Genomic DNA, 42,287 nt, shown 5'->3' with positions numbered 1-42,287 from the left:
ACCGTTCCACGACGTTGCGGTGTTTGTAGACCTCGCGGTCGAAGGCCGGCGGGCGGCCTCCGTGGCTGCCCCGCCGGGCCCGGTTGCGGACCTGGTCGGCCCGCTCGGGAATCGTGTGCGGGATGCCGCGGCGGCGGAGCCAGGAGCGGATCGCTTTCGAGCTGTAGCCCTTGTCGCCCAGGACGTGGTCGGGCCGGGTACGGGGTCGTCCCGGTCCGATCCGGGGCACCTTGATGGCTTCCATGACGGTGGTGAACCGGGTGCAGTCGTTGGTGTTGCCGCCGGTGACGACGAAGCCGAGGGGACGGCCCCGGCCGTCGCATGCCAGGTGGATCTTGCTGGTCAGACCGCCTCTGGACCGGCCGAGGGCCGGGTCGCGGAGCCCCCTTTTCGGGCTCCGGCCGCATGCTGGTGAGCCCGCACGACGGTGGAGTCGACCGAGACCAGCCACTCGATGTCGCCCGCCGCGTCTGCCTTCGCCTGCGCGGCCCGCAGCATCCGGTCGAACGTTCCGTCCATGGCCCACCTGCGGAAACGCGTGTGGAGCGTGGCCCACGGACCATGGCGCTCGGGCACATCCCGCCAGGCGACACCGGTGCGGAACTTCCACACGATCCCGTTCAGGGCCCGGCGGTCGTCCAGCCGCTTCCGCCCCCGCAACGACGCGGGCAGCAACGGCCGGACGAACTCCCACTCGGCATCGGACAGTTCATGGCGACGTATCACGCCACCATGATCCACCAGCGATGATCATTTGAAGACACCGCCTAGTACTCCAGCCGGAATTTGGTGTCTGAACTGGGACGATGCTGGGGTGTAGTGGGAGGGTGGTTGCTCAGGACGGGTCTCTTTGGGGCCGTCCTGAGCAGCTATTGTCCCGCGTCAGTTTTGTCGCCAACCGTTACCCCAACTCCAAAGTCCCTGAGAAGTGGCGGTTTCGCTGCCAGACCAGCCTCAGCTGCATGAACCGTACGGTGCTGCGCCGCCGGTATGCGCCGGGAGGGTGCGGACGGTGCCGTCGCCGACGAGCTGTCTGAGCAGTCCTTTCGATTTTAATCGGTGGTGTCGCGCTCTGAGGTAGGGCTATGGTGTTGTTCATCTGCTCCCGAACGGGGAGTCGGTGTTGGTTCGTTGAGAAGAAGCAGGAGGTGAGGACATTGATGACTGTCACGGTGACGGGCTCTGCCCGCATTCAGGAGTTCATCGTTCCCGCCCCTGTGGTCTCCGGCTGACACCCATTCGATCCGCGCGCTCGGAGCGCGCCGCCGGGGCCACCCTTCGAAGGGTCCCCCTTGTTCAACGCTCCGCTTCACCCGTTTTCCTCTTCCGCTGTTCAGCACCCGCTCGCCGTCTACGGCTGGGACGAGGGCTGGGAGGCTGAGTTCGCCCCGTACGCCGCCCAGGGCCTGGTCCCGGGCCGGGTCGTCCGGGTCGATCGCGGTCAGTGCGATGTGGCCACCCCTGACGGCGTCGTCCGTGCCGACACCGCGTTCGTCGTTCCTCATGACCCGATGAAGGTCGTGTGCACGGGGGACTGGGTCGCCGTCGACCCCGAAGGCAGTGACCCGCGGTACGCGCGGACGATCCTGCCTCGGCGGACCGCTTTCGTGCGGTCGACGTCGTCCAAGCGGTCCGAGGGCCAGGTGCTGGCCACTAACATCGATCACATCGTCATCTGTGTGTCGCTCGCGGTCGAACTCGACCTCGGGCGGATCGAACGGTTCCTCGCGCTCGCGATGTCCAGTTCGAGCGGTGAGGCACTGCTGCGTACGTCGGCGGACTCCTGGGAGTCCGGCGCCCAGCCGACCGTCGTCCTCAGCAAGGCCGACCTCGTGCCCGACCCGGTCGGGCTCTCCCACCTCGTCGAGGACGTGGAGACGGTCGCGCCCGGCGTGCAGGTGCTGCCGCTCAGCTCCACCACCGGAGAGGGGCTCGACGTGCTCGCCGCGACGATCGCGGGCGGCACGACCGTGCTGCTCGGCGTCTCCGGCGCCGGCAAGTCGACCCTCGCCAACGCCCTGGTCGGCGAGGACGTGATGGACGTCCGGGCCGCCCGTGACGTCGACGGCAAGGGCCGGCACACCACGACCACCCGCAACCTCTTCGTCCTGCCCGGCGGAGGGGTCCTCATCGACACCCCCGGACTGCGAGGCGTCGGACTCTGGGACGCCGAGGCCGGGGTCGGGCAGGTCTTCTCCGAGATCGAGGAGCTGGCCGGGGACTGCCGCTTCCACGACTGCGCCCACGAGTCCGAGCCGGGCTGCGCGGTGGCGGCGGCGATCGAGGACGGTTCGCTGCCCGTGCGCCGTCTGGAGAGCTACCGCAAGCTGATCCGCGAGAACCGGCGGATCGTGGCCAAGACCGACGCCCGGGTGCGCTCCGAGATCCTCAGGGAGTGGAAGCGCATGGGCAGGGAGGGGCAGAAGGCCATGGAGCTCAAGCGTGGCGGCGGCAGGGGCCGGTAGCCCCCGGACCGAGCCGATCGCGATGTCCGAAAACCGCGAGCCGGGCGGTGGTGGCTCCCGCACACTGGGAGCCATGAGGGACGACGACACCCGCTACGAGGCGGTCAGCAGCAGGGATGCGCGGTTCGACGGAGAGTTCTTCTTCGCCGTCCGGACCACCGGCATCTACTGCCGTCCCAGCTGCCCCGCCGTCACCCCCAAGCGGCAGAACGTCTCCTTCTACCCCACGGCCGCCGCCGCCCAGGGCCACGGCTTCCGCGCCTGCCGCCGCTGCCGGCCGGACGCCGTGCCCGGCTCCGCCGAGTGGAACGTCCGGGCCGACGTCGTCGGGCGCGCCGTGCGGATGATCGGCGACGGGGTCGTCGACCGCGAGGGCGTGCCCGGCCTCGCCGGCCGGCTCGGCTACAGCGCCCGACAGGTGCAGCGCCAGCTCACCGCCGAGCTGGGCGCCGGACCGGTCGCGCTGGCCCGCGCCCAGCGGGCCCACACCGCGCGGCTGCTGCTCCAGACCACGGGGCTGCCCGTCACCGAGATCGCCTTCGCGGCCGGATTCGCCAGCGTCCGCCAGTTCAACGAGACGATCCGCGCCGTCTACGCCCGCACCCCCACCGCCCTGCGCGCCGAGGCGGGCAGGGGCGCGGGAGCCCGTACCGCGCTCGCCGCGGGAGTGCCGCTGCGGCTCGCCCACCGGGGGCCGTACGCGGCCGGCGAGGTCTTCGACCTGCTCGCCGCCGAGGCCGTGCCCCGGGTGGAGGAGGTCGTCGGCGCGCCCGGTGCCCGCACCTACCGGCGCACGCTCCGCCTCCCGTACGGCACCGGCGTCGTCTCCGTCGACGAGCGCTCCGGCGGGCGCTGGCTGGAGGCCCGGATCCATCTGGCCGAGCTGCGCGACCTGACCACCGCCGTGCACCGGCTGCGCCGCCTCTTCGACCTGGACGCCGACCCGTACGCGGTCGCCGAGCGCCTCGGGGCGGCGCCCGCGCTCGCCGCCGAGGTGGCGGCCCGGCCGGGCGTGCGCTCCCCGGGCACGGCCGAGCCCGAGGAGTTCGCGCTGCGGACGGTCCTCGGCGCCGAGGAGTCGGCCCGGCTCGTCGAGCTCCACGGCACCCCGCTGGCCACCGCCTGCGGAACCCTCACCCACGTCTTCCCGGAACCCGCCGTCCTGACGGAGCACCCCGTCGCGGGGCCGCTGGCCCGTGCCCTCGTCGACGGAGCCGTACGCCTCGACCCCGGCGCCGACCGCGACGAGGCTGAGCGCGCCCTGCTCACCGTCCCCGGTGTGACGGCCGAGGCCGCCGCGCTGATCCGGATGCGGGCCCTCGGCGACCCCGACGTGCCCCCGACGGACGCCCCGGAGGCGGAGGAGTGGCGCCCCTGGCGCTCCTACGCGGCGCGCTACCTGGGCGCGAGCCCGGCCTGATCGGCAGGACGCCCCCTAACCCAGGAACACCGCGGCCGCCCAGGCGCCCACGACGAGGAGGCAGGCGAAGAGCTCGACGAGCACGCTCGTGCCGGCCGCCCGCATCACCGTCCGGGTCGCCGCCCTGGCCTGGCCGTGACCGCCGAGGCGGAGCCGCTCCGAGAGGTAGATCCCGCCGACGAAGCCGGGGACCGCGCCGACCACCGGGATCAGGACGAAGCCCAGGGCGGCGCCCACCCCCGCGTACGTCACCATGCGCCGGGTGATGCCGACGCCCCTGAGGCGGCGCGGCGGCAGCTGCCAGACGATCACCTGGGTGAGGAGCAGCAGGCCGGTCGAGGAGGCCAGCAGGATCCAGGCCAGGTCCGTGCGTTCGTGCAGCGCCCACCAGAGCATCGCCGCCCACACCAGCCACGTTCCCGGCACGCCGGGCGCGAGCACCCCGAACAGGCCGAGCAGCATCACCGTCCCGATCATCAGGAGCTGCCACACACCCACGCTGCCAGCGTGCACGACGACCGGGGCCTCCGCAGGTCGCGCGGGGCGGACGGGGTACGCGGCGGGAGGGGCGGACCGCCGGGGTCAGGGCGCCAGGGGCAGGGCGGCGGCCACCAGGTTCCGCTCCTTGCGGCTGATCAGCGGGAAGATCAGCTTCAGGACGTTCTCGCTGTTCGGCGAGGAGAGGACGAAGGAGGAGTTCAGGATCCGCTCCTTGACCGCCGAGCGGAACAGGCCGTCGCGCGCGATCGTCATGGTGTGTTCGACCGGCTTGGCGAACACCGGATCCGCCCGGAAGACGAAGAACCGGCGGTCGGTCATCGCCAGGTACATCGGGACCGGCGTCGGCACCACCGTCATCGCGCCGCCGCTGAGGACGGCCGAGGCCACGCCGAACGCGGCGGTGCGGCGTACGGAGACCGTGCTCAGGCCGACGACGCACGTCACCTCCACCCGCTCCCCGGGCTCCAGCATCGGGGTCACGGTGGCCAGCAGGGCGCGACGGCGTCGTCCGTTCATGGGGGCGGGGCTCCTGGAGGTAGAGGCGAGCGGAATCAGCCGCTCACCTTCCCATGCGCCCCCGCGTCAGCCGCGGGCGACCCAGCCCTTCTCGTACGCGTGCCAGCCCAGCTGCAGCCGGGTCGTCACCCCGGTCAGCTCCATCAGCCCCTTCACCCGCCGCTGCACGGTCCGCAGCCCCAGGTCCAGCTGCTTGGCCACGCTCGCGTCCGTCATCCCGGCCAGCAGCAGCGACAGGATCTCCAGGTCCATCGCGTCCGGGCCCGGCGCCTCGTCCTCGGTGATCTGCGCGCCCGCCCCGAGCCGCAGCGGCAGAGCCTCCCGCCACACCGACTCGAAGAGGCCCATCAGCGATTCGAGCAGCCCGCTCGCGTGCACGACGATCGCCGCCGGCTCGGCGCCCCGGCCGGTCAGCGGGACCATGGCCAGGGACCGGTCGGCGACGACCAGCTTCGTGGGGACCCGGTCGGCGACCCGGATCCGCTCCTCGCGGCCCAGCGCCGCGGAGAGTTCGAGCAGCCCCGACGGGAGGGTGAGCACCTCGCGCTCGATCACCACCCGGTAGCGGACCCCGCGCCCGGCCGCCTGCTCCTCGGCGTGGTTTTCCAGGCCGGAGACGGCGATCGGCTTGCCCGTCACCAGGGCGCAGACCTCCTCCTGGGCGCCCAGCTGGAGCTGGAGGAAGCGGTGGGTCACCGCGCTCGCGCCGACCACCACCTCCACCAGGTCGTGCACGGCCGCCTCCGCGGCCTCCGCCCGGTACTCCTCGGCGAGCAGCTTGGCCGCCAGCTCGGCCTGCTCCAGCTCGTGCCGCTGCTGGGTCAGCAGCGCGCCGAGCGCGACCCCGGGCGGCGCCGCGACCCACCGGCCGGTGCGCGCCGAGGACTGGGCGGCGAGCCCCTGCGACTCCAGGCGGCGCAGCGCCCGCTCGGTGTCCTGCTCGGGCAGGGCGAGCCGGTGCGCGAGATCGGTGACCTCGGCCGCGCCCAGCGCGACCAGGGCGCGGTACGCGGATTCCTGGCGTTCGTCGAGCCCTATCGCTCCCAGCATGGATGCCCCACCCCTCGCCGTGCCTCCCGCGGGCGTCCCGGATCTTCCGGGGACGTTCACCGGAGGCATTCGTTCCGTTGGTGACCTGGCGGGAAACGGCCACGGCGTATTCCCGCCTCTCCCATCATCCCTGTACCGCCCTCACCTCTGCCAATGTGGCGCCACCGCAGCACCAACAGCCTCCGGCGAGGGGTGCCTCGTGCCCTTTTTCCGGATTCAGATGGGGAGAGCGATGCGCCCGATTTCGCGTACGGCCCTGGGGGCGGCGACCGCCGTCGCCCTGGCCGTCACCGCGGTCGCGCCGTCCGCGGCCGATGAGCCGCAGGACGACACGACCGGCAAGCGACCGCTGGTCGGCAGCGAGGCCTCGGCCCGCGCCGGCCACGGAGCGAAGAGCGCCACGGTGACCCTGCTCACCGGCGACCGCGTCCTGGTCACCCGGGACGCCGAAGGGAACCCGGCGGCCACGGCCCTGCCCCGGGAGGACGGAACCGTCCCCCTCGTCCAGACCCGCCGCTCCGGCCCGGACCTGTACGTCTACCCCGAGGACGCCACCGCCGCGCTCGCCGCCGGACGCGTCGACGAGGAACTCTTCAACGTCACCGGCCTGATCCGCCAGGGCTACGACGACTCCGCCACCACCACGCTGCCCCTCATCGCCGTCTACGGATCCGACCTCGCCCGTTCCGTCCCCGCCGCCCCCCGCGGCGCCAGGCGCGGCCAGGTCCTCAAGGCCGTCGACGGCGTCGCGCTCAAGGCGGAGAAGAAGCAGGCCGCCACCTTCTGGGCCGACATCGCCACCCCCGCCGCCCGCTCCTCCTCCGGCCTGAAGAAGCTCTGGCTCGACCGCAAGGTCGAAGCCACCCTGGAACGGTCGACCCGGCAGGTCCACGCCCCCGAGGCCTGGGCCGCCGGCTACGACGGCAAGGGAACCAGGGTCGCCGTCCTCGACAGCGGCGCCGACGCCGAACACCCCGACCTCGAGGGCCGCATCGTCGCCTCGGAGAACTTCACCGACTCCGACACCACCGGCGACCGCCAGGGCCACGGCACCCACACCCTTTCCACCGTCGGCGGCTCCGGCGCCGCGAGCGGCGGGAAGAAGAAGGGCGTCGCCCCCGGCGCGGACCTCCTCAACGGCAAGGTCCTCGACGACTCCGGCTCCGGTGCCGCCTCCTGGATCATCGCGGGCATGGAATGGGCCGTCGCTCAGGGCGCCGACGTCGTCTCCATGAGCCTCGGCAGCCCCGTACCCACCGACTGCACCGACCCGATGAGCGTCGCCGCCGAGGAACTCGCCCGGAACGAGGGCACGTTGTTCGTCGTCGCCGCCGGCAACTCCGGCCCGGCGCACAACACCGTCTCCTCGCCCGGCTGCGCGCCCGGTGTGCTCACCGTCGGCGCCACCGACCGCGACGACTCCACCGCCTGGTTCTCCAGCCGCGGCCCGACGACCGTCCACCACACCCTCAAGCCGGAGATCGCCGCGCCCGGCGTCGGCATCTCCGCGGCCGCGGCCGGAGGCCGGGGCGTCCACGCCTACCGGTCCATGTCCGGCACGTCGATGGCCACCCCGCACGTCGCGGGCGCCGCCGCCATCGTCAAGCAGCGCCACCCCGACTGGACCGCCCGGCAGATCAAGTCCGCGCTCGTCGCCTCCGCCGACAGCGGGGTCCCCGGCGACGTCCGCGAGGTCGGCGGCGGCCGCCTCGACGTCAAGGCCGCCATCGACCAGACCGTCCTCGGCGCCCCCGCCGTCCAGGGCGGCACCTTCTCCTGGCCGCAGGACAGGAGCGACCGCACCACGGTCTCCGTGCCGTACACCAACACCTCCGGCGCGCCCGTCACCCTCGACCTGGCCGTCGAGAAGGTCACCGGCAACGACGGCTCCGCCGTCCGGTCGCCCGTCGCCCGCCTCGGCGAGCGGACCGTCACCGTCCCGGCCGGCGCCACCGTCGAGGTCCCGCTCGCCCTCGACCCCGACGCCCGCCTGGAGCGCGCCCAGTACGGCGACGTCACCGGCCGCGTCGTCGCCACCGGCGAGGGCGGCGTCCACGTCTCCACCCCGTTCTCGCTGTACGTGGAGCCCGAGACCGTCACCCTGCGCGTCAAGCTGATCGACCGTCAGGGCGAGCCCGCCTCCGGCGCCTCCTCCCTCGACGTCATCGGCACCGACGACGCCACCGGCGAGCGCCGCTTCAACGACGGGGCCGCCGACCAGGTCTACCGCCTGCGTCCCGGCAGCTACTTCCTCTCCTCCTTCGTCACCACGCCCGACGCGGGAGACGGCGCCACGCTGAACGACTCGCTCAGCTACCTCGGCCGCCCGCAGGTGGAGCTGAAGAAGGACACCACGGTCGTCCTCGACGCCCGCAAGGCCCACAAGCTGTCGGTGAGGACCGACCGGGCCTCCGAACTCCGCGGTGCCACCCTCGCGTTCGCCCGCTCCTGGGACGACTTCTGGCTGCACGCCGGGACCGCCGCGGGACCGCGCACCATCCGCGGCTACTACGCCTCGGTCGAAGGGGCGCCCACGGAGGGCGACTTCGAGTTCGGAAGCTACTGGCGGGCCGCCGCCCCGCAGATCACCTCACTGCGCACGAGCGACGGCCTGACCCTCCACCCCCTCACCGCCTCCACCGGCTCCGACAACCTCGACGGCACCGGCTCCGCCCGCCTCGTCGACGCCGGAACGGGCACGCCGGACGAACTCCGGGCCGCCGGGGTCCAGGGCCGCGTCGCCCTCGTCCGGCTCCCGGACGACTCCACCGGCGCGGGCGCCCCCGCCCGCAACGCCAAGGCCGCCGGAGCCGTCGCCGTCATCACGTACCACCGGGCCCCCGGCCGCTGGTACCCCGCCGGAGGCTTCACCGGCCTCGGGCTCCCCGTCCTCTCCGTCCCGTCCCCGGAGGCGACCGCACTCCTCGGCGAGCTGGCGGCGGGCGAGGTCACCCTCCACTGGAAGGCCACCGCGAAGAGCCCCTACCTCTACAACCTCGCCTTTCCCGGGACCGGCGCGATCCGCGACGACGAGGAGTACCGGGTCCACGACGCCCGGCTGGGCCGCACCGACTCCACCTACGGCTCGACCGGCGTCACCACCGACTTCACGGAATTCCCGGCCGCCTACCGGCCGAACGGCGTCGGCGTCTCCTTCGGCTCCCTGGAGACCGTCCCCGCGCCCGGCACGCGCACGGAGTACTACTCCACCGGTGACACCGCCTGGCTGCAGATGGTCAACAGCAGCTTCCCGTTCGGCGAGATCATGATGGGCGCCCGCCACGCGTACACGCCCGGCGAGCGGCGCACCGAGAAGTGGTACGACGGCGTCATCGCGCCCACCGCGCCGCGCGACGCCACCGGAAGGCCGGTCCTCGCAGCCGAGCGGCAGGGCGACCTCATCGGCTTCGCCGGCGCCCTGTGGGGCGACCGCACCCACCACGCCGAATCCGGCTCCTTCGGCGACATCGGGAACCTGAGCCTCCGCCGTGACGGAGAGCTCATCGGCGAGAGCAGCTGGCCGTTCGGCGTCTTCGAGGTACCGGCCGAAGCCGGGACGTACACGCTCGAACAGAACACCATGAAGATCGGCAGCAAGGTGTGGGCCCGCTCCACATCCGTCAACTCGGTGTGGAAATTCACCTCCAAGCTCGATGAGAGCGTCTATTCTCAGGGCATCCCGATTCTCTTCCCCCGGTACGACCTTCCGGAGGACGGACTCAAGACCCTTGCCGCGAACGACGGCCAGCACATCGGCCTCACCGCGACCGGTCACGCGGGCTACACTCCCGCGGCGCTCACCTCGGCGAAGCTCTCGTACTCCTACGACGGCGGTACGACCTGGACCGAGGCGCGGGTCTCCCCTCAGGGCGACGGCTGGACCGCGACCGTGAACCACGCGGGCGCGACCGGCAAGCAGGTCACCCTGAAGACCGAACTGACGGACGCCGACGGCAACTCCGTCACCCAGACCGTGGTCCGCGCTTACGACGTGCGCTGATCACGCCGGTCCGCCGGGCGTCCTTCCCGTGGGGGGTGGGGTCGCCCGGCGGACCACCCATTTGCAGCAACGGTTTTCCTGGTGTCCCGTTTTCGGACGCCGTCGGCGGTGGACAATAAGGGCATGACTCAGCAGGGGGACAACTGGTGGGACAAGCTCTACGACGAGTCGGCGCCGGACACGGCCCCGACGGTCTCGGGTGACTCGCTCGACGACCACTTCGACACGACGCCCCGCGCGGACCGGGCGCCGAAGCCGGACCCGGCGGCCACGCCGCCGGCCCGGACCACGGCACCCGTGCCGCCCGGTCGGCCCCCGGCACCGCCCGTGCCCCCGCCGCCGGCACCCCCGTCGCTCTCCAGGCCGAGCGGCCCTCCGGACCCGCCGGTGCGCCCGGAGCCGCCGACGCGCCCGGAGTCGCCGGTGCGCCCGGAGTCGCCGACGGGTCAGGCGCCTTCGGCGCCGAACTCTTCACCCGCGCCTCCCGCAGTCCCGGCGCCGCCCGCGCCGCCCGGGGGCCCCGCGCCGGGCGCGCCCCTGCCGTCGCGGCCGTCCGTGGCCCCTGAGCCGCCCGTGGCCTCCGCGCCGCCCGTACCGCCGACGCCTCCCGTGCCGAGCGCGCCCCCCGCGCCCCCCGCTCCCCGGCAGGCGCCCCCCGTGCCCGGTTCGGCGCCCTGGGAGGCGCCCGGAGGCGTCGGGCCGCGGACGTTTCCGGGGCCGCCCCCGCCGCCGGTGGCCGCGCCCGTCGGGACGCCCACCGTCCAGGTGCCCTCGCCCCAGGAGCCCGCACCCGACCCCACCGGCCGGGTGGCCGCGCCCCAGGGGCCGGAATCCGAGGAACCCGGCTCCGGTCCCGACCTCACCGTCGAGGTGCCCGTGTCCGTGCCCCGTCCGAGGACCGGGTTCATCGGCGGCAGGCCGCCCACCTACGAGGCCGAGCCCACCGCGCTGCCCGTCGCCCGCCCCGGCGCGCTCGCCGAACTGGTCGCCGACACCGTCCTCGACGGCGCCCGCTACGGCACCTGCACCCTGCGCGCCGCCTCCGTGCGCGGCGACTCGGCCCGCTACCGGGGCGAGCCCCGCCGGGACGCCCTGCTCACCGCCCGCTTCGGCCACGACGAGACCGCCCTCGTCCTCGTCGCCGTCGCCGCCGGCGCCCGCGCCGCAGAGGACGCCCACCTCGCCGCCGCCGACGCCTGCCGGTGGATCGCCGAGGCCGTCTGCCGCAGCCACGCCCGGCTCTCCGAGGACATCAGGTCCGGCCGCCGAGGCGACCTCAAGTCCGGCCTCCACCGGCTCACCGACCGGACCTACGGCAAGCTGCGGGCCCGAGCAGCCGAGCGGGGCCTCGCCCCCGACGAGTACACCGCGGCCCTCCGCTGCCTCCTCGTCCCCGCCGACCCCGAGTGCCGCACCCGCGTCTTCTTCGGCATCGGCGGCGGCGGACTCTTCCGGCTCCGCGACGGCTCCTGGCAGGACCTCGAACCGCACCTGCCCGAACCGGCCGCCGTCACCGGCGCCCCCGTCGTCGGCTTCGGCTCGCCACCGCCCGCCCCGGAGGCGACCGAGGAGGGGGACCGGCTCACCATGGACCTCGGCATCACCACCGCCCCGCCGCTCGTCGAGGAGCCCGTGCCACCGCCCGCCGAGCCGTTCCGCTTCCGCGCGTCCGTGGCCCGCCCGGGTGACACCCTGCTCCTCGCCTCGCCCGGACTCGCCGAGCCGATGCGCGGCGAACCGGCCCTCGCCCACGAGCTCGCCGCCCGCTGGGCCGACGCCGAGCCGCCCGGCCTCGCCGCCTTCCTCGCCGACACCCAGCTGAGGGTGACCGGTTACGCCGACGACCGTACGGGGGCGGCCGTCTGGGAGGCGTGACCCGCCGGGCCGTGTGTTGATGGAGCCATGGCCAAACAGAACGTTGCGGAACAGTTCGTCGACATCCTCGTCCGGGCGGGCGTCCGGCGCCTGTACGGAGTGGTCGGCGACAGCCTGAACCCGGTCGTCGACGCGATCCGACGCACCAAGGCGATCGACTGGGTCCAGGTGCGGCACGAGGAGACCGCCGCCTTCGCGGCGGGCGCCGAGGCCCAGGTCACCGGCGGCCTCGCCGCCTGCGCGGGCTCCTGCGGGCCCGGCAACCTCCACCTCATCAACGGCCTGTACGACGCCCACCGTTCCATGGCCCCGGTCCTCGCCCTCGCCTCGCACATCCCGTCCAGCGAGATCGGACTCTCCTACTTCCAGGAGACCCATCCGGACCAGCTGTTCCGCGAGTGCAGCCACTACAGCGAGCTCATCTCCAGCCCGAAGCAGATGCCCCGGCTGCTCCACACGGCGATCCAGCACGCCGTCGGCCGCGGCGGCGTCAGCGTCGTCTCGCTGCCCGGCGACATCGCCTCCCAGCCGGCCCCGGAGGGGGCGGCGGAGACCGCGCTCGTCACCACCCGGCCCACCGTCCGCCCCGGGGACGCCGAGATCGACGCGCTCGTCCGGATGATCGACGCCGCCGACCGGGTGACGCTGTTCTGCGGCAGCGGCACGGCGGGGGCGCACGCCGAGGTGATGCAGTTCGCCGAGCGGATCAAGGCGCCGGTCGGCCACGCCCTGCGCGGCAAGGAATGGATCCAGTACGACAATCCGTACGACGTCGGCATGAGCGGTCTGCTCGGATACGGCGCGGCCTACGAGGCCACCCACGAGTGCGACCTGCTGATCCTGCTCGGCACCGACTTCCCGTACAACGCCTTCCTGCCCGACGACGTCAGGATCGTGCAGGTGGACGTCCGGCCCGAGCACCTCGGCCGCCGCTCCCGGCTCGACCTGGCCGTCTGGGGGGACGTCCGCGAGACGCTGCGCTGCGTGGTCCCCCGGGTCCGCGCGAAGACCGACCGGCGTTTCCTCGACAAGATGCTGAAGAAGCACGCCGACGCCCTGGAGGGCGTCGTCAAGGCCTACACCCGCAAGGTCGAGAAGCACGTCCCGATCCACCCCGAGTACGTCGCCTCCGTCCTCGACGACCTCGCCGACGACGACGCGGTCTTCACGGTCGACACCGGCATGTGCAACGTCTGGGCGGCCCGCTACCTCTCGCCCAACGGGCGGCGCAGGATCATCGGCTCGTTCAGCCACGGCTCCATGGCGAACGCCCTGCCGCAGGCGATCGGCGCCCAGTTCACGGACCGGAACCGCCAGGTCGTCTCGCTCTCCGGCGACGGCGGCTTCTCGATGCTGATGGGCGACTTCCTGACCCTCGTCCAGTACGACCTGCCCGTGAAGGTCGTCCTGTTCAACAACTCCTCGCTGGGCATGGTGGAGCTGGAGATGCTGGTCGCCGGACTCCCCTCGTACGGGACGACGAACAAGAACCCGGACTTCGCCGCCATCGCCCGCGCCGCCGGGGCCCACGGCGTCCGGGTCGAGAAGCCCAAGCACCTCGCGGGCGCCCTCAAGGACGCCTTCCGGCACAAGGGGCCGGCCCTGGTCGACGTCGTCACCGACCCGAACGCGCTCTCCATCCCGCCGAAGATCAGCGCCGACATGGTGACCGGCTTCGCGCTCTCCGCCGGCAAGATCGTCCTGGACGGCGGCGTGGGCCGGATGCTCCAGATGGCCCGCTCCAACCTGCGCAACGTGCCCAGACCCTGAGGGTGTCCGGAAAGTCCCCCCTCATGAATGCGGACGGTGAGGCGGGGCATGCATCCCCGTGAGCCTGTTCGACGCGACCTGTGGGTGGGGGATATGGCCGGGGAGGCACGACAGTCGACTCAACTGCTCAGAAAGGTGGGATGCGCCGATCTCACCGCGGTGCCGGAGGTACGCCATGCCCTGCGCGAACTGCTGCGGAAGTGGGGCGGACCGGGCGCCTCCGACGTGGCCGAACTGCTCACCAGCGAACTGGTGACCAATGCCCTGGTCCACACCGAGCACGGGGCCGTCGTGACCGCGACGGTCGTTCCGGAGCAGCTGAGGGTCGAGGTCCGCGACTTCGTGCCCGGACTCGAACGGCCGCACGCACCGCCCGCCGACGACGGTACGCACGGCCGGGGACTCGTCCTCGTCCAGGCCCTGGCCGACTCCTGGGGCGTCGAGGAGAACGGGGTGGGCAAGGTGGTGTGGTTCGAACTGGACGGCGGGGCCGCCTGAGAGGCGGCCCCGCCGGTCTCCTTCCTGTTCCCCCGCTCAGCCGAACTGCTGCTCCAGGTCCTTGAGCTTGCGCTCCAGGGAGTCGAGACGGGGCAGCGCCTGGGTGTCGTCCTCGGCGGTGAGGTCCACCGTCCGGGACTCGCCGGGGCGGGGCTCATCGCCCCTCACGGCTTGCAGGGAGGGCCGGTGCCGAAGCGGCAGCTGTCCGGGGTCCGCTATGGCGGGCTCCGCGACGCTCGCCTGCACGGCCGTCGTCGCGGAGCCCGAACCGCCGCCCGCGCCCGGACCGGCACCCGCGCCCGGACCGGCACCCGTGCCGGACGAAGCGCCGAGGGCCGCCATCTCGACCTGGCGGCCACCGCCGCGGCCGAGCCCGAAGGCGCGGTGCTGTCGGTTGATCGCCTTGAGCCTCGCCCGGTCCAGCTTGACCTGGTCGCGTCGGCGGAGCCGGTTCTGCTCCTTCTCCCGCCGGTCCTCGCGCACCTCGTCGACCGCCTCGTCCAGGGTGCGCACGCCCTCCAGGAGCATCAGCGACCAGGCCGCGAAGGTCTCCCGGGGCGCCCTCAGCCACCGCACGATGCGGATCTGCGGCAGCGGGCGGGGCACCAGGCCCTGCTCGCGGAGCGCCGCCCTCCGGGTCTGCTTCAGCGCCCGGTCGAAGAGGACCGCCGCCGAGAGGGACATGCCGGCGAAGAAGTGCGGAGCACCGTCGTGGCCCATGCCGCGCGGCGCGTGCACCCAGTTGAACCAGGCCGCCGCGCCCGCGAACAGCCAGACGAGCAGGCGCGAGCCGAGGGCCGCGTCGCCGTGGCTGGCCTCGCGGACCGCGAGCACCGAGCAGAACATGGCGGCGCCGTCGAGGCCGAAGGGGACGAGGTACTCCCAGCCCCCGGCGAGGTTCAGGTTCTGCCGGCCGAAGCCGACGAGGCCGTGGAAGGAGAGCGCCGCCGCGACGGCCGCGCAGAGGAAGAGCAGCCCGTACGAGGCGAATCCGTAGACGGCCTCCTTGCGTCTGCGGCGCTCCTCGCTGCGTTCCCAGGAGTCGTCGGCCGAGGCCTGGTCACCGGCGCGCTTCCCGCGCGCGAGCACCGCCACCGCCGTCAGGACTCCGGCCACCATCACGCCGCCCGGAAGCAGCCAGTCCAGCGATATGTCGGTCAGTCTCATGCGGTGTCCCTTGCATCGCAGTAGGGCGTTTGGCGGCCCATACTGGCCGACCCCGTGGGGTGCTCAAGGGGTTTCGGGGCAAGAGCACGCCATCGGGGTCCCGGGGCATGCGAATAGGTGCGATCCGGTCGAACGCCCGTGCAGGAAAAGGGGGTTGAGTTCGATTCGCGTCACTCGAACGGGTGGCGTAATCGCGGCCGCGCGCCGGGAGCCTCAGGCGGTCGCGGTCGCGGTCGCGGTCGCGGTCGCGGTCGCGGTCAGTCGGCGGGCGCGCTCGGCGTCGCGGGTGCGCGGACAGGTGAGACAGGCGTCCTCGGGGCGCAGCGTGTAGAAGAAGCAGCACGTGGCCCGGTCGCGGGTGGCGTGCGGGGCGCCGTCCGCCCCCTCGGTGCCGGCCAGCTCGCGGAAGCCCGCACCGCCCGCGTACGGCTCGTACGGCTCGGAGGTGCCCGGCAGGAGGAGTTCGAGCTCGGCCATCGCCCGCCGCTCCTCGCCGAGCAGGGCCGCGACGTACCAGAGGCCCTCGACGATCTCGTCCGTGGCCATCCCCCACAGGGCCCGGCGGCCGCGCCGCATCCGGGGCCCGAAGCCGTCGAGGACGGCCTCGAAGTGCTCGGCGAGCGAGGCGCGCACCTCGGCGCGCAGCGCCTCCTCGTCGGCGACGACCCGGGCGCCGGGGAGGGCGGCCGCGGGGTCGCCCGGCAGGCAGGCGAACTCCTCGACCCGGACCGCCATGCGGCCGAGCGCCCGCTGGAAGGCCACGTTCCGGACGGGCAGGCGGGGCACCCTGCGGTCCAGGAACCAGGGGAGGGTGACGAGGAGGCAGGCGGGCCAGGCGTACCGGTGCAGTCCGAAGCCCGCCACGACGTCGGGGCGGGCCCGGGTGCCGTGGTCCCGCAGCACCTGCGCGTCGTCCCGGGCGAGGAAGGCGTCGAGGCGGGGGCCGCCGGCCGCGAGCTCGTCCGCGCCGACCCAGCCCGCACCGCTCGGCAGCCGCTCGTCCCGGGCGGGCTCCTCCATCCGCAGGCCGGGGAAGACCTCGGCGAGCCGGGCGTAGGAGGCCGCGACGGGCGAGGCGGGGGGAGCGGGCAACAGGGCGGGGACGGTCATGCGGACCACCGAATCGCGAGCGTTGGCAGGTTAGCCTTACCTTACCCGATTCGGGGTGGCCTCTCACCACCGGAGAGCCCCTCCCACCTGCGGTGGCGGCTCGTATGCCCCGGATGTCGGCCCGTTCGCCTATGGTGCACAGAGGGCCCCGGCGACGCGAGCCGGGCCCGGCACGAGGCCGCAGGAGGACCCGGGTGGAGCAGGGCGCAGCGCGCGAGCGGGCGACGGAGAGGCCGTCCCCGCCCTTCGGCGGCGCCACGGGGGCCGTACGTCCGGAGCCGACGCGCCCGGAGCCGGTCCGCACGCCGTCCACACGCCCGGAGCCGCCGCACGCGGAGTCCGTACGGGTCCCGGAGCAGACGCGCGGCACGGAGCAGGGCCGAGGCCCCGAGCACGCCCGTGGCGAGCACACCCACGGCGAACCGGCCCCCGGCCCCCGCACCGTGCGCAGGCACTCCGTCCGCGGCCAGGTCCTCGAAGCCCTCCGCACCGCCCTCGTCGGCGGTGAACTCCGCCCCGGCGAGGTCTACTCCGCCCCCGCCCTCGCCGAGCGCTTCGGCGTCTCCGCCACCCCCGTCCGCGAGGCCATGCAGCGCCTCGCCGTCGAAGGGGCCGTCGAGGTCGTGCCGAACCGCGGCTTCCGCGTCACCGAACGCACCCCCCGCGAGCTCGCCGAACTCGCCGAGGTCCGCGCGCTCATCGAGGTCCCCGTCATGCTGCGGCTCGCCCGCACGGTCCCGGCCGCCCGCTGGGCCGAGCTCCGGCCGCTCGCCGAGGCCACCGCGACCGCCGCCGCCCGGGGCGACCGCGCCCACTACGCCGAGACCGACCGGGCCTTCCACCGGGCCGTCCTCTCCCTCGCCGGGAACGAACAGCTGCTGGCCGTCGCGGACGACCTCCACCGCCGTTCGCAGTGGCCCCTGATCAGCGCCCCCGCCCTCCGCCACGGCGACCTCGTCGCCGACGCCGCCGAGCACACCGCACTCCTCGACGCCCTGATCGCCCAGGACCTGACCGTCGTCCAGGCCCTGGTGCGAGAGCACTTCGCCGGCTCCGACCGCTGAGGGACGCCCCGCCGGGCCCGCGCCCGGGAGGGGGCGGCGGGACCGGCGGGGCGCCGGTGGCCCGGGGCGTTTCACGAGTCGGTTTCGTCGGCGTGGTACCGGGCACGGTTCGGACGACTAAGGTCGGAGGCGTCAGCCGTCCGCCGTGTCGCGTCACCCGTGAGGTGTCCCCATGCCGTCCGCGAGCCCGTCCCCGGGATGGGGCGGTACGGAAGCCGAGGCCGCCGCGCTCCTCGGCTGGCTCACCGATCCCGAGGCGCCCCGGCTCTGCCTCGTCACCGGCGCCCCGGGCAGCGGCAAGACGGCCCTCCTGGGCCGGCTCGCCGCACACGGCCCGCGCTCCGGACGCTCCCGCCGCCGTACGCCCCGGGTGCTCGTCCCGCTCGCCGGGCAGAGCGCCCTCGGCGCGGCCTGGACGATCGCCGACCGCCTCGGCGTCGTGGCCCGGTCGCCCGGCGACCTCGTCCACGCCCTCGCCACCAGCGAGCCGCGGTCCGCCGGCGGGGCCGTCCTCCTGCTCACGGACCTCCACGCCGCCGCCGAACCCGCCGCGCTCACCCGGCTCATCGCGGAGCTCGCCGGTGTCGGGAGGATCCGCCTCGTGGTGGAGGCCCGGAGCGACACCCCGGCCCCGGCCGCCCTGCGCGCCGAGCGCCGGATCGCCGTCGTCGACCTGGACGGCGGGCCCGAGTCCGCCGACGGCGCCCGGACCGAGCCGGCCCCGCCGCTGCCGGACCTCTCCGACCCGGCCGCCGTCTGCGCGGCCGACCCGCTGCTCGTCACCACGGCGTACGTCACCGGCGCCGCCCTCGCCGGAGTGCCCGGCACCCTCGACGGGCCGGAGCCGTCCGCCCGCCCCGGCGGGGGCGCCGTCGACGAGCACGGCGGGCTCCGGACCGCCTGGATGCGCGCCGGGCAGTCGCTCTGCCGCGAACAGGCCCCTTCGGACAGGGCGTTGGTCCTGCTCGCCGCTCTGGGCGACGGCGCCGACCCCCGGCTCCGCCCCGCGCTCGCCGAGCTCGCGGAGGCCGCGCCGTGGCGGGTCCGGTGGGCCCGTCACCGCGGCGATCTGACACCGCCCTGGCCGGGCCCGGTCACCGTGCTCGGCGCGGCGGGCGGCCCCCTGGAGGGAACCCTCCTCGTCGGCGACCCCACCGGCACCGTGCGTCTGCTCCACGAGGCCGACGCGAGCCCGGCCGGCCGCCTCGCGCACACCGTCCCCGGCCGGATCACCGCGCTGGCGCCCGCGCCCGACGGCACGGTGCTGCTCCTGGACGACCGGGGTCGGCTGCACGCCGTACGGGGAACGGCGCCCAGGCCCCCGTACCTGGAGCGGCTCACCGAGGCGGTCGCGGCGACCCTGGCCCGTCACCCGGGGACGGCCCTCGCGGCGATCGCCGGTTCGGTGGTGGTGGGGGACCGGTTGGGCTCCGTCCACGCCTTCGGCCTGACGGGACTCCACCAGTCGGCCGCGCACAGCGGGCGGGTCACGGCCGTCGCCGCGGTCGAGTCCGAGGCCCCGTTCGTCTGCTCCGGCGGCGCGGACGGGAGCGTCCGGCTCTGGACGCCGGGCCGCACCACGCGCCCCGAGCCCCTCGCCGAACGCCCCTCGCCGGTCGTCTCCCTGCACGCCACCGAGACCCCGCAGGGGCCGCTGGTCGCCGCCGCCTGGGCCGACGGCCTGGTCGAACTCCACCGGCCGGAGGGCGGACCGACGCTCTCCTTCCGCCCGGGCCCCCCGGTCCGCGCGGTCGCGGTCACCGGCGCCGGCTCCCTGCTCGTCGGCACCGACGAGAGTCTGGTGTGCCTCGCGCCGAGGAGCTGATCCGTGTGCGGGACGTCAGCGGGCGTCCCGCACACGGGACTTCAGGTGGCGACCCGGGGCGTCAGCTGGGCCGAGAGCCAGGTCGGCACCCCGCCGAGCAGCTGGAAGAGGCGCCGGGCCTCGGCGCGCAGACGGCCCGCCTCCGGCTCGGTCTCCGTGGTCGCCAGGGCGGTGAGCGCCGGAGCCGTGCCGACCAGGTAGCCCAGCTCCTCGCGGATCCGCAGGGACTCCGTGAAGCCGTGCCGCGCCTCCGCCAACTCCCCTTCGCGCAGGGCCAGTCCGGCGAGGTGCCGCCAGGTGGAGGAGAGCAGGAGCGAGTCGCCCTGGGCGGTCGCCCCCTCGTGCGCCCTGCGGTACGCGGCACGGGCCGCCTGCGGGGAGTCGCCGAGGTTCTGGGCGACGAGCCCGCGCCGGAAGTCCAGGAGGGGGCGGCCGGCGGCGGAGGGGGCGATCAGCGCCGCCGCCCGGCCCAGCGCCATGCGGGCCTCGTCGGCCCGGTCCCGTACCCCCAACAGCGTGGAGGCGTAGGCGAGATAGCCGCGTTCGCAGGCCGCGGCCCCGCGTTCCTCGTCGGTTCCGGCGACGGCCTCGGCCGCCCGCAGCGCCTCCTCGGCGTCGGCCCAGCCCTTCTCGGTGTAGAGGCAGCGCTCGATGAGCAGCGCGGCCCGTTCGAGCGCGGCCGCCGGTTCGGACGCGTGCGGCGCGAGGAGCGCGGCCGCGTCCGTCCAGCAACCTCGGGAGCGGAGCCGCCATATGGCGGTCTCCACGGGTGTCTCCTTGCCGTAGGCGAGGGACGGATCTTCGCCACCCCTTGATTCGGAACCAGACATGGCGGTATCCGCCACATTGCCCTCCCCGAGCGCGCCATCGAGCTGTTGAGTAGGACGGCATCTCAGCACGGATGGGAGCACCCGGCCAAGGGGTCGGGTGAAAGTTTTCACAAGAGTCCGCAGGGGGCGCGGACCCCCGCCCCGGCCGGTTCCGAGCGGCCGCCGGACGGCCGATCGGCCCGTGATCACGCCGGTGATCAGGCCCGGGCCCGGTCCGCGGGCCCCCCGCCGGAGGGCCCGCCGCGGCCCCGTTCACCACTCTTCCGGACTCGCCCGAAGGAGTGAATCGTCGAGGCCCCGGCGAGCCCCGGCCCCTCCGGGCCGGTCCGCCCGGACGGCTCGGTCCGCCCGGGCAGGCCCGCCTCGTCCGGCTCAGCTCATCCGCAGCGCCAGGAAGAAGTCGAGCTTGTCCTCCAGACGGGAGAGGTCACGGCCGGTGAGCTGCTCGATCCGGCCCACCCGGTAGCGCAGCGTGTTCACGTGCAGGTGGAGGCGGGTCGCGCAGCGGGTCCAGGAACCGTCGCAGTCCAGGAAGGCCTCCAGGGTCGGGATGAGCTCCGCCCGGTGGCGCCGGTCGTAGTCGCGCAGCGGGTCGAGCAGCCGGGCCGTGAAGGCGCGCCGGACGTCGTCCGGGACGAACGGCAGCAGCAGCACGTGCGAGGCCAGCTCGTGGTGCCCGGCGGCGCAGACCCGGCCCGGGCGGGCGGCGGCCACCCGGCGGGCGTGCCGGGCCTCCTCCAGGGCCCCGCGCAGGCCCTCCGCCGACGCCACGGCCGCGCTGACGCCCAGCGTGAGGCGCCCGTCGCCGTCGAGGCCCGCGGAGAGCGGCGCCCGTACGGAGGCGAGCAGCGCGTCCGCGTGGAGTCCGAGGGCGGGGGCCGGGCCCTCGTCCTCGCTCTCCGGCAGCGGGCCCGCGGCCAGCGGCACCAGGGCGATCGCCTCGTCGCCGCTGTGGGCGACCGCGATCCGGTCGGCCGACTCGGCGCCGATGGACGCCGGGTCGACGAGGACCTCCTCCAGGAGCGACTGGGCGACCGGCCCGCCGTCCACGGGGGCCTGACCGGCCTCCTGGTCCCACTCCACGCGGGCGACGACCACCTGCCAATGCGGGGCCGTGCCGAGCCCGGGCAGCAGCACCGGGGCGGCGACCCGCAGACGGGCCGCGATCTCGGCGGGCGCGGCGCCCGTCTGCACCAGCTCCAGGACCTCCTGGGCGAGCCGGCGCCGCACCGTACGGGCCGCGTCGCGCCGGTCCCGTTCGACGGCGATCAGCTGGGTGACGCCCTGGAGCAGGTCGAGCCGGGCGGCGGGCCAGTCCCCGGCGTCCGCCTCGACGGCCAGCAGCCAGTCCGACAGGACCGTCTCGCGCACGTCCCGGGAGGCGGGCGCGGCGCCCCGGCCCGTGTTGCGGATCGGGAAGAGCGAGTACGCCGTTCCGGCGACGCTCAGCCGGTGGGGGCCGCGCCGGCCGGTGCGGGTGGCGGCCAGGTGCTCACCGGCCAGGGTGGCGGCGAGCCCGGTCTCCAGGGGTTCGCCCGCGCCCGCGATCTGGCGGCCGGTGGGGGAGAGGACCCAGGCCCGCAGGTCCAGGTCGGAGCCGAGGAGATCGAGGACGACCTCGGGTCCGCCGCCCGCCGGCCCGGAGGTCATGAGCCGCCGGTGCCGGTCGACGACGGCCGCCAGGTCGCCGGCCCGCTCGCCGGAGACCTGTCGAACAACGTGTTCGGTGATCGTCGCGAACGCAACGGACTCGTTCACTGCGAACAACGGCAGCCGGTGGCGCGAACACGCCTCCACGAGATCGTCGGGAATGTCGCCGAGCTCCGCCTCGCCCGCCGCGAGGGCGGCCACCCCGGCCGAGGCCAGGATCCGGACGAAGGGCTCGGCGTCGGCCGGGTCCGTCCGCCAGGCGAGGCCGGTCAGCACCAGCTCGCCGCCGGACAGGTACCGGCTGGGATCCTTGAGGTCCGTCGTCATGACGCCTCGGACGGTCCGGTCCAGCTCGTCCTCGCCGCCGAGCAGGCGCAGCCCGAGCGCGTCGTTCTCCAGCAGTGCGCGCAGCCGCATCGTGTCGCCGCCGTTCCTTCGTTCGGTGATGGTGGTGTCGCGTTGTCGACGGTGGCGCGGTGCCACCGTTTCCAGGGGGAAACGGAGAGGTTTCTGTTCTCCATCGTTCGTTCGAATCTACAAGACGACGACGGGCACCAGCCAACTCCTTCATGTTTTCGGTGACTGCACCCCGGGCGACAGTGGCTTGTGTACTAGGCCACACACCGCGTGAACAGCACATGAACACGACGTCGAGGGCCGGCCGTCCCCCCGGACCCACTAGCTCGACCCCCGATCACCAGAATCACTAGAAGAGAGCCACCATGGACTTCCTTCGCCCCGCCAGCTGGGAGGAGGCGCTCGCCGCCAAGGCCGAGCACCCCACGGCCGTGCCCATCGCCGGTGGTACCGACGTCATGGTCGAGATCAACTTCGACCACCGACGACCCGAGTACCTCCTGGACCTGAACCGCATCGAGCTGCTGCGCCAGTGGGAGGTCGGCGAGGAGAACGTGCGCCTCGGCGCCTCCGTTCCGTACACGCAGATCATGGAGAACCTGCGCGCAGAGCTCCCGGGTCTGGCGCTGGCCTCGCACACGGTCGCCTCCCCGCAGATCCGCAACCGCGGCGGCGTCGGCGGCAACCTCGGCACCGCGTCGCCCGCCGGCGACGCCCACCCGGCCCTGCTCGCCGCGGGCGCCGAGGTCGAGGTCGAGTCGGTGCGCGGCAACCGCTTCATCCCGATCGACGAGTTCTACACGGGCGTGAAGCGCAACGCGCTCCAGCCCGACGAGCTCATCAAGACCGTCCACATCAAGAAGGCGGACGGCCCCCAGCAGTACTCCAAGGTCGGCACCCGCAACGCGATGGTCATCGCCGTCTGCGCCTTCGGCCTGGCCCTGCACCCGGAGACCCGGACCGTGCGCACCGGCATCGGCTCCGCCGCACCGACCCCGATCCGCGCCAAGGAGGCCGAGGCCTTCCTGAACGCGGCCCTGGAAGAGGGCGGTTTCTGGGACAACGGCAAGATCATCACCCCCTCGATCGCGAAGCAGTTCGCCGACCTCTGCTCGGCCGCCGCCAACCCGATCGACGACGTCCGCGGCACCGCCAAGTACCGGCGCCACGCCGTCGGCATCATGGCTCGCCGCCAGCTCGGCTGGACCTGGGAGCAGTACCGCGGCGCCGGCCGCACGCTTGAGGGAGCTGCATAACCATGCGCGTCAATTTCACGGTCAACGGTCGTCCGCAGGAAGCCGACGACGTCTGGGAGGGCGAGTCCCTCCTCTACGTTCTGCGTGAGCGCCTGGGGCTTCCCGGCTCCAAGAACGCGTGCGAGCAGGGCGAGTGCGGCTCCTGCACGGTCCGCCTCGACGGCGTGCCGGTGTGTTCGTGTCTGGTCGCCGCCGGTCAGGTCGAGGGCCGCGAGGTCGTCACCGTCGAGGGCCTGGCGGAGTACGCCAAGGAGCGCGAGGCGCACGGCGGTTGCGCCACGGGCGCCTGCGGCGGCACCTCGGTCGACGCCGCCAAGAAGTGGGAGGCGAAGCCCGCCCAGGACTCGCAGACCGGTGAGGGCGTCGAACTCTCGCCGATCCAGCAGGCGTTCATCGACGCCGGCGCCGTCCAGTGCGGTTTCTGCACCCCCGGCCTGCTCGTCGCGGCCGACGAGATGCTGGAGCGCAACCCGTCCCCGACGGACGCGGACATCCGCGAGGCGCTCTCCGGCAACCTCTGCCGCTGCACCGGTTACGAGAAGATCCTCGACGCGGTCCGCCTCGCGGCCGCTCGCCAGGAGCGTCAGGGAGAGGCGGTCTGACGATGGCTCAGAACACACGCACCGTTCCGGCGGGTACGCCCACCGAGGTCACCCAGAAGCACGTCAAGGGCGGCGTCGGCGAGTCCACCCTCCGCCCCGACGGCACCCTCAAGGTCACCGGCGAGTACGCCTACTCCTCGGACATGTGGCACGAGGACATGCTGTGGGGCCAGATCCTGCGCTCCACCGTCGCGCACGCCGAGATCGTGTCCATCGACACCTCCGAGGCCCTCACGATGGACGGCGTCTACGCCGTCCTGACCCACGAGGACCTGCCGGCCGCGAAGAACTACGGCATGGAGTTCCAGGACACCCCGGTGCTCGCCTACGGCAAGGTCCGTCACCACGGTGAGCCGGTCGCCCTCGTGGCCGCCGACCACCCGGAGACCGCCCGCCGCGCCGCCGCGAAGATCAAGGTCGAGTACCGCGAGCTCCCGCTCATCACGGACGAGGCCTCCGCCCTCGCCCCGGACGCGATCCTGGTCCACGAGAACCGCGACGACCACCACTCCGGCCACGTCCCGCACCCCAACATCGTGCACCGCCAGCCGATCATCCGCGGCAACGCCGCCGAGGCCGCCGAGCGCGCCGACGTGATCGTCAAGGGCGAGTACACCTTCGGCATGCAGGACCAGGCCTTCCTCGGCCCCGAGTCCGGCCTCGCCGTACCGGCCGAGGACGGCGGCGTCGACCTGTACGTCGCCACCCAGTGGCTGCACTCGGACCTCAAGCAGATCGCCCCCTGCCTCGGCCTGCCCGAGGAGAAGGTCCGGATGACCATGGCCGGTGTCGGCGGCGCCTTCGGCGGCCGCGAGGACATCTCCATGCAGATCCTCGCCTCGGTCCTGGCCCTGCGCACCGGCAAGCCGGTCAAGATGGTCTACAACCGGTACGAGTCCTTCTTCGGGCACGTCCACCGGCACCCGGCGAAGCTCTACTACGAGCACGGCGCCACCAGGGACGGCAAGCTCACGCACGTGAAGTGCAAGATCGTGCTCGACGGCGGCGCGTACGCGTCGTCCACGGCCTCGGTCGTCGGCAACGCCTCCTCCCTCTCGATCGGCCCGTACGTCGTCGACGACGTCGAGATCGAGGCGATCGGCCTCTACACCAACAACCCGCCCTGCGGCGCCATGCGCGGCTTCGGCGCGGTCCAGGCCTGCTTCGCCTACGAGGCCCAGATGGACAAGCTCGCGGCCGAGCTGGGCATGGACCCGGTGGAGCTGCGCCAGCTCAACGCCATGGAGCAGGGCACGATCATGCCGACCGGCCAGGTCGTGGACTCGCCGGCCCCGGTCGCCGAGCTGCTGCGCCGGGTCAAGGCCCGTCCGATGCCGCCGGAGCGCCAGTGGGAGACCGCCGGCGAGGGCGCGGACGTCCGCGCGCTGCCGGGCGGCCTGTCCAACACCTCGCACGGCGAGGGCGTCGTGCGGGGCGTCGGCTACGCCGTCGGCATCAAGAACGTCGGCTTCTCCGAGGGCTTCGACGACTACTCGACCGCCAGGATCCGCATGGAGGTCATCAACGGCGAGGCCGTCGCCACGGTCCACACCGCCGCGGCGGAGGTCGGCCAGGGCGGCATCACCATCCACGCCCAGATCGCCCGCACGGAGCTCGGCGTCCAGCAGGTCACCATCCTCCCCGCCGACACCCAGGTGGGCTCGGCCGGTTCGACCTCCGCGGGCCGCCAGACGTACATGACCGGCGGCGCCATCAAGAACTCCTGCGGGATCGTCCGCGAGAAGGTCCTGGAGATCGGCCGACGCAAGTTCGGCTCGTACCACCCGGCCTGGGCCAACGCCGAGCTCCTCCTGGAGGGCGGCAAGGTCGTCACCGACGGCGGCGAGGCCCTCGCGAGCATCGCGGACGTCCTGGAGGACGAGGTCGTGGAGGTCGAGGAGGAGTGGCGCCACCGGCCCACCCAGGCCTTCGACCTCGTCACCGGCCAGGGCGACGGGCACGTCCAGTACGCCTTCGCCGCGCACCGCGCGGTCGTGGAGGTGGACACCGAGCTCGGTCTCGTGAAGGTGATCGAGCTGGCCTGTGCGCAGGACGTCGGCAAGGCGGTCAACCCGCTCTCCGTGGTCGGCCAGATCCAGGGTGGCACCACCCAGGGCCTGGGCGTCGCGGTGATGGAGGAGATCATCGTCGATCCGAAGACCGCGAAGGTGCGCAACCCCTCCTTCACGGACTACCTGATCCCGACCATCCTCGACACGCCGACCATCCCGGTCGACTACCTCGAGCTGGCCGACCCCAACGCGCCGTACGGCGTCCGGGGCATCGGCGAGGCCCCGACCCTGTCGTCCACCCCGGCCGTCCTCGCGGCGATCCGGGCGGCGACGGGCCTGGAGCTCAACAAGACGCCGGTCCGCCCCGAGGCGCTCACCGGCACCCTGTAGGACCCTCCGGGCGGTGCGCGCCTCCCAGGAACGTCACACCTCCACCGCCCGCACCGCCCGGAGCACTCCCTCTCGGGAAACCCGCATCACCGCAGTACCCGCATCACCGCAGTACCCACGCTTCACGGCATCACCCGTTCGTCTCGGGCCGTCCCCCGGGTCGTGCAGCCAACGAAATATCCCAAATCCCGCAGCTTCACCGTCAGAGCTTCGAAGTCTGATGCGGGTGCCCCTTTGAACCTTGGGAGTAGGCCCCATGACCCAGTCGTCTGTGGAGCCCAAGACCGCCTCGGAGGACGCGGGCTCCGGCTCCAACGTCCCCGCCGGCCGTTCTTGGCTCGACCGGTACTTTCACATCTCGGAGAGAGGATCCACCGTCGCGACGGAGATCCGCGGCGGCGTCACCACCTTCATGGCGATGGCGTACATTCTCCTGCTCAACCCGATCCTCCTCGGCGGCCCGGACGTCGACAAGCACGTTCTCGCCACCTCCGCCGTCATCACGGCGACCGCCTTCGCGGCGGCGGTGACCACCCTGCTGATGGGCTTCGTCGGCAAGGTCCCGCTCGTCCTCGCGGCGGGGCTCAGCGTCTCCGGTGTGCTCGCGACCCAGGTCGTGCCGCAGATGACCTGGCCGCAGGCCATGGGCATGTGCGTCGTCTACGGGCTGGTGATCTGCCTCCTGGTGGTCACCGGTCTCCGTGAGATGATCATGAACGCGATTCCGCTGCCGCTCAAGCACGGCATCACCATCGGCATCGGCCTCTTCATCGCGCTGATCGGCTTCAACAAGGCCGGCTTCGTGGGCGCCGGCCCGCAGTTCGGCCCGCCCATCACCCTCGGCGCCGGCGGCGAGCTCGTCGGCTGGCCGGTCCTGATCTTCGCGGTCACCCTGCTCGCGATCTTCGCGCTCCAGGCCCGCAAGGTCCCGGGCGCGATCCTCATCGGCATCGTCGCCGGCACCATCGTCTCCCTGATCGTGAACGCGGTCGCCGACGTCCCGGCCAAGGGCCCGGGTTCCTGGGCCAACGGCGCCCCGGAGCTCAAGGGCAGCGCGGTCTCCAGCCCGGACTTCTCGCTCTTCGGCGACGTCTCCTTCGGCGGCTGGGGCGACGTCGGCTTCATCACCGTCGGCGTCATCGTCTTCACCCTCGTCCTCGCCGGCTTCTTCGACGCGATGGCCACCATCATCGGCGTCGGCACCGAGGCCAACCTCGCCGACGACAAGGGCCGGATGCCCGGCCTGTCCAAGGCGCTGTTCATCGACGGCGCGGGCGGCGCGATCGGCGGCGTCTCCGGCGCCTCCGGCCAGACCGTCTTCGTGGAGTCCGCCACCGGCGTCGGCGAGGGAGCCCGCACAGGCTTCTCCTCGGTGATCACGGGCCTGTTCTTCGCGGCCGCCATCTTCTTCACCCCGATCACCCAGATCGTGCCCCGTGAGGTCGGCTCCGCCGCCCTGGTGGTCATCGGCGCGATGATGATGATGAACGCCAAGCACGTGAACTGGGGCGACAGCTCCGTCGCGATCCCGGTCTTCCTGACCGTCGTCCTGATGCCGTTCACCTACAGCATCACCCCGGGCGTCGCGGCCGGCGTCATCGCCTACACCGTCATCAAGGTGGCGCAGGGCAAGGCGCGCGAGGTCGGCGCGTTCATGTGGGCCCTCACCGCGATCTTCATCGTGTTCTTCGCCCTTCACCCGATCGAGGGTTGGCTGGGCGTCAGCTGACGCCCGACCCGCCCTCCGCACACCCCTGAGGAGACCGACATGCTGGACATCGCCGAAGAGCTGCACCGGTGGGTCGAGCAGGGACGTGACTTCGCCGTCGCCACCGTGGTGGCGGTCGGCGGCAGCGCGCCCCGGCAGCCGGGAGCCGCACTCGCCGTCGACGGCGACGGCACGGCGATCGGATCGGTCTCCGGCGGGTGTGTGGAGGGCGCGGTCTACGACCTGTGCGTCCAGGCCCTCGAAGACGGCGAGACCGTCGTCGAGCGCTTCGGCTACAGCGACGAGGACGCCTTCGCGGTCGGTCTGACCTGCGGCGGCATCATCGACATCCTCGTCACCCCGGTCCGCGGCGGGGTCTTCCCCGCCGCGCTGGCCGCCGCCGTCTCGGGGGAGGCGGCGGCCCTGGCGAGGATCGTGGACGGACCGGCGGACCTGTTGGGGCAGGCCCTGCTGGTCCGTCCCGACGGCTCGTACGAGGGGAAGCTCGGCGGCCACCCCGAGCTGGACCGCACCGCGGCCGCCGAGGCCCGGGCCGTGCTCGACGCGGGCCGCACCGGCACCGTCGAGATCGGCGAGGACGGCAGCCGCTGCGGACGTCCGCTGACCCTCCTGGTCGAGTCCTCCGTCCCGGCCCCCCGCATGATCGTCTTCGGCGCCATCGACTTCGCCGCCGCCCTCGTCCGGGTCGGCAAGTTCCTCGGCTACCACGTCACCGTCTGCGACGCGCGGCCCGTCTTCGCGACGGCCGCCCGCTTCCCCGAGGCCGACGAGATCGTCGTCGAATGGCCCCACCGCTACCTGGAGTCGACCGAGGTCGACGGCCGTACCGTCCTGTGCGTCCTCACGCACGACGCCAAGTTCGATGTGCCGCTCCTCAGGACCGCCCTCAAGCTTCCCGTCGCCTACATCGGCGCGATGGGCTCCCGCCGCACCCACGAGGACCGCAACGAGCGCCTCCGCGGCGTCGGCGTCACCGAACTCGAACTCGCCCGCCTGCGCTCCCCGATCGGCCTCGACCTCGGCGCGCGCACGCCCGAGGAGACCGCCCTCTCGATCGGCGCCGAGATCGTCGCCAACCGCCGGGGCGGCAGCGGCGTCTCCCTCACGGGCGCCCACACCCCGATCCACCACGACGGACCCCGCCGGCCGGACGGGCTCATAGGCTCGGTCGCGTAGGGCCCGTCTCCCGGCTCGGGCGTCGGCGGGCCGGTCGCCGAGGTCCCGACTGCGGGCCGGTCGCCGGGGTGTCGACCGGCACCCGTCCCGGGGCCCGGTCCGGGCGTCCTCGCCCTCCTCGCCCCGATCGCTCCGTCCGGGACGCGCGCCCTGCCGCACGACTGCCCGGACCGCGCCCGGGTCCGCTTCATGCCCGGGTCCGCTTCGTGCCCGGGTCCGCTTCGCGCCCGCCCGGAGTCCTGACGGACGCCTTCGGGGCCGCCCCGCCGGGTGTCCGGGCCGGCCCTGCGGTGGGCACCGCGCTTCTCCCGCGACTTCCCTGGCCGGGCCGGGCGCCCGGTCCGGGATTTCGGCACGTCCGACCGTCCCCCGGAGGACCCGGCATGTTGCTCGACACTTAATGCAAGCCAAAAGAAAAGTCGTGTCGGACACCTTGACCCTCGTACACGCCAACCGCCAGCATCTGCTGCGGAGTGCGCGCTCCCTCCCCAACTCCCCCTCATTCCCGAGGAGATCGAGCCATGCCCGCAGTCGGCACCCGCCTCGCGCCATCCCCACGCCCGGGCCCCCGGGCCACCGCCGCCGTCCTCGTCACCGCCCTCCTCGCCGGTCTCCTCGCGCTGGTCGCCGCACCGACCGCCCAGGCCGCGCCCGCCCTGCTCTCGCAGGGCAGGCCCGCCACCGCCTCCAGCCAGGAGAACGGCGGCACCCCCGCGAGCGCCGCGGTCGACGGCGACCCGGGGACCCGCTGGTCCAGCGCCTTCGCCGATCCGCAGTGGATCCAGGTGGACCTGGGCGCCCCGGCCGCGCTCAGCAGGGTCGACCTGCGCTGGGAGACCGCCCACGCCGAGGCGTACCGCATCGAGCTCTCCGGCAACGGCACCGACTGGACGACCGCGTACAGCACGGCGGACGGCCCCGGCGGCAACGAGTCCCTGCCCGTCACCGGCACCGCCCGCTACGTCCGCGTGTACGGCACCGCCCGTGCCACCGCATGGGGCTACTCCCTCTGGGAGTTCCAGGTCTACGGCACCGCCGACACCGGCCCCGCCCTGCCCGGCGGCGGCGACCTCGGGCCGAACGTGCACGTCTTCGACCCGACCACGCCCGGCATCCAGACCAAGCTGGACGAGGTGTTCGCCCAGCAGGAGTCGGCCCAGTTCGGCAGCGGCCGCCACGCCTTCCTCTTCAAGCCCGGCACCTACAACGGCCTCAACGCCCAGATCGGCTTCTACACCCAGATCGCCGGCCTCGGGCTGCGTCCCGACGACACCACCGTCAACGGGGACGTGACCATCGACGCGGGCTGGTTCGACGGGAACGCCACCCAGAACTTCTGGCGCGGCGCCGAGGGCCTCGCCCTCAACCCGGTGAACGGCACCGACCGGTGGGCCGTCGCCCAGGCCTCCTCCTTCCGCCGCATGCACGTCAAGGGCGGGCTCAACCTGGCCCCCAGCGGCTACGGCTGGGCCAGCGGCGGCTACATCGCCGACTCGAAGATCGACGGCCAGGTCGGCAACTACTCGCAGCAGCAGTGGTACACCCGCGACAGCTCGATCGGCGGCTGGTCCAACAGCGTCTGGAACCAGGTCTTCTCCGGCACCGAGGGCGCACCCGCGCAGGCCTTCCCCGAGCCGAAGTACACCACCCTCGACACCACCCCGGTCTCCCGCGAGAAGCCGTACCTGATCTGGGAGGACGGCCAGTACAAGGTCTTCTCCCCGGCCAGGCGGAGCAACGCGCGCGGCACCACCTGGGCGAACGGCACCCCGCAGGGCGAGAAGATCCCGCTGAGCCGGTTCTACGTCGTCAGGCCCGGCACCACCGCCGCCACCGTCAACCAGGCGCTCGACCAGGGTCTGCACCTGCTCCTCACGCCCGGCGTCTACCACGTCGACCGGACGATCACCGTGAACCGCCCCGGCACGATCGTCCTCGGCCTCGGCCTGGCCACGATCGTCCCGGACAACGGCGTCACCGCGATGCGCGTGGCCGACGTCGACGGCGTCCGCCTCGCCGGCTTCCTGATCGACGCCGGCCAGGTCGCCTCGCCGACCCTCCTGGAGGTCGGGCCGCAGAACGCCTCCGCCGACCACGCCGCCGACCCCACCACCGTCCAGGACGTCTACTTCCGCGTCGGCGGCGCCGGTCCCGGAAAGGCGACCGTCGCCATGGCGGTGAACAACGACGACACGATCGTCGACCACACCTGGGTCTGGCGCGCCGACCACGGCGAGGGAGTCGGCTGGGAGACCAACCGCGCCGACTACGGCGTCCGCGTGTACGGCGACGACGTCCTCGCCACCGGACTCTTCGTCGAGCACTTCAACAAGTACGACGTCGAGTGGTTCGGCGAGCGCGGCCGCACGATCTTCTTCCAGAACGAGAAGGTGTACGACGCCCCGAACCAGGCCGCCGTCCAGGACGGCCCCCACAAGGGCTACGCCGCCTACCGCGTCGACGACTCCGTGACCACCCACGAGGGCTGGGGGCTCGGCAGCTACTGCTACTACAACGTGGACCCGACGATCCGTCAGGACCACGGCTTCCGGGCCCCGGTGAAGCCCGGGGTGCGGTTCCACGACCTGCTCGTCGTCTCGCTCGGCGGCAACGGCCAGTACGAGCACGTCATCAACGACACGGGCGCCCCGACCTCGGGCACCGCCACCGTGCCGTCCACCGTGGTCTCGTACCCGTGACCCGCGCGGGGTGAGACGGAGGGCGGCGCGCGCTCAGCGCGCCGCCCTCTCCCGTACCGTCGACGCCCACGCCGGCTGCTCCTCGGCCGGCTCCGCCTCGGCCCGCCGGCCGCCCCGGGCGAAGAAGTCCGCGAGCGGCAGGATCGCGGCGCCGACCGTCACCGCGTCCGGGCCCAGGGTGCCCATGGCGATGCCGACCCGGGCCGCCGGGTACTTCAGGGCGTACTCGGCCGCGTACCCCTTCACCGTCTCCAGGAAGCGCGCGCCGAGCTGGAGGCCCGCCCAGCCGCCGACGAGGATGCGCTCGGGCTGGAAGAGGTTGATCAGATCGGCGAAACCGGCGCCCAGGTACTCGGCGGTCTCCTCCAGGACGGCCAGCGCGGTGGAGTCGGGACCCGCGGCGGGGTCCGCCGGGTACGCGGCCGCCAGCATCGCCGTCAGGGCCGTCTCCTCGTCCGCGCCCGCCGGAGGCCGCCCGCCCGCCTCCCGCCAGCGTTCCAGCAGGGCCTCCGCGCCCGCGTACGCCTCCAGGCAGCCGCGGGCGCCGCAGCGGCAGCGGCGGCCCCGGACCCGTACCGTGAGATGCCCCCATTCGAGCGCCCGGCCCGGCCCCATCGGGTCGGTGACCACACAGGCGCCGACGCCCGAGCCGAAGAGCACGACCACGGCGCTGCGCGCCCCCCGGCCGGCGCCGAACCACATCTCGGCCTGGCCGAGGGTCTTGGCGCCGTTGTCGATCCAGTACGGCACCGAGGCCGGCAGGTCCACGCTCTCGCGCAGCAGCCGCTCCAGCGGGACGGCGTCCCAGCCGATGGTCTGGCCGTGCACCACCGCGCCCTCCTCGGCGGTGCGGGCGACGATGCCGGGCACGCCGACGCCGACGCCGAGCAGCCGCTCGGCGGGGACGCCCGCGGTCCGGAGCACCTCCGCGATGCCGGCCCGGACGTGGTCGACGACGACGCCGACCTCGTAGCGGTCGTGCGGGTTCGGCCGCTCGACGGCCAAGGGGCGCTCGGCGCGGGCGAGTTCGGTGAGGGCGAGGTCGAACAGCTCGATCCGGACCCGGGTCTCGCCGACGTCCACGCCGATCATGCAGCCGCTGCCGGGGGTGATCCGCAGCAGGGTGCGGGGGCGTCCGCCGGCCGAGTCGACGCTGCCCGCCTCCTCGACGAGGCCCTCCGCGAGGAGCTCCGCGACCACGTTGCTGACGGAGCCGGAGCTCAGTCCGGTGGCCGGGCCCAGGGAGAAGCGGCTCAGGGGGCCGTCGAAGTACAGGCGCTGGAGGACGGCGGTGCGGTTCTCGCGTCGCAGGTCACGCACGGTGCGGCCGTTCCGCATGGTCACTTGGGCCCCCTGGGGAAGTAGTCCTGACCGAAACATACCGCTGCCGGGACCCTTGACGCGACCTTCTCTTGAGGTTTAACTCACGTCCTGAAATAAGCCGGGGAGGAGCCGTCGGAGCCTTCACCTCCTGAACGCGGGACGCGACCGTCCACCCCGCCCTCCCCAGCTCCCCGCCACTCCCCGAAAGGGCCATGAGGAGCCATGCGCATCATCAGAGCCGCGGCCGTCGGCGCCGTCACCCTCTCCCTCGTCCTCACCGCCGCGGCCTGCGGAGGAGGCTCCCCGGCCGACGGCTCCGGCTCCGGCGGCGGCAAGACCCTCACCTACTGGGCCTCCAACCAGGGCGCGAGCCTGGAGGTCGACAAGAAGGTCCTCCGGCCCGAACTCGACCGCTTCGAGAAGGAGACCGGCATCAAGGTCGAGCTGGAGGTCATCCCCTGGTCCGACCTGCTCAACCGCATCCTCACCGCGGCCACCTCCGGCCAGGGCCCCGACGTCCTCAACATCGGCAACACCTGGAGCGCCTCCCTCCAGTCCACCGGCGCCCTGCTGCCCTGGGACGCGAAGAACTTCGAGGCCATCGGCGGCAAGGACCGCTTCGTCGCCTCCGCGCTCGGTTCCACCGGCGCCCCCGGCCAGGACCCCGCCGCCGTCCCGCTCTACTCCATGGCCTACGCGCTCTACTACAACAAGAAGATGTTCCAGGACGCCGGCATAGCGAAGCCGCCGGCCACCTGGGACGAACTGATCGCCGACGGCAAGAAGCTCAGCGGGGACGGGAAGTCCGCCCTCGGCGTCGAGGGCGGCAACCTCGCCGAGAACATCCACCAGGTCTTCGTCCTCGGCAAGCAGCACGGCGCCGACTTCTTCACCCCCGACGGCAAGGCCGACTTCACCTCCGACGGCGCCGTCGCCGCCGTCAAGCAGTACGTCGACCTCATGGCCGCCCACAAGATCGTCGCCCCCGGCAACGCCGAGTACGCCCAGAACCAGTCCCTCGCCGACTTCGCCAAGGACCGCACCGCCATGGTCCTCTGGCAGACCCCCGGCACCACCTTCCAGGCCCAGGGCATGAACCCCGACGAGTGGGGCGTCGCCCCCGCCCCCGTGATCTCCGGCACCCCCGGCCGGGGCACGGGGACCAACTCCATGGTCGCCGGCATCAACCTCGCCGTCTTCAAGAACACGAAGAACCGCGAAGGCGCCCTGAAGTTCGTGAAGTTCATGACCGGCGACACCGAGCAGAAGACGCTCAACCACGCCTACGGCTCCATCCCCCCGGTCACGAGCGCCCAGCAGGACCCCGCCTTCGACACCCCCACCGTCACCGTCCTCAAGCAGACCCTCGCCACCAGCGCCGCCGCCCTGCCGCAGGTCCCCGAGGAGTCCCAGTTCGAGACGGTCGTCGGCACCGCCGTCAAGGAACTCTTCGCGGACGCCGCCGCCGGCCGCCCGGTCACCACCGAGTCCGTACGCGCCGAGCTCGACAAGGCCCAGCAGCAGATGCCCAAGAAGTGAGCCGGACGCCACCATGACCACCACCGCCATCGAGAAGCCCCCCGGGCGGACCGGCCAGCGGCACGCCCCCGGGGCGGCCCCGCGCCGGCGCCGCCCCGGGCGGCTCCGGGCCCGCGGCCTGCCCTACCTGCTGCTCCTCCCGGCCCTCCTCCTCGAACTCCTCGTCCACCTCGTGCCGATGCTCATCGGCATCGTGATGAGCTTCAAGGAGCTCACCCAGTTCTTCATCCGCGACTGGACGGCCGCCCCCTGGGCCGGGCCCGACAACTACGCGGTCTCGCTCGACCTCGACGCCCCCGTCGGCGAAGCGCTCCTGAAGTCGTTCCTCACGACCTGCCTCTTCACCTTCTGCTCCGTCGGCCTGTGCTGGCTCCTCGGCACCGCAGCCGCCCTCTTCATGCAGGAGGCCTTCCGCGGCCGGGGCCTCCTGCGCGCGCTCTTCCTCGTCCCGTACGCCCTGCCGGTCTACGCGGCGGTCATCACCTGGGCATTCATGTTCCAGCGGGACAACGGCCTGGTGAACCACGTCCTCCACGACCAGCTCGGCATCGGCGACGGCCCCGCCTTCTGGCTCATCGGCGACAACGCCTTCGTCACCCTGCTCGTCGTCTCCGTCTGGAAGGGCTGGCCCTTCGCCTTCCTCGTCCTGATGGCCGGCCTCCAGAACATCCCCCGGGAGGTCTACGAGGCCGCCGCCCTCGACGGCGCGGGCACGTGGCGACAGGTCCGCCACGTCACCCTGCCGTCCCTGCGGCCGGTCAACCAGGTCCTCGTCCTCGTCCTGTTCCTGTGGACCTTCAACGACTTCAACACCCCCTTCGTCCTCTTCGGCAAGGCGGCCCCCGCATCCGCCGACCTGATCTCCCTGCACATCTACCAGTCCTCGTTCCAGACCTGGAACTTCGGCACGGGCTCGGCCATGTCGGTCCTGCTCCTGCTGTTCCTGCTCGCCGTCACGGGGGCCTACCTGCTGCTCACCACCCGGAGCCCCCGGGAAAGGAAGGCCGCCGGTGGCCGCTGACAAGAAGCCCCGCTCGCCCATGGCCGCACCCCGCTCCTTCCTCTGGAGCCGGCGGATCTTCCTCACCCTGCTCACCGGCTTCGTCCTGCTGCCGGTGTACGTGATGGTCTCCAGCTCCCTCAAACCGCTCGCGGACGTCTCGGGGAAGTTCCGGTGGATCCCCTCCGGGCTCACCCTCCGCCCGTACCTCGACATCTGGCGGACCGTCCCGCTCGCCGACTACTTCGTGAACTCGCTGATCGTCGCGGGCGCGGCCACCGCCTGCTCCCTCGTCGTCGCGGTCTTCGCCGCCTACGCCGTCAGCCGCCACGCCTTCCGCGGCAGACGCGTCTTCACCGTGACGGTGCTCTCCACCCAGATGTTCCCCGGCATCCTCTTCCTGCTGCCGCTCTTCCTCCTCTACGTCGACATCGGCAACGCCACCGGCATCGCGCTCTTCGGCTCGCGCGGCGGTCTGATCCTCACCTATCTGACCTTCTCGCTGCCGTTCTCCGTCTGGATGCTCATCGGCTACTTCGACGGCGTCCCGCGCGACCTCGACGAGGCCGCCAAGGTCGACGGCTGCGGCCCGCTCGGCGCCCTCCTCCGCGTCGTCGTCCCCGCCGCGGTCCCCGGCATCGTCGCCGTCGGCGTCTACGCCTTCATGACGGCCTGGGGCGAGGTCCTCTTCGCCTCCGTCATGACGACCGACACCACCCGCACCCTCGCCGTCGGCCTCCAGGGCTACGCCACCCAGAACGACGTCTACTGGAACCAGGTGATGGCCGCCTCCCTCGTGGTCAGCGTCCCCGTCGTCGCCGGGTTCCTGCTCCTCCAGCGCTACCTCGTCACCGGTCTCACCGCGGGCGCGGTCAAGTGACGACCTCCCGGCCCGAAAGGACTCCCGTGCCAGAACCGCTCGACCTCGCCGCCTTCCCCCCGTCCTTCGCCTGGGGCACCGCCACCTCCGCGTACCAGATCGAGGGCGCCGTCGCCGAGGACGGCCGCGCCCCCTCCATCTGGGACACCTTCTCCCGCGTCCCCGGCGCGATCGACAACGGCGACCACGGCGACACCGCCTGCGACCACTACCACCGCTGGCCCGAGGACATCGCCCTCATGAAGGGCCTCGGCACCGACGCCTACCGGCTCTCCGTCGCCTGGCCGCGCGTCGTCCCCGGCGGCGACGGACCCGTCAACGAGGCCGGGCTCGACTTCTACGACCGGCTCGTCGACGGCCTCCTCGACGCCGGGATCACCCCCTCCGTCACCCTCTACCACTGGGACCTGCCGCAGGCCCTCCAGGACCGCGGCGGCTGGACCGTCCGCGAGACCGCCGAACACCTCGCCGTCTACGCCGGCGCCGTCGCGGAACGCCTCGGCGACCGCGTCACCCGGTGGGCCACCCTCAACGAACCCCTCTGCTCCGCCTGGATCGGCCACCTGGAGGGCCGGATGGCGCCGGGCCTCACCGACCTCACGGCCGCCGTCCGCGCCTCCTACCACCTGCTCCTCGGCCACGGCCTCGCCACCGCCGCCGTCCGCGCCGCCGCCCCCGGCGCCCGGATCGGCCTGGTCACCAACCACTCCACCGTCGCGCCCGCGAGCACCCGCCCCGAGGACGTCGCCGCCGCCGCCCGCATGGACGGCCACACCAACCGCTGGTGGCTCGACCCGGTCTTCGACCGCGGCTTCCCCGCCGACATGCGCGAGCTGTACGGCGTCGAACTCCCGGAGCGGCAGGGCGACATGACGGCCATCGCCGCCCCGCTCGACTGGCACGGCCTCAACTACTACTTCCCGGTCACCGTCGCCGACGACCCGACGGGCCCCGTCCCGCACGCCCGCGAGGTCCGCCTCCCCGACGCGCCCCGCACCGGCATGGACTGGCAGATCGACGCGGGCGGCCTGGAGGCCCTCCTGCTGCGGCTGACCGAGGACTACGGCGCGCGCGAGCTGTACGTCACCGAGAACGGCTCGGCCTTCCCCGACGCCACCGGCCCCGACGGCGAGGTCCACGACCCGGAGCGCACCCGCTACCTGGAGGATCACCTCGCCGCCTGCGCCCGCGCCCTGCGCAAGGGCGTCCCGCTCGCCGGGTACTACGCCTGGTCCCTGCTCGACAACTTCGAATGGGCCTACGGCTACGACAAGCGCTTCGGGCTCGTCCACGTCGACTACGCGACCCAGCGCCGCACCGTGAAGACGAGCGGGCGGCGGTACGCGGAGATCGTCGCCGCCCATCGCGCGCTGCACGCCCGGTAGCGCCCGCGGCCGTCCCCGCCCGCCCCGGCGCTCCGCGCCCGGTCCCGTCCTTCCGAGGACGGGACCGGGCGCGGAGCCGTGTACGGGGGGGCCGCTCAGGCCTTGCGCAGGCCGCTGAGCAGCAGCTCGGCCAGCTGCTCGTAGGCCTCGGCGTCGGCGAGACCGGTCGCCGCGGCCACCTGGCGCCGCTGGATCCGGACCATCACCGAGGAGATGACGTCGGCCGCGAAGGTCACGTGCACCTCGCGGAACACACCGGCCCGCACGCCCTCCTCGATGAGCTGCTGCACCCGGCCGGCCGCCGCCCGGGTGTTCCGCTCGTACACCTCCGCCGCCGGCTCGAAGGCCGCCACGTCGTCGAAGAACTGCGGCGAGACGGGCGCCAGCTCGGCCGAGACCGCCCGCAGATAGGCGGACAGCCGCTCGGCCGGGTCCGAGGCGGCGGCGAGCACGGCCTCGACCCGGGCCGTGGCGCGCCGGAAGAAGTGCACGACCGCCGCCCGGACCAGCTGCTCCTTGCTGCCGGCCAGGCCGTACAGGGTCCGCTTCGAACAGCGCAGCCGGGCGGCGAGATCGTCGAGCGTCAGCCGGGCGAAGCCCTCGCCGACGAGGAGGGCGACGAGTTCCTCGAACAGGGCGGAGCGGCGTGCCGCTCCGCGCCCCGTCAGCTTGGGGGCGTCGGCGGCGGAGGTCTCGATCACCCCGCCAGTATTCCAGGCCGCCGTTCCGGGGGGTTACGCCGCCACCCTTCTGCGCTACGCTAACCGGTACTGCAGTACCCTTCCCAGTACCACTTTGCGCGCCGCTGGAGTCGCCATGGATGTCGACCGCCTGCTTCCCACCCCCGAGGCGGCGGACCTCATCGCCCTCACCCGGGAGATCGCCGACAAGGAGCTCTCTCCGCGGGTGGACGAGCACGAGGCCGCCGAGACCTATCCCGAGGGGCTCTTCGCCACCCTCGGCGAGGCCGGGCTCCTCGGCCTCCCGTACCCCGAGGAGCACGGCGGCGGAGGCCAGCCCTACGAGGTCTACCTCCAGGTCCTGGAGGAGCTCGCCGCGCGCTGGGCCGCCGTCGCCGTCGCCACCAGCGTCCACACCCTCGCCTGCCACCCCCTCCACGCCTTCGGCACCCCGGAGCAGAAGGAGCGCTGGCTCCCCGCGATGCTGGAGGGCCGGAGCATCGGCGGTTACAGCCTCTCCGAGCCGCAGGCCGGCTCCGACGCCGCCGCCCTCACCTGCAAGGCCGAGCGCCAGGAGGACGGCAGCGGCTACCGCGTCACCGGCACCAAGGCCTGGATCACCCACGGCGGCAAGGCCGGCTTCTACGCCCTCTTCGCCCGCACCGCCCCCGGCAGCCGCGGCGTCTCCTGCTTCCTCGCCCCCGGCGCCACCGAGGGCCTGAGCTTCGGCGCGCCCGAGCGCAAGATGGGCCTCCAGGCCGTGCCGACGACGGCCGCGTACTGGGACGGCGCCCTCATCGGGGAGGACCGGCGCATCGGGGACGAGGGCCAGGGCCTCCAGATCGCCTTCAGCGCCCTCGACAGCGGCCGCCTCGGCATCGCCGCCTGCGCCACCGGCCTCGCCCAGGCCGCGCTGGACGCCGCCGTGACGTACGCCAACGAGCGCACCACCTTCGGCCGCCGGATCGTCGACCACCAGGGTCTCGGCTTCCTCCTCGCCGACATGGCCGCCGCCGTCGACGCCGCCCGCGCCACCTACCTGGACGCGGCCCGCCGCCGCGACCTCGGCCGCCCCTTCAGCCGTCAGGCCAGCGCGGCCAAGCTCATCGCCACCGACACGGCGATGAAGGTCACCACGGACGCCGTCCAGGTCTTCGGCGGCTACGGCTACACCCGCGACTTCCCCGTCGAGCGCTACATGCGAGAGGCGAAGATCATGCAGATATTCGAAGGCACGAACCAGATCCAGCGGCTCGTCATCAGCCGGGGGCTCTCGCGCACGGCGGGCTAGCGCGGTGACCGGGACCGTCGCCGGGAGCTGCTCAGGCCCGGCGGCGGGCGCGCGTGCCGTCGCGAGCGGGCGCGCGGCGCCGGGGGCGTCCGGCCGGTGGGCGCGCCGCCGCGAGCAGGGCCACGGCCGTCGCCGCCGTCAGGGCGGCCCCGAGGGAGCGGGCCGCCGACGGGCCCGCCAGGGCGGCGCCCAGGGCGAAGCCGGTGATCTTGAGGCTGGCGCCGGTGGTGAAGATCTGACTGCGCAGACGGTCCGGGGCCTCCCGGTGCCGCACCGCGAACAGGGCGGTGAGCTGGGGGCCTTCGCCGAGCCCCGAGACGAGGAAGGCGGCCACCAGGGCCACGGGCTCCCCCGTCAGCGCGAGGGCCGGGCCGAGGGCCTGGACCAGCGCCCCGGCCCGTACCAGGGCGTCGGGGGTGAGGGGGAGCGGGAACCGGGCGAGCAGGGCGTTGGCGACGAGGGCGGAGACCGCCGCGCAGGACAGCAGCACCGCCCCGCGGCCGGCTCCGCCGAGGACCCGTTCGCCCAGGAGCGGGACACAGGCCGTCAGCATGCCCTGGGCGACGCAGGAGACGACGGAACAGAGGGTCGCACGGGCCAGGCTCGGGTTCCCGAGGACCGCCCGCGTCCCGGACGCGAGGGCGCCGAGGACGGCCCGGGACGCCCCCGGGCTCCGGTCCCGCGCGGGGAGGAACCAGGCCGCGGGGGCCGCAGCGGCGACGAGGACCGCCGCCAGCGCCACCGCCGTCGGTGCTCCGAGGGCCTCCGCCGCCCCGCCCGCGAGGGCCGGGCCGGCCAGGGCCGCCGCGCAGAAGGACATCGTGTCGAGCGCGTTCGCCCGGGCCAGCCCGGCGCCCGCCGCCACCAGGGGCAACTGGGCGGACCAGCCTCCCGAGAGGGCCGGGCCCGACAGCCCGGTGAGGGCCGCCGTCGCCACCGTGAAGGCGAACGGCAGCCGGCCGAGCCCCGCGAGGACGAGCGTCAGCCCCGCCGCGTACAGGACGAGCGCGCCGGCGAGCAGCCGGCCCGGGCGTGCCGCCCCGTCGAGGAGCGCTCCGAGCACCGGTCCGCCGAGCGCGGCGGAGACGCTGACGGCCGCGAGCAGCGCCGACGCCTCGGCGGCGGAGCCGACGAGGGCGAAGCCGGCGAGGAGCAGCGCCGGTCCGGCCGCCTCGTCCCCGACGCGAGCCACCAGCGCCCCGGCCAGACAGAGGGGGGTCCGCATCCGCAGGACAGTACGGAGGTAACTCAAAACTCCACAAGTTGCGTTACATTCCAGAGGTGCCCGACGACGACTGGTCCACCCGTCACTCCGTCCTGACCACGGCCCGCCGCACCGCCGCCCTCGTCAACGCGCTCGCCGACGACCGGCCCGACCCGGACGAGGTCGCCGCCGTGCTCCTGGCGTACGGGGAGACCGGCCCCGTCGAGCTGGGGCCCGAGGAGGTGACCGGGATGCGGGCGGCCGCCGCCCCGCTCCGCGAGGTCTTCGCCGCCGCGACCGCCGACGGGGCCGCCGCCGTCCTGAACCGGCTCCTGCGGGAGCACACCGGGCCGCTCCGGCTGACCTCGCACGGCGGCACCGCTCCCTGGCACGCGCACGTCGACCGGGACGACGACGCGCCCTGGGCCGAGTGGCTGCTCGCCTCGTCCTGCATGGCGCTCGCCGTCCTCCTCTGGGACCGGCAGCGCCCGCCCGGCAGGACCTGCGCGTCCGACAGCTGTCGGAACGTCTTCGTGGCGCAGGGCAGCGGGCCGGAACGCCGGTACTGCTCCCGCCGTTGCGCCACCCGCGAGCGCGTCGCGGCCCACCGCGGCCGGCACTCCGCCGGGGGCTCGGGCGGCGCCGCGGAGGGCCCCGCGTGACCCGGCCGCGCGGAGCGGGGCGGCGATCCCGGTGAGACCGTTTCGTCCGGCGTACCGGAGCGCCGCGCGGCCGTACGGGCCGGGGAGCTCGGGGTCGGCGCCCGCGGTGAGCAGGAGGACGACGACGTCCGGGTGCGCGCGGGCGCCTGCCCCGGGACCTACTTGCCGAGCGAGGCGGCGCCGGCGCGGGCGAACTTCTCGTCGAGGTCACCCGAGGGCGCGCCGGCCACGCCGATGCCCGCGACCGGGGCGCCCTTGGCGGTGACCGGGGCGCCGCCGGCGAGGAAGAGGGTGCCGGGGACGTCCTTCAGGGTCGGCGCGTCGGCGAGGCGGCCCGCGAGGACGGAGGTGGGGGCGTTCC

31 protein-coding genes and 1 pseudogene are annotated in these 42,287 nt (G+C 73.6%); 20 read left to right on the top strand and 12 right to left on the bottom strand.

The annotated features are described in order from the left end of the window. A pseudogene (locus IE180_RS36965) lies at nucleotides 1-726 on the bottom strand (IS5 family transposase); the annotation flags it as partial. Between the two features lie 566 nt (nucleotides 727-1,292). Between IE180_RS36965 and rsgA the strand changes: the two are divergent. Together rsgA and IE180_RS34380 are read left to right on the top strand one after the other, a co-directional pair. Beyond that, nucleotides 1,293-2,465 (top strand): ribosome small subunit-dependent GTPase A, encoded by a 1,173-nt coding sequence (gene rsgA / locus IE180_RS34385; RefSeq protein ID WP_190160880.1) that lies wholly within the window; start codon nucleotides 1,293-1,295, stop codon nucleotides 2,463-2,465. 73 nt (nucleotides 2,466-2,538) lie between these two features. After that, nucleotides 2,539-3,885, top strand: coding sequence for a DNA-3-methyladenine glycosylase 2 family protein (locus IE180_RS34380; RefSeq protein ID WP_229861199.1), 1,347 nt, complete (start codon nucleotides 2,539-2,541; stop codon nucleotides 3,883-3,885). Nucleotides 3,886-3,900: 15 nt separating this feature from the next. Here the strand turns inward: IE180_RS34380 and IE180_RS34375 are convergent, their stop codons facing one another. The 3 genes from IE180_RS34375 to IE180_RS34365 all read right to left on the bottom strand — a co-directional run bounded on the left by IE180_RS34375 (nucleotide 3,901) and on the right by IE180_RS34365 (nucleotide 5,952). Next, nucleotides 3,901-4,383: a DUF456 domain-containing protein gene (locus IE180_RS34375; protein WP_190160878.1), complete on the bottom strand. Its 483-nt coding sequence runs from the start codon at nucleotides 4,381-4,383 to the stop codon at nucleotides 3,901-3,903. Between the two features lie 84 nt (nucleotides 4,384-4,467). Next, a complete protein-coding gene (locus IE180_RS34370; protein WP_190160877.1) occupies nucleotides 4,468-4,902 on the bottom strand; it encodes a hypothetical protein in 435 nt (144 codons plus the stop codon). A gap of 66 nt (nucleotides 4,903-4,968) precedes the next feature. After that, the gene (locus IE180_RS34365) at nucleotides 4,969-5,952 is read right to left on the bottom strand and encodes a helix-turn-helix transcriptional regulator (RefSeq protein WP_093873459.1); all 984 of its coding nucleotides are present in this window, start codon (nucleotides 5,950-5,952) and stop codon (nucleotides 4,969-4,971) included. Nucleotides 5,953-6,184: 232 nt separating this feature from the next. Here IE180_RS34365 and IE180_RS34360 point away from each other — a divergent pair, with 232 nt between their 5' ends. The 4 genes from IE180_RS34360 to IE180_RS34345 all read left to right on the top strand — a co-directional run bounded on the left by IE180_RS34360 (nucleotide 6,185) and on the right by IE180_RS34345 (nucleotide 14,095). Further along, a complete protein-coding gene (locus IE180_RS34360; protein WP_190160876.1) occupies nucleotides 6,185-9,952 on the top strand; it encodes a S8 family peptidase in 3,768 nt (1,255 codons plus the stop codon). A gap of 123 nt (nucleotides 9,953-10,075) precedes the next feature. Next, on the top strand, nucleotides 10,076-11,827 hold the full coding sequence (locus IE180_RS34355) for a protein phosphatase 2C domain-containing protein (RefSeq protein WP_190160875.1): 1,752 nt from the start codon (nucleotides 10,076-10,078) through the stop codon (nucleotides 11,825-11,827). A gap of 27 nt (nucleotides 11,828-11,854) precedes the next feature. Beyond that, nucleotides 11,855-13,597 (top strand): pyruvate dehydrogenase, encoded by a 1,743-nt coding sequence (locus IE180_RS34350; protein ID WP_190160874.1) that lies wholly within the window; start codon nucleotides 11,855-11,857, stop codon nucleotides 13,595-13,597. 93 nt (nucleotides 13,598-13,690) lie between these two features. After that, the gene (locus tag IE180_RS34345; protein WP_190160873.1) at nucleotides 13,691-14,095 is read left to right on the top strand and encodes an ATP-binding protein; all 405 of its coding nucleotides are present in this window, start codon (nucleotides 13,691-13,693) and stop codon (nucleotides 14,093-14,095) included. A gap of 36 nt (nucleotides 14,096-14,131) precedes the next feature. Here IE180_RS34345 and IE180_RS34340 read toward each other — a convergent pair whose 3' ends face one another. Together IE180_RS34340 and IE180_RS34335 are read right to left on the bottom strand one after the other, a co-directional pair. Further along, on the bottom strand, nucleotides 14,132-15,262 hold the full coding sequence (locus IE180_RS34340; protein ID WP_190160872.1) for a DUF2637 domain-containing protein: 1,131 nt from the start codon (nucleotides 15,260-15,262) through the stop codon (nucleotides 14,132-14,134). 213 nt (nucleotides 15,263-15,475) lie between these two features. Next, on the bottom strand, nucleotides 15,476-16,372 hold the full coding sequence (locus tag IE180_RS34335) for a (2Fe-2S)-binding protein (protein WP_190160871.1): 897 nt from the start codon (nucleotides 16,370-16,372) through the stop codon (nucleotides 15,476-15,478). A gap of 194 nt (nucleotides 16,373-16,566) precedes the next feature. Between IE180_RS34335 and IE180_RS34330 the strand changes: the two genes are divergently transcribed. Both IE180_RS34330 and IE180_RS34325 read left to right on the top strand, forming a co-directional pair. Beyond that, nucleotides 16,567-17,436, top strand: coding sequence for a GntR family transcriptional regulator (locus IE180_RS34330; RefSeq protein WP_190160870.1), 870 nt, complete (start codon nucleotides 16,567-16,569; stop codon nucleotides 17,434-17,436). Between the two features lie 172 nt (nucleotides 17,437-17,608). After that, the gene (locus IE180_RS34325; RefSeq protein ID WP_190160869.1) at nucleotides 17,609-19,261 is read left to right on the top strand and encodes a WD40 repeat domain-containing protein; all 1,653 of its coding nucleotides are present in this window, start codon (nucleotides 17,609-17,611) and stop codon (nucleotides 19,259-19,261) included. 41 nt (nucleotides 19,262-19,302) lie between these two features. Here IE180_RS34325 and IE180_RS34320 read toward each other — a convergent pair whose 3' ends face one another. Further along, nucleotides 19,303-20,091: a hypothetical protein gene (locus IE180_RS34320; RefSeq protein WP_190160868.1), complete on the bottom strand. Its 789-nt coding sequence runs from the start codon at nucleotides 20,089-20,091 to the stop codon at nucleotides 19,303-19,305. Nucleotides 20,092-20,463: 372 nt separating this feature from the next. Beyond that, on the bottom strand, nucleotides 20,464-22,158 hold the full coding sequence (locus tag IE180_RS34315) for a PucR family transcriptional regulator (RefSeq protein WP_190160867.1): 1,695 nt from the start codon (nucleotides 22,156-22,158) through the stop codon (nucleotides 20,464-20,466). 305 nt (nucleotides 22,159-22,463) lie between these two features. Between IE180_RS34315 and IE180_RS34310 the strand changes: the two genes are divergently transcribed. From IE180_RS34310 to IE180_RS34285, 6 genes are all read left to right on the top strand, one after another. Next, nucleotides 22,464-23,354 (top strand): FAD binding domain-containing protein, encoded by an 891-nt coding sequence (locus IE180_RS34310; protein ID WP_190160866.1) that lies wholly within the window; start codon nucleotides 22,464-22,466, stop codon nucleotides 23,352-23,354. A 2-nt stretch (nucleotides 23,355-23,356) separates the two neighbouring features. Continuing rightward, nucleotides 23,357-23,956, top strand: a complete 600-nt coding sequence (locus IE180_RS34305; RefSeq protein ID WP_190160865.1) for a (2Fe-2S)-binding protein — start codon at nucleotides 23,357-23,359, stop codon at nucleotides 23,954-23,956. Nucleotides 23,957-23,958: 2 nt separating this feature from the next. After that, the gene (locus IE180_RS34300) at nucleotides 23,959-26,358 is read left to right on the top strand and encodes a xanthine dehydrogenase family protein molybdopterin-binding subunit (RefSeq protein ID WP_190160864.1); all 2,400 of its coding nucleotides are present in this window, start codon (nucleotides 23,959-23,961) and stop codon (nucleotides 26,356-26,358) included. Between the two features lie 256 nt (nucleotides 26,359-26,614). After that, nucleotides 26,615-28,087: an NCS2 family permease gene (locus tag IE180_RS34295; protein ID WP_190160863.1), complete on the top strand. Its 1,473-nt coding sequence runs from the start codon at nucleotides 26,615-26,617 to the stop codon at nucleotides 28,085-28,087. 39 nt (nucleotides 28,088-28,126) lie between these two features. After that, nucleotides 28,127-29,263: an XdhC family protein gene (locus IE180_RS34290; protein ID WP_190160862.1), complete on the top strand. Its 1,137-nt coding sequence runs from the start codon at nucleotides 28,127-28,129 to the stop codon at nucleotides 29,261-29,263. A gap of 521 nt (nucleotides 29,264-29,784) precedes the next feature. Next, nucleotides 29,785-31,962, top strand: a complete 2,178-nt coding sequence (locus IE180_RS34285; protein ID WP_190160861.1) for a discoidin domain-containing protein — start codon at nucleotides 29,785-29,787, stop codon at nucleotides 31,960-31,962. A gap of 33 nt (nucleotides 31,963-31,995) precedes the next feature. On the opposite strand, the gene IE180_RS34280 is transcribed toward IE180_RS34285, so the two are convergent. Continuing rightward, nucleotides 31,996-33,306, bottom strand: a complete 1,311-nt coding sequence (locus tag IE180_RS34280) for an ROK family transcriptional regulator (protein ID WP_190160860.1) — start codon at nucleotides 33,304-33,306, stop codon at nucleotides 31,996-31,998. A gap of 201 nt (nucleotides 33,307-33,507) precedes the next feature. Between IE180_RS34280 and IE180_RS34275 the strand changes: the two genes are divergently transcribed. Genes IE180_RS34275 through IE180_RS34260 form a run of 4 tightly spaced genes read left to right on the top strand, consistent with a single transcriptional unit; the run spans nucleotide 33,508 to nucleotide 38,089 of the window. Next, nucleotides 33,508-34,824 (top strand): ABC transporter substrate-binding protein, encoded by a 1,317-nt coding sequence (locus IE180_RS34275; protein ID WP_190160859.1) that lies wholly within the window; start codon nucleotides 33,508-33,510, stop codon nucleotides 34,822-34,824. Between the two features lie 13 nt (nucleotides 34,825-34,837). Then, nucleotides 34,838-35,845, top strand: a complete 1,008-nt coding sequence (locus IE180_RS34270; RefSeq protein ID WP_190160858.1) for a carbohydrate ABC transporter permease — start codon at nucleotides 34,838-34,840, stop codon at nucleotides 35,843-35,845. 19 nt (nucleotides 35,846-35,864) lie between these two features. Then, on the top strand, nucleotides 35,865-36,704 hold the full coding sequence (locus IE180_RS34265) for a carbohydrate ABC transporter permease (RefSeq protein ID WP_190160883.1): 840 nt from the start codon (nucleotides 35,865-35,867) through the stop codon (nucleotides 36,702-36,704). 26 nt (nucleotides 36,705-36,730) lie between these two features. Then, nucleotides 36,731-38,089 (top strand): GH1 family beta-glucosidase, encoded by a 1,359-nt coding sequence (locus tag IE180_RS34260; protein WP_190160857.1) that lies wholly within the window; start codon nucleotides 36,731-36,733, stop codon nucleotides 38,087-38,089. A 95-nt stretch (nucleotides 38,090-38,184) separates the two neighbouring features. On the opposite strand, the gene IE180_RS34255 is transcribed toward IE180_RS34260, so the two are convergent. After that, the gene (locus tag IE180_RS34255) at nucleotides 38,185-38,790 is read right to left on the bottom strand and encodes a TetR/AcrR family transcriptional regulator (RefSeq protein ID WP_190160856.1); all 606 of its coding nucleotides are present in this window, start codon (nucleotides 38,788-38,790) and stop codon (nucleotides 38,185-38,187) included. Between the two features lie 115 nt (nucleotides 38,791-38,905). Between IE180_RS34255 and IE180_RS34250 the strand changes: the two genes are divergently transcribed. After that, nucleotides 38,906-40,060, top strand: coding sequence for an acyl-CoA dehydrogenase family protein (locus IE180_RS34250; protein WP_190160855.1), 1,155 nt, complete (start codon nucleotides 38,906-38,908; stop codon nucleotides 40,058-40,060). Between the two features lie 31 nt (nucleotides 40,061-40,091). Here the strand turns inward: IE180_RS34250 and IE180_RS34245 are convergent, their stop codons facing one another. Continuing rightward, nucleotides 40,092-41,285, bottom strand: a complete 1,194-nt coding sequence (locus IE180_RS34245) for an MFS transporter (RefSeq protein WP_229861196.1) — start codon at nucleotides 41,283-41,285, stop codon at nucleotides 40,092-40,094. 56 nt (nucleotides 41,286-41,341) lie between these two features. On the opposite strand from IE180_RS34245, the gene IE180_RS34240 reads away from it, so the two are divergent. Then, nucleotides 41,342-41,926, top strand: a complete 585-nt coding sequence (locus tag IE180_RS34240; RefSeq protein WP_229861195.1) for a CGNR zinc finger domain-containing protein — start codon at nucleotides 41,342-41,344, stop codon at nucleotides 41,924-41,926. A 158-nt stretch (nucleotides 41,927-42,084) separates the two neighbouring features. Here the strand turns inward: IE180_RS34240 and IE180_RS34235 are convergent. Then, nucleotides 42,085-42,287, bottom strand: a 203-nt coding sequence (locus IE180_RS34235; RefSeq protein WP_190160853.1) for a heme-binding protein, incomplete at its 5' end; no start/stop codon positions are given.

Origin of the sequence: Streptomyces litmocidini (assembly GCF_014649755.1) — a bacterium.
Lineage (GTDB): Bacteria > Actinomycetota > Actinomycetes > Streptomycetales > Streptomycetaceae > Streptomyces > Streptomyces litmocidini.
This window is presented reverse-complemented; position numbering and strand designations above follow the sequence as displayed.

Bases quoted from the DNA above. Each gene is read 5' to 3' on its own strand.
- IE180_RS34380 (WP_229861199.1), top strand. From the start codon at position 2,539: ATGAGGGACGACGACACCCGCTACGAGGCGGTCAGCAGCAGGGATGCG.
- IE180_RS34370 (WP_190160877.1), bottom strand. From the start codon at position 4,902: ATGAACGGACGACGCCGTCGCGCCCTGCTGGCCACCGTGACCCCGATG.
- IE180_RS34365 (WP_093873459.1), bottom strand. From the start codon at position 5,952: ATGCTGGGAGCGATAGGGCTCGACGAACGCCAGGAATCCGCGTACCGC.
- IE180_RS34360 (WP_190160876.1), top strand. From the start codon at position 6,185: ATGCGCCCGATTTCGCGTACGGCCCTGGGGGCGGCGACCGCCGTCGCC.
- IE180_RS34355 (WP_190160875.1), top strand. From the start codon at position 10,076: ATGACTCAGCAGGGGGACAACTGGTGGGACAAGCTCTACGACGAGTCG.
- IE180_RS34350 (WP_190160874.1), top strand. From the start codon at position 11,855: ATGGCCAAACAGAACGTTGCGGAACAGTTCGTCGACATCCTCGTCCGG.
- IE180_RS34345 (WP_190160873.1), top strand. From the start codon at position 13,691: ATGGCCGGGGAGGCACGACAGTCGACTCAACTGCTCAGAAAGGTGGGA.
- IE180_RS34340 (WP_190160872.1), bottom strand. From the start codon at position 15,262: ATGAGACTGACCGACATATCGCTGGACTGGCTGCTTCCGGGCGGCGTG.
- IE180_RS34335 (WP_190160871.1), bottom strand. From the start codon at position 16,372: ATGACCGTCCCCGCCCTGTTGCCCGCTCCCCCCGCCTCGCCCGTCGCG.
- IE180_RS34325 (WP_190160869.1), top strand. From the start codon at position 17,609: ATGCCGTCCGCGAGCCCGTCCCCGGGATGGGGCGGTACGGAAGCCGAG.
- IE180_RS34320 (WP_190160868.1), bottom strand. From the start codon at position 20,091: ATGTCTGGTTCCGAATCAAGGGGTGGCGAAGATCCGTCCCTCGCCTAC.
- IE180_RS34315 (WP_190160867.1), bottom strand. From the start codon at position 22,158: ATGCGGCTGCGCGCACTGCTGGAGAACGACGCGCTCGGGCTGCGCCTG.
- IE180_RS34310 (WP_190160866.1), top strand. From the start codon at position 22,464: ATGGACTTCCTTCGCCCCGCCAGCTGGGAGGAGGCGCTCGCCGCCAAG.
- IE180_RS34305 (WP_190160865.1), top strand. From the start codon at position 23,357: ATGCGCGTCAATTTCACGGTCAACGGTCGTCCGCAGGAAGCCGACGAC.
- IE180_RS34300 (WP_190160864.1), top strand. From the start codon at position 23,959: ATGGCTCAGAACACACGCACCGTTCCGGCGGGTACGCCCACCGAGGTC.
- IE180_RS34295 (WP_190160863.1), top strand. From the start codon at position 26,615: ATGACCCAGTCGTCTGTGGAGCCCAAGACCGCCTCGGAGGACGCGGGC.
- IE180_RS34290 (WP_190160862.1), top strand. From the start codon at position 28,127: ATGCTGGACATCGCCGAAGAGCTGCACCGGTGGGTCGAGCAGGGACGT.
- IE180_RS34285 (WP_190160861.1), top strand. From the start codon at position 29,785: ATGCCCGCAGTCGGCACCCGCCTCGCGCCATCCCCACGCCCGGGCCCC.
- IE180_RS34275 (WP_190160859.1), top strand. From the start codon at position 33,508: ATGCGCATCATCAGAGCCGCGGCCGTCGGCGCCGTCACCCTCTCCCTC.
- IE180_RS34270 (WP_190160858.1), top strand. From the start codon at position 34,838: ATGACCACCACCGCCATCGAGAAGCCCCCCGGGCGGACCGGCCAGCGG.
- IE180_RS34265 (WP_190160883.1), top strand. From the start codon at position 35,865: ATGGCCGCACCCCGCTCCTTCCTCTGGAGCCGGCGGATCTTCCTCACC.
- IE180_RS34250 (WP_190160855.1), top strand. From the start codon at position 38,906: ATGGATGTCGACCGCCTGCTTCCCACCCCCGAGGCGGCGGACCTCATC.
- IE180_RS34245 (WP_229861196.1), bottom strand. From the start codon at position 41,285: ATGCGGACCCCCCTCTGTCTGGCCGGGGCGCTGGTGGCTCGCGTCGGG.